Origin of the sequence: Terrabacter sp. C0L_2 (assembly GCF_036352015.1) — a bacterium.
Lineage (GTDB): Bacteria > Actinomycetota > Actinomycetes > Actinomycetales > Dermatophilaceae > Terrabacter > Terrabacter tumescens.
Genome location: NZ_CP143557.1, coordinates 4,432,460 through 4,488,631, shown reverse-complemented (window position 1 = coordinate 4,488,631; position 56,172 = coordinate 4,432,460). Strand labels below are relative to the sequence as shown.

The window sequence follows — 56,172 nt, the reverse complement described above, 5'->3', positions numbered from 1 at the left end:
ACGCCTGCGTCGGGTCCTTGCGGAGGTCGCTGCCGGCGCCTGGTCCGCTCCGGAGGCCGACCTGCTGGCACTGATCCGCACCTCGGACCGGCTGCCCGAGCCGATGTCCAACCCGGTGCTGACCGGGCCGGGAGGGCGGGTCCTCACCTCACCCGATGTCTGGCTGGATGACGTCGGCATGGCCGTGCTGGTGCAGTCGAGGACGTTCCATGCCGACGGCCTGGACTGGGACGACACCGTCGAGCAGGCGTCGGACCTGTCAGCCGCGCGGGTCGTCGTCCTGGGTGTGACACCGTCGGCGCTCGCGCGCGACCCGAAGGCCCAGCTCGCCCGGATCGAGCTGGCCCACGCGGAGGCAGCACGCACCGGCACGCGCGCGCCGGTCACGGCGACGGAGCGGCCGACACTGCCGCTCGAGCGGGCTGGCTGAGAGCCGGCCGATGGTCCGCCGGATGGTCCTGCGCCTGGTGGGGTGATCACCACACCAGACGCAGGACCACCGGCACGGTCATCCGTCGGGCACGGCCCATCCGCTCGACGAGAGCCGGCGCAGACCGTGACGGCCGCGGACGGCCTGGGGTCAGGCGCCGGTGTAGGTGGGCTTCTCCTTGGCGAGGAAGGCGTCGACGGCGGCGCGGTGGTCGCTGCTGCCACCGGTCAGGGCCATCAGCTCCGCCTCGTTGGCCAGGGCGTCGGCGAGGTTGGCGCTCGCCGAGTACGCCACGGCGCGGCGGATCGAGCCGTAGGCCAGGGTCGGACCGTCGGCCAGCGTCCGGGCCAGCTCGGTTACCGCCGCTTCCAGCTCGTCGTCGGGCACGACCTTCGTCACCAGGCCCAGGGCCAGGGCCTCGGCGGCCGGCACGGTGCGCGGCAGCAGCAGCAGCTCCTTGGCGCGCGCGGGCCCGACGAGCCGGGGCAGCGTCCACGAGGCGCCCGAGTCGCACGAGAGCGCGATGCCGGCGAAGGAGGTGTTGAGGCCGGCGCGCTCGGACGCGATGCGGAAGTCGCAGGCGAGCGCGAAGCTGAGGCCCGCACCGGCCGCGACGCCGTTGAGCGCCGCCACTACGGGCTTGTTCATCGTCGACAGCGCGATGACGATCGGGTTGTAGTGGTCGGTGACGGTCGTGGCGAGCGTGGAGTTCGGGTCGCCGAGGCTGCGCACGTGCTCCTTGAGGTCCTGCCCGACGCAGAAGGCGCGACCGCTGCCGGTGAGCACGACGCACCGCACGGCCGGGTCCTCCCCGACCTCGCGCAGCGCCGCCACGAGGGCGTCCTTCAGCGCGTTGTCGAGGCTGTTCATCGCCTCGGGCCGGTTGAGCCGGAGCCACGCGATGCCGTCGGTCACCTCGACGAGCAGCGGCTCGGGCGAGGCAGTGGTGGAGGGGGACTCGGGCGTCTGCGTCATGGGCGTCACTCTGTCCCAATCCGTCCCGTTGCGGAAGCGTGGCCCGCCCGCCGGGGCCGTGACGTGCCCTCTGTCACATCCCCAATTAGGTCTCGCAAACGAGACACGGAATAATGGTGCCAAAGACCGAGGATTCCTAGGGAAGGGGAACCATGGCAGCAATGAAGCCGAGGACCGGCGATGGCCCGCTCGAGGTCGTCAAGGAGGGCCGCGGCATCGTGTTGCGGATGCCCCTTGAGGGCGGCGGGCGACTCGTCGTCGAGATGACCCCCGACGAAGCTGCAGCTCTGCGTGACGCGATCCAGGGTTGTGACGGCGTCAACTGACCCTTCCGCCTGATCCAGGTTCGACGGCCCCTGACCTCACGGTCGGGGGCCGTTTCGCTACCCCGGACCGGGACCACCGAGATCACGTATGCCGGGTGGCGGGCCACCCGGCATACGTGATCTCGGTGGTCCCGGTCGTCCCGGGCGTCGCGAACGGCGACTCAGCGCTTGACGGCGACGAGCAGGCCCTCGCCCACGGGAAGCAGCGAGACGATGAACTGGTCGTGGTCGCGGATGGTGCGGCCCACCTCGCGCAGGGTGCGCGTCTCGGTGTCGCGGTTGGCGGGGTCGGACTCCTTGTCGGACCACGTCATGACGAGGGTGCCGCCCCGGCGCAGCAGGCGCGTGGCCTGGGCGAGGTAGTCGGGGTACTCCCCCTTGTCGGCGTCGACGACGACGAGGTCGTAGGCGCCGTCGGTCATGCGGGGGAGCACCTCGAGGGCGCGGCCGGCGATGACGCGGGTGCGCTGGTGGGCGATGCCGGCGGCCGCGAAGGCGTCGCGGGCGGCCCGCTGGTGCTCGGTCTCGAGGTCGATCGTGGTCAGGATGCCGTCGACCGGCATGCCGCCGAGCAGCCACAGGCCGGAGGCGCCGGCGCCCGTGCCGATCTCCATGACGGCCTTGGCCCCGGTGGCCGCGGCGAGCATCTGGAGCACGGCGCCCACCCCGTTGCCGACGGCGGGGGCCCCGAGCTCCTCACCGCGGTGGGTGGCCTCCTCGACCTGCTCGCTCGGGGTGACGAACTCCTCGGCGTGCGACCACGCGGCGACCTTCTGGGTGCTCATGTTCGTCACCCTACTGTGACCAGATGGACGCTTTCGGCACCCCGTCGCCCCGATCGGGGTAAGGATCAGGTCATGGACGAACAGGACAAGCCGACCACCGAGCACCGGCGTCCCCAGGGCGTCGACGACGCCACGGTCGAGGCCCTCGGGAAGCTGTCCGAGGCCCTCGAGGTCGTCGAGGACGCCCGCGGCCACCTCTACGGCTTCCACCGCCTGTCCGGCATGGCCGACCTCACGCTGGGGGAGGCCGTCGACCTCTTCCGCGAGGCCGGCCACGACGAGCTCGCCGATCGCCTGCAGACCGAGCTCGTCGGGCGCAACGTCGTCCAGGGCCGGTGGACCTTCCAGATCGTCGAGGAGTACGACGACGACTACTACGCGACGTTCAAGCGCCTCGAGGCCTCCGCACGGGACGACCTCGTCGGGGGTCGCCGCCACCTCTTTGAGGCCGAGATGAAGGAGGACCGGCGCACCCACGGCCGGGCCCACCACGAGGCGGTCCCGCACGACGGCAGCGAGCAGGCGCCGTGAGCGGGCGCTGTGAGCAGGGCACGAACCAGGTGAGCGCCCACCCACAGCAGAACCACAGGCTCCGGCTGGCGACCGGACAGCCCCATCCGAGACGATCGTCGGGAACGAATCAAGCGCAGACGGCGTTCAAGTCGTTGACTCCTCCCCGTGAAAGGCCCTCCTCCTCGTGAGCACCAGCGTGACGTCCACCTCTCCCACCTCGGTGGAGCAGGCCGACTCGACGTGGACTCCCCCCACGTGGGAGGAGATCGTCGAGCAGCACTCGGCGCGCGTCTACCGCCTGGCTTACCGCCTCACGGGCAACCCGCACGACGCCGAGGACCTGACGCACGACGTCTTCGTCCGCGTCTTCCGCTCGCTGCACTCCTACCAGCCGGGCACCTTCGAGGGCTGGCTGCACCGCATCACGACCAACGTCTTCCTCGACAAGATGCGTCGCAAGCAGCGCATCCGCTTCGACTCCCTGCCCGACGACGCCGCCGGCCGTCTCCCGAGCTACGAGAAGGGCCCCGAGCAGACCTACCACGACGCCCGTTTCGACGACGACGTCCAGCGCGCGCTCGACGCGCTCGCGCCGGAGTTCCGCGCCGCGGTCGTGCTCTGCGACATCGAGGGCCTCTCCTACGAGGAGATCAGCGCCACGCTCGGCGTCAAGCTGGGCACCGTCCGCTCGCGCATCCACCGCGGCCGCGCCCAGCTGCGCGAGGCCCTCGCGCACCGCGCCCCCGAGGTCGCCGCGGCCGCCCGTCCCGCCAAGCCCGAGTCGCGCGCCGCGCGTGCCGGCCTGCGCCTTCCCGGCCGCCGCGTCGCCGCGAGCTCGCGCTAGGACCGGCAGGTGATGTCGTGACGCCGCACCTCAAGGGCCACGTCCGGGCCTACGTCGACCGCGCCCTGCCGCCGGCGATGCTGCACCTCTACGACAAGCACCTCGTCTGCTGCACCGTCTGCCGTGCGGCAGCCGACCAGGAGCGCCGCATCGTGGCGGCCCTGCGCTCCGACACCGGCGTCCCGATGAGCCTGCGGACCTCTCTCATGGGCCTCGCGGCCGCCCCCTCGGGCGACCCCCAGCCTGCCCCGCCCGTGTCGCGGGGTCCGCGGATCCCGATGCCACCGGCCGGATTCCGTATGCCGTCCGCCCCGTCCTACGAGCCCGTGCCGACCGTGCGCCCGACCGCTCCCGCCCTGCACCGCTCGCCCATGCGGGCCGCGGTCGTGGCCTCGATCGCCGCCGGCGCCTCGGTCGCCGCGGCCTGGGGGCTGGCCATCGCGCCGGTGCCCGGCTCGCGCACCCCGTCGGTCCGGGGTCCGGTGGCCAGCTTCGGCGACAGCTCCGTCAGCGCCGTGAACTTCGGCGGCTCCGTGCTGCGCAGCGACCGTGTCACGCCGGTCACCCGCGACCAGGCCCGCGGCTCGGGTGACATCGGCGCCGGCAACGTCCCCTACTGGGTCGTGACCACGCGGTCGTCCAACCGGGTGCTCGGCACGAGCACCGGCATCGTCGCCCCGTTGCGGGTCACCAACGTCCGTTCGGCACAATCAGGTCCATGAGCGACGAGCCGACGACGCCGGGCCCCGAGCCGACGGCAGCTCCCGAGCCCGCGGTGCCCCACGACCCAGGGGCCGTGTCCGGCGACGAGTCCGCGCCGACTCCCGCGAGGGAGCAGACCGGCATCATCGACCTGCACGACACGCAGGCCATCCCCTCGCGCCGTTCCGAGCCCGAGTCCGACGACGCCTGGTTCGACGTCTTCGGCGGTGAGCACCCCACCGACGGCGCCGGCGTGCCGGCCCGAGCCGACTCCGCGTGGGGGAGCGACCGCGCCGACGCCCTCGCGGAGCAGGCCCACCGCTCCGCGTACGCGCCGCCCGCGGCCGCCGATCCCGCGACCGGGCCCGCTGCGGCTGGTGCTGCCCACGCCTCCGGTGCGGGCAGTCCTGCAGACCCCACCGCCCCGCAGACGAGCGGTGCAGCGGCAGCCGGGCACACGGCATACGCAGGCCCCGTTCCTCCCGGCCCCGCGGGCGACTCGAGCGCGGGCGCGACGGCCGACGGGACGCTGCTGACCGCACCCGCCCCGGCGGCACGTCGACGCGGGCGCGGGCGCCTGGCGGCGGGGATCGTCGCCCTCTGCCTGCTCTCCGGCGTCATCGGTGGCGTCGCCGGCCAGCTCGTCGACGACCGCGTCAACCTCGGCGGCTCGACGCTGCCCCAGCCCGGCCCGGGCGCGACCCAGCGGCCGGCGGGCTCGGTCGCCAACATCGCCGCCGTCGCGCTCCCGAGCGTCGTCACCATCAAGGTCGACGCCGGCAGCGAGGGCTCGGCGACCGGCTCGGGCTTCGTGCTCGACACCAAGGGTCACGTGCTGACCAACAACCACGTCGTCGAGCCGGGCGTCAACGGCGACATCGAGGTCGTCCTCAGCAACGGTGACACCGAGAAGGCCACCATCGTCGGGCGCGACGCGAGCTACGACCTCGCCGTGCTCAAGATCAACCGCACCGACCTCAAGCCGCTCACCCTCGGTGCCTCCGACCAGGTCGTCGTCGGCGACCAGGTCATCGCGGTCGGTGCCCCGCTCGGTCTCGACCAGACCGTCACCACGGGCATCGTCAGCGCGCTCAACCGGCCCGTGCAGCCCGGCGACCCGGGCGAGGCGTCCTACATCAACGCGATCCAGACCGACGCGGCGATCAACCCCGGCAACTCCGGCGGTCCGCTGCTCGACATGACGGGCAAGGTCATCGGCGTCAACAGCGCCATCGCCCGCGTGCCCGGCACGAGCGGCTCGACCGGTGGCAGCATCGGCCTCGGCTTCGCGATCCCGAGCGACCAGGCCAGGCGCACCGCCGACCAGCTCATCGCCACCGGCAAGGCCACTCACCCGGTCATCGGCGTCCAGCTCAACCGGACCTTCTCCGGCGAGGGAGCCCAGGTCGACGACAAGGCCGACGCCGTGACCTCCGGCGGCCCGGCGGCCAAGGCCGGCGTCAAGCCGGGCGACGTCATCGTCGGCTTCGAGGGCAAGCGCATCCGGACCCCCGACCAGCTCATCGTCTCGATCCGCGCGAGGGCGGTCGGGGACACCGTGAGCCTCAAGGTCCAGCGTGACGGCAAGGAGCTCGAGCTCCGGATGACGCTCGAGGCCGATCCGGCCAAGTAGCTCTCGACTCGCCACCGTAGGATGGCGCAGCCGGTACGCGTGGAAGCGAGGGACTGTGTTCGACATCAACGGGTGGGAGCTGCTCCTGCTCGGTCTGCTCGCGATCCTCATCCTGGGTCCCGAGCGCCTGCCCGAGTACGCCGCGAAGTTCGGCAAGTTCGTCCGCCAGGCCCGCGGCATGGCCGACCGTGCCAAGCAGCAGCTCAAGGACGAGATGGGTCCGGAGTTCTCCGACGTCGACTGGCGGGCCTACGACCCGCGCCAGTACGACCCACGCAAGATCGTGCGCGACGCGCTCGCCTCACCCCCTGACGAGGACTACGAGCCGTCGCCGGCCGCCGACAAGCCGGTGAGCACGCCGCAGGGTCACGACCCGTCCGTCCCGACCCCTTGGGACAGCGAAGCCACCTGAGGCCCCTCGCCGGGACTCCTGGCGCTCAGCGCCCGGACTCCCGGATGAATCTCTGACCCAGAGGCATCACTGTCGGATGTCGGGGTTATGGTCACTGCTGATGCCTGCTGACCCGACCTCGCACCCGCCCGCCTCAGTCCGATCCCTGTGGCGACTGCGGGGCTACCTCCGGCCGCACCGGTGGGCCCTCGTCGTCATGTTCGCGGTGTCGCTGGCCGGCGTCGGCCTGACCATCGCCATCCCGCTCGTGACCCGCGCCATCATCGACGGGCCGATCACGCGGCACGAGCTCGGGCCCGTCCTGCCGCTCGGGCTGCTGGCCCTGGCGCTCGGCGTCCTCGAGGCCGTCCTCATCTTCGTGCGCCGCTGGGTGCAGTCCAACGCCGTGCTCGGCCTCGAGAGCGACCTGCGCCGCGACCTCTACGAGCGGCTGCAGGCCCTGCCGATGAGCTTCCACACGCGGTGGCAGTCCGGGCAGCTGCTCTCGCGGGTCACGACCGACCTCTCGGCGATCCGCCGCTTCAGCGGCTTCGGGCTGCTCTTCCTCGTCATCAACATCCTGCAGGTGCTCGTCGTGACGGTCGTGCTGCTGATGATGTACTGGCCGCTGGGCCTCGTCGTCGCTGCTGCGGCAGCACCCATCGTGTGGCTCTCGATGCGGTTCGAGAAGGCCTACGTCGTCGTCTCTCGGGGCATGCAGGACCAGCAGGGCGACCTCGCGACCCTCGCCGAGGAGGGCGCCGTCGGCATCCGGGTCATCCGGTCGTTCGGCCGCGGTGACCACATGGCGAGGCGCTACGACGAGGCCGCGCTCCAGGTGCGGGCGACGAGCCTCGACAAGGTCCGGCTGTCGGCGAAGTTCTGGACCTTCCTCGAGGTCATCCCCAACCTCGCCGTCGTCGTCGTGCTGCTGCTCGGGGCCATCGGGGTGGGCCGCGGCGCCCTGACACCCGGCGAGCTCGTCGCCTTCATCACGCTCCTGCTCTCGCTGGTGTGGCCCGTCTCCTCGCTCGGCGTCATCCTCGCGATGGCGCAGGAGGCCATGACGGCCGCCGCGCGCGTGCTCGAGATCTTCGACACCGAGCCTGACATCGTCGCCGGCGACCAGCAGGTCCCTGCGCCGCGAGGCCACCTGCGCCTCGAGCACGTCGACTTCGCCTTCCCCGACGCTCCGGACCAACCGGTGCTGCGCGACGTCAACCTCGACGTGCCGCCGGGGCAGACGCTCGCGATCGTCGGCGCCACCGGGTCCGGCAAGACGGCCCTGACGGCCCTCGTCCCGCGCCTGTTCGACGTGACGGGCGGCCGCGTCACCATCGACGGGGTCGATGTGCGCGATCTCGACCTCGTCAGCCTGCGCAGCCTCGTGGCCACGGCCTTCGAGGAGCCGACCCTCTTCTCGATGAGCGCCCGCGAGAACGTCACGCTCGGCCGGGCCGACGCGGCGGAGGACGACGTGCTCGCCGCCCTCGAGATCGCCCAGGCCGGCTTCGTCCACGACCTGCCGTGGGGTCTCGACACCCGCATCGGTGAGCAGGGGCTGTCGCTGTCCGGTGGTCAGCGCCAGCGGCTCGCGCTGGCGCGGGCCGTGCTCTCGAGACCGGCGGTGCTCGTGCTCGACGACACCCTGTCGGCCCTGGACGTGCACACCGAGAAGCTCGTCGAGGAGGCGTTGTCCAACGTGCTGTCGCAGACCACCGGCCTCGTCGTGGCCCACCGCGCCTCCACGGTGCTGCTCGCCGACCGTGTGGCCCTGCTCGAGGACGGCACCATCACGCACGTGGGCACGCACCGTGAGCTGCTCGAGAGCGTGCCCGCCTACCGCGACCTGCTGGCCGCGGACGCCGTGGTCGACGCCGTGGTGGACGCCGAGGTCGGGGACGGTGGGGACGGCGGCGACGGTGGAGGCGGCACGCCGGATGCCGCCGACCAGCGGTCGGGCGACGAGGTGCCCGCATGAGCACGCCCGCCCAGCAGTGGCGCGGCGTCGCCTCGGACGACATCGAAGGCGACCTGACGGCCGAGACGTCGGCCCGGCTCGCCGGCCGCTCCCGTCGGCTCCTGGGCGAGGTGCTGCGACCCTGGCGGCGCGCGCTGTGGTGGCTCATGGTCGTGGTCGTCGTGGAGAACGCCGCCCGCCTGTCCATCCCCTACCTCGTCAAGGAGGGCATCGACACCGGCATCCCGCCCATCCGTGCATCCGGCGACCTCGGCCCACTGCTGCTCGTCGTCGCCCTCGTGCTCGTGGCCACGGTGACCCAGGCGGTGTCGCGCAACCTCTTCCTCGTCCGGTCCGGGCTGATCGGGCAGGACATCCTGCTCTCGATCCGCCGCCGGGTGTTCCGCCACTTCCAGCAGCTGAGCCCGGCCTTCCACGACCGCTACACCTCGGGCCGGGTCATCTCGCGGCAGACCTCCGACGTCGACGCCATCTACGAGATGCTCGAGACCGGTTTCGACGGCCTCGTGACGGCCGCCCTAACCCTCGTCGGCACCTCCGTGCTGCTGCTCGTCCTCGACGTCAAGCTCGGCCTCGTGGCCCTGCTCTGCGGGCCCGCCCTCGTGCTGCTGACCAACTGGTTCCGCAAGGAGTCGGCCAAGAGCTACCGCGCCACGCGCGAGAAGGTCGCGCTCGTCATCGTCCACTTCGTCGAGTCGATGAACGGCATCCGGGCCGTGCAGGCCTTCCGCCGGGAGCCGCGCAACCAGGCGATCTTCGACGACGTCAACGACCAGTACCGCCGGGCCAACCTCGTCGCGTTCCGCCTCGTCGCGTGGTTCATGCCCGGCATCCGCCTCATCGGCAACGTCACGATCGCCGCGGTGCTGCTCTACGGCGGCTACCTCGCCTACCACGGCGAAGTCACCGTCGGGGTGCTCGCGGCATTCCTGCTCTACCTGCGCCAGTTCTTCGAGCCGATGATGGAGATCTCGCAGTTCTACAACACCTTCCAGTCCGCGTCGGCGGCGCTGGAGAAGCTCTCCGGGGTCCTCGAGGAGGTGCCCGACGTCGCGGAGCCCGCAGACCCGGTGCCGCTGGCCGACCCGCGCGGCGAGATCCGCTTCGACGGCGTCCGGTTCGCCTACGTCGAGGGCGCCGACGTGCTCCCTGACCTGGACCTCACCGTGCCTGCGGGCCAGACCCTCGCGCTCGTCGGCACGACCGGTGCCGGCAAGACCACCATCGCCAAGCTCGCCACGCGGTTCTACGACCCGAGCGGGGGAGCGGTGCTCCTCGACGGCATCGACCTGCGCCGGCTCGCCGCCACGGACCTCCACCGCGCCGTCGTCATGGTTACGCAGGAGAGCTACCTGTTCACCGGCACCGTCGCCGACAACATCCGGTTCGGCCGGCCTGACGCGACGGACGAGGAGGTCGAGTCCGCGGCACGGTCGCTGGGCGCGCACGAGTTCATCACCGCCCTGCCGCAGGGCTACGACACGCCCGTCTCCAACCGGGGCGGGCTGCTCAGCGCCGGCCAGCGCCAGCTGGTCGCGTTCGCGCGCGCCTTCCTCGCCGACCCCGCGGTGCTCATCCTCGACGAGGCGACGTCATCGCTCGACATCCCCTCGGAGCGGCTCGTCCAGCGGGCCCTCGGGACGATCCTCGCGGGGCGCACCGCCATCGTCATCGCGCACCGCCTGTCGACGGTCGAGAACGCCGACCGCGTGCTCGTGCTCGAGCACGGCCGCATCGTCGAGGACGGGACGCCGGGTGAGCTCGTCGCAGCCGGGGCAGGTCGCTACTCCGACCTCCACCGCGCCTGGGCCGACTCCCTCGCCTGACCGGCGTCACCCGGCCGCGCTGTCCCGGCGCGCCCGTCCGGGGTCCGGCGCACTCGCGCTTGACCAGACCGAACGCAGCGTTCGGTCGCGAACTCACTGTCCGAACAATGCTTTCGCCACCGAACGCAGCGTTCGGTGGCGAAAGCGGGGGGAGTGCGGCTGCGGCGAGCCGGGGGTCAGCCGCGGTCAGCCGGCGGCCGGCTCGGTCAGCGGCCGGCCGGAGTGAGGCCCAGCGAACGGCCGGCGAGGCCACGGGCACGCGAGCCGAGGTTGCGCGCGATGCCACGCAGCGCCACGGCCGCAGCCGTGTCGGGTTCGCCGAGCACGACCGGGGTGCCGGTGTCGCCGCCCTCGCGCAGGCGCGTGTCGAGCGGGATCTGGCCGAGCAGCTCGACCGGGGTACCGATGCTCTTGGTCAGCGAGTCGGCGACGGCCTGGCCGCCGCCGGAGCCGAAGATCTCCTGGCGCGTGCCGTCGGGCAGCTCGAGCCAGCTCATGTTCTCGATGACACCGACGACGCGCTGGTGGGTCTGCAGCGCGATCGAGCCGGCTCGCTCGGCCACCTCGGCGGCGGCCTGCTGCGGCGTGGTCACGACGAGGATCTCGGCCGTCGGGATGAGCTGCGCGACGGAAATCGCGATGTCGCCGGTGCCGGGCGGGAGGTCGAGCAGCAGCACGTCGAGGTCGCCCCAGAAGACGTCGCCGAGGAACTGCTGGAGCGCGCGGTGCAGCATCGGCCCACGCCACACCACGGGCTGGTTGCCGGGCACGAACATGCCGATCGAGATGACCTTCACGTCGTGGCTGATGGGCGGCAGGATCATGTCGTCGACCTGCGTCGGGCGCTGCTCGACCCCGAGCATGCGCGGCACCGAGAAGCCGTAGACGTCGGCGTCGACGACGCCCACACGCAGGCCCTGCTCGGCCATCGCGGCGGCGAGGTTGACGGTCACCGACGACTTGCCGACGCCACCCTTGCCGGAGGCCACGGCATACACCCGCGTGAGGCTGTTGGGCTTGGCGAAGGGGATCTCCTTCTCCGGGGCGCCCCCGCGCAGCTGCGAGCGCAGCTCGGCGCGCTGCTCGTCGCTCATGACGTCGAGCTCGACCTCGACCGACGTGACGCCGTCGAGCGCGAGCAGGGCGTTGCTCGAGTCCTTGGTCAGGGTCTCCTTCATGGGACAGCCCGACACGGTGAGGAAGATCGCGAGGTCGACCTTGCCGGCGTCGTCGATCTCGACCGACTTGACCATGCCGAGCTCGGTGATCGGCTTGCGGATCTCTGGGTCGTTGACCTTCGACAGGGCCGTGAGCATGGCGTCACGGCTGGGCAGTGCGACAGACATGTGTTCCATCGTATGCGTCGTGCCGAGGCCCCCGGACCACGGCCGGGGTGCGCTCGCTCACGGTCAGTGCCGGTTGTCCCTCGCGTCGTCCTCGGCGGCGCGGACGATCGATCGCTCCTCGAGCTCGTCGAGGAGCGAGCGCAGCTCGGAGCGCACGAAGTCACGGGTGGCCTGCTCGCGCAGGGCGAGACGCAGCGAGGCGACCTCGCGGGTCAGGAACTCGGTGTCGGCGAGGTTGCGCTCGTCGCGGGCCCGGTCCTGCTCGAGGGCGACCCGGTCGCGGTCGGCCTGGCGGTTCTGGGCGAGGAGGATGAGGGGCGCGGCATACGACGCCTGCAGGCTGAGCATGAGCGTCAGGAAGATGAAGGGGAACTCGTCGAAGACGAGCGACGGCGGGGCCAGGACGTTCCAGGCGATCCAGGCGGCGACGAAGACCGTCATGCCGATGAGGAACTGCGCGGTCCCCATGAAGCGGGCGAACTGCTCCGAGAGGACGCCGAACGCCTCTTGGGTCAAGGTGATCCGCGGCAGCACCCGGGCGCGCTGCTCCTGGGGCTGGTCGAGCTTGTCGCCGCGCACGGCGCGAGGGCCGGTCCGGCGCTCGGCGCGCTCGCTCACGGCTTCACCCCCAGCTCATGCCGCTCCTCGCGCCAGTCCTCCGGGAGGATGTGGTCGAGCACGTCGTCGACGGTGACCGCCCCGATGAGCCGCCCGTCGTCGTCGACGACGGGGAGCGAGACGAGGTTGTAGGTCGCGAGCGTGCGCGTCACGGTCTCGAGCGAGGCCGTCGCGACGACGGGCTCGATCTCCTTGTCGATGATCGACCCGACGGCGCCGTGGGGCGGCTCGCGCAGCAGGCGCTGGATGTGGACGAGGCCGAGGTAGCGGCCCGTCGGCGCCTCGAGCGGGGGGCGACAGACGTAGACCATCGAGGCGAGGGCCGGGGCGAGCTCCTCGCGGCGGACGGTGGCGAGGGCCTCGGCGATCGTCGCCTCGGGACCGAGGATGACGGGCTCGGTCGTCATCATGCCGCCGGCGGTCTTCTCGTCGTAGGCGAGCAGACGACGGAGCGGGGCGGCCTCGTCGGGCTCCATGAGCTGGAGCAGCTCCTCGGCCTGCTCGGGCGGCAGGTCGGCGAGCAGGTCGGCGGCGTCGTCGGGCTCCATCGCCTCGAGGACGTCGGCAGCGCGCTCGTTGGCCAGGCCGGCGAGGATCTCGACCTGGTCGTCCTCGGGCAGCTCCTCGAGGACGTCGGCGAGCCGCTCGTCGTCGAGCGCTGCGGCGACCTCGGCGCGACGCTTGGGGTTGAGGTCGTGGATGACCTCGGCGAGGTCGGCCACCTTGAGGTCGTCGTAGGTCTCGAGGAGGCGCTCGGCGCTCTGGGCGCCGGCCTGCTCGTGCAGCCCCACGACGTCGCGGATGTCGACGAGCATCGTCTTGCCCGACCGGCGGCGCGTCAGGCGCGACATGGCCTTGGAGGCGGGGGACACCCCTGCCGGCGCCTGGCGCACGAAGACACGGGTGCCGAGCCAGTCACGGCGGGGTCCCTGCTCGATGGCGATGTCCTCGACGAGCGCGTCGGCGAAGCCGGCCTCGACGGCCTCGGCGGTCGTCACCCGCACGGTGCGGTCGAAGAGCTCGGCCGCCACGAGGACCTCGTTGGTGCGCTGCTCGAAGCGGCGCATGTTGACCAGGCCGGTGGTGATGACGGCGCCGGCGTCGATCGAGGTCACGCGCGTCATCGGCACGAACACGCGGCGCCGGCCGGGCACCTCGACGACGAGGCCGATGACGCGGGGCTCGGGCCGGTTGACCGAGAACATCACGACGACGTCGCGGACCCGCCCGACCTGGTCACCGAGCGGGTCGAAGACGCTCAGTCCGGTCAGGCGCGCGACGAAGACGCGGGTGCTCGCACTCATGGGGCAAGGCTATGGGGTCAGCGTCCACGCCGACGGGTGCCACGTCGCTGGCGCTTCTTGCGCAGCTTGGCCCGCTCCCTCGCGGCGCGACGGCCGGCCTTCGCCTCGTCGCGGGCCCGCTTGCGCTCGGCCTTCTCCTCGCCGCGTCCGCCCCAGTGCCAGGGGCGCCACGCCGTGGTCGTCGCCGCGGTGCGCGCCGGAGGCTGGCGGTGGTCGCCGGCGGCATACGCGCCCGGGGACTCGAGAGGGCTGTCGAAGGGGACGAGCGCGGTCACGGTGCACTCCGCGGCCCACCGTGTCAGGGAGTCGTCGACCGAGTTGAGCCGTGCGGCCCGGAGCAGCTCCGTGGCACGCTCCCACTCCGGCGTGCCGGGCTCGAGGACGTGCACGTGGGCCCGGACGGTAAGCAGCCGGCCGCCGGTGTCCTTGCTGCGCAGGATGATCCGGACCTCCGGTGGCATCCACGGCAACGGCTGCTCTCCCGGACCGCTGACGACGAGGGCGGCGCCGTCGTCCCAGACGTGCCACGCGGGCCACGTGCGGTCGCCGTCGACCTCGATCCACAGCAGGCCGGACTTCGTCATCGCCTCGCCGAGCAGGGCCGCCGCGTTGCCCGCGCCCTGGTCGCGCTGCTCACCCTCCGGCTGCGGGGCGGACTGCCGGGAGGGCTGCGGGACGGGCTCGGTCGCGCGCTCGGTCACAGGGCCACCATAGTGATTCCGCCCATATCGGTGGCACGCGTGACTGTCGTCATAACGCGGGCCGACCGGCCGTTGCTACGTTGACGCCCATGCGCAGCGCCAAGGACTTTTTCCGCCCGCTCGCGGTGGGGGCGCCGACGCCCCTGACGCAGGTGCCGGCCCGCCCGTCCCGGGTCATCCACTTCTTCGACCCGAGCAACCCCAAGATGGCCGCGAAGGTGCCCGGCATGGTCGGCACCGTCGACGTGCTCCTCGGCAACCTGGAGGACGCCGTCAAGGCCGACAGCAAGGAGGCGGCGAGGGCCGGTCTCGTCGAGATCGCCAAGGCCACCGACTTCGGCCAGGACACCCAGCTCTGGACGCGCATCAACGCCCTCGACAGCCCGTGGGCCTTGGACGACCTCACGACGCTCGTCACCGAGATCGGCGACAAGCTCGACGTCATCATGGTCCCCAAGGTGCAGGGCGCCGAGGACATCCACTACGTCGACCGCCTGCTCGCGCAGCTCGAGGCCAAGGCCGGGCTGACCCGCCCGATCCTCGTGCACGCGATCCTCGAGACCGCTCGCGGCATGGTCAACGTCGAGGAGATCTGCGGGGCCTCGCCACGCATGCAGGGCCTCTCCCTCGGGCCGGCCGACCTCTCCGCCGACCGCCGCATGAAGACGACCCGCGTCGGCGGCGGCCACCCCGGCTACCTCGTGCGCGCCGACCCCGTGGACGGCGACATCACGGGTGCGCGCGCCACCGCGCAGCAGGACCTCTGGCACTACACGATCGCCCGCATGGTCGACGCCTGCGCCATGCACGGCATCTACCCCTACTACGGGCCGTTCGGCGACATTCAGGACGTCGTGGCCTGCGAGGACCAGTTCCGCAACGCGTTCCTCCTCGGCTGCGTCGGCACGTGGTCGCTGCACCCGGTGCAGATCGAGATCGCCAAGCGCGTCTTCAGCCCGTCCGCCGAGGACGTCGCGCACGCCCGCCGGGTCGTCGCGGCCATGGGCGACGGCACCGGCGCCGTGATGCTCGACGGCAAGATGGAGGACGATGCGAGCCTCAAGCAGTGCCTCGTCATCGTCGAGCTCGCCGAGCGCCTCTCGCAGACCGACCTCGCGCTCGCCGAGCTGTATGCCGCCGCGCCCGCTTCCCAGGAAGGCTGACCTCGTGACGCAGCAGACGGCATACCGCCCTCGTCGCTCCGTGCTCTACATGCCGAGCTCTAACGAGCGCGCGCTCGAGAAGGCGAAGACACTCCCCGTCGACGCGCTGATCCTCGACCTCGAGGACGCTGTGGCGCCCGACGCGAAGGGCGCCGCACGCGAGAACGCTTGCGCTGCAGCGCGATCCGGTGACTACGGTCGACGCGAGCTGACGATCCGGGTCAACAGTCTCGGCTCGCAGTGGCACGACGCCGACCTCGCCGCGGCGGCGGCAGCCGGGCCCGACGCGATCGTCGTGCCGAAGGTGAACTCGGCCGACGAGGTGCGCTCGCTCGTGGCTGCCATGGAGGCCGCCGGAGCCCCGGACCACACCAGGCTCTGGGCGATGGTCGAGACCCCGGTGGCCGTGCTCCACGCCGAGGAGATCGCGCGCGCCTCCGACCGGCTCGCCTGCCTCGTGCTCGGGACCAACGACCTCTACAAGGAGATCGGCGCGACGTTCGCCCCCGGACGCGCGGCCATCGCGACCAGCCTGCAGCTGGCACTGCTCGCCGCGCGGGCCGCGGGTGTCGCCGTCGTCGACGGTGTCTTCAACGACGTCAAGGACGAGGACGGCTTCCTCGCCGAGGCCCGGCAGGGGCGCGAGTGGGGCTTCGACGGCAAGACGCTGATCCACCCCGGTCAGGTCCAGCTGGCCAACGAGGTCTTCGCCCCGAGCGAGGCCCAGGTCGAGGACGCCCGCGCCGTCATCGCCGCCTTCGAGGAGGCCCAGGCGCAGGGACGCGGTGTCGCGACCCTGAACGGCCGCCTCATCGAGAACCTCCACGTCGACACCGCGCAGAAGGTGCTGGCGACGGCGGAGGCCATCGCCGCCCTCTCGTGAGTGCACGGCCGTCGCCGTCCTGTCGTGACGACAGGACGGCGACAGCCCGTCGCTCCCTCGGGTTCCCTGGTGTCAGGTGGCCTCAGGTGGTGCAGGACAGCGTGAGCAGCCCACGGTCGTCGGGATCGATGAGCCCGTAGACGAACGCGTAGTCCGTGCCGGTCACCGGGACACGGTGGTCGAGCGGCGTCGTCGTGCCGCCCCGCTGGACCGCGCACGCCGTCGCTCGGTCGGAGACGACCGAGAGGGCGATGGACTTGCCGCGCTCGGCAGGGATGGAGTCGAAGCCCTCGTAGAGCAGGGTGGCCTTGCCCGTGCCGGTCAGCCGGCCGGCGCGGGGGACCTGCATGCACAGGATGCTCTGGTCCCACATGCCGGGGTCGTCGATGTCGACGTCGTCGACGATCTTCATCCAGCACACGGACCTCTCGCCCGAGTCCGAGAACCCGGGCGCGACCGCCCAGATGCGCTGCCGGTAGCCGTTGTCGTAGGCGAGGACCGGGGTCACGGTGCCCTTGACCCGCGTGCGGGAGGCGCCGGGGACGTAGGACGGCTCGAGGTTGTCGATGGTCCGCTGCGCGCGCGGCAGCGTCGGGGTGCCGGCGAGCACGTGCGGCGCCACGTCCGTCGTGCGGTCGGGCAGCGGTGGCAGTGGGAGAGCCGGCACGCTCTCGGTGCTGCCGCCTCCGGCGGGCGCCGCCAGCGAGGCCCGTGCGCCGTCGACGGGTGAGGTGCGCCAGGCCGTCACCCCCGCGGCGGTGACGGCGACCGCCGCGACGGCTGCGGCCGCACTCATCCACGGCCGGGGTCGACGCGTGCGCGAGCCGTCGTGCCGGGTGTCGCCCGTGCCGCGCGACGGGTGGGCCAGGGCCCGCTCGAGGTCGGCGCGCAGGCGGTGGGTGTCGACGTCGAGCGCCGACCCCGCCCGCTCGAAAAGGCCTGCCACGTCGTGCGGCTCGGTTCGGTTCATGACTGCTCCAGGTGTCGTTGAAGGTCCTCGATGCCGCGGAAGACGGTCGATTTTGCGGTGCCTACGGCAGTGCCCATCACGGTCGCGATCTCCACGTAGGACAGATCGAGCCAGTAGCGCAGGGTCACCGCCTCACGCCGGCGCTGCGGCAGCTTCGCGAGGGCCTCGACGAGCAGCCGCCCGTCCTCCGAGGCGAGCGAGAGGGCCTCGACGGAGGGCGCGACCGCCTCGGCCTCCCGCTCGTGCAGCCGGACGACCCGCAGGGACCGGCCCCGTCGCCGGTGCCGGTCCCGGACCAGGTTGAGGACGGTCCGGTTGAGGTAGGCGCCGGCCTGCAGGAGCTCACCAGAGAAGCTGTGCCGCCGCTCGTAGAACCGGCAGAACGCCTCCTGCACGACGTCCTCGGCGTCGTCCGCGCCGAGGAACGCCGCGAACCTCACGAGCTTGGCCGCGTGGCTGTCGAAGACGGCTGCGAAGTCGTGCTCCAGCTGCACCGTCGCCCCTGTCGTCATCACTGTCACACCTACACCACGAACGACTCGCGGGATGGTTGCCCGGCGGCACCGTCAGGCTCGCGCGGCGGCCCAGGCCATCTCCGCCGCGACGTTGCCGCTCCAGAAGTCGTCGTCGTGGCCGCCCGGCGTGAAGTGCGCCTCCACCCCGGGCAGCCGCCGCGCGAGCGTCCGGTTCGCGGCGATGAAGGGGTCGGAGGTGCCGCAGTCGAGGCGCACCGGGATCTCGGCCAGCTGCGGCAGGCGGCCCCAGATCGAGTGGCGGTCGAAGTCGGCGCGACCGTCGTACGCCCGCGCCGGCGTCTGGCTCCCCTTGAGCCACAGCGCGGCGCTCGCGGCGACGACACCGCTGATCCGCGAGCGGCCGAGGTCGCTGGCAAGGAGCAGGGCGCCGAAGCCGCCCATCGACCACCCGAGCAGGGTCACCCGAGCCGAGGCCGGCAGCCCGGCCGCCTCGAGCGCCAGGGGCAGCAGGGCGTCCCGGACCATGGCGCCGGTGTCGCTCCCGTCGCTGCGCGCGTGCCAGTAGCCGTTGCCGCCGTCGACGGAGACGAGCGCCATCCTCGAGGTCTCCACGGCGTCGCCGAAGCCGAGGTCGAACGCGTCGTCGGCCGACCCGCCGAAGCCGTGCAGCGCTAAGACAAGACCTCGCGGTCGCGCCGCACGCGGCACGGCCATCCGCCACCGCGGCGCCTCGAGGCCGAAGCCGTCCGGGAGCGCCCCGTCCGAAAGCACGGGGCCGCTCGTGCCCGCGGACGAGCAGCCGGCGAGTCCGGGTGTGAGGGCGGTCGCCAGGGCAGCGCCGCCGAGCAGCACAGCGCGCCGCGACGGTCCACGGTCGGTGGGCATGGCGGGAGCGTAGTCGCGCACGTCGCGCCCATCCGTGAGGCGACGCGGCGGGATCGGCCGGCGGCCCTCGCGCGTTGGAGCAGTCATGAGCCAGCAGCCGCGCGAGCGTGAAACCACCACGCCACCCGTCACTGGCGGTGACCGTGCGGGCCTGTCCCGTCGCAGGCTGCTGACGCTTGGCGCCGTGGGTGTCGTCGCGGCAGGTGGGGCGTATGCCGTGTCGCGCGGTCCCGGGTTGCCGTCCCTGCCGCAGCTGCCGGGCCTGGTCGAGCCGTCGCCGCCGGAGCTGCGGATCGACCCGCAGCCGGTGGAGTTCCGGGACCTCGCGGCGCGGCGGCGCATCGGGTCGGCGGCGTACGTCTACGAGGTCACGGGGCGGGCCGCCACGTACTACGTGACCGAGCCCTTCGGTGCGCGGCTCGACCGCTGGCTCGCCCTGCACCGGCGCCACGTCGGTCAAGCTCCGGACGAGATCCGTTCCTACGGCGCGTGGGTGCGCGGGTCGTCGACGTCGTGGCACAGCTCCGGGGAGGCCATCGACATCGCCCGGCTCCGTGCCGACGGTCGCGACCTCACGTCGCTGCGCCACGACCAGTGGCGCGATGCGCCCGCCACCGAGCTGAAGCGTCGACTGTCGCTCTACTGGCGCACGGCTGCCGGGCTGCACCACGAGTTCGCCGACGTGCTCACCTACCTGTTCGACGCGGCGCACGACAACCACATCCACGTCGACCTCGGCCGGTTCGGACCGGAGCAGCCGCGCCTCATCCGCCGGTCCGACGCGCAGGTGCAGGCGGTCCAGGCCATGTGCCGCCACGTGTGGGGTCGCACCGACGTGCAGATCACCGGCGACTTCGACGACGTGACCCGGGACGCGACGACGCAGATCCTCGAGAAGGCCGGTGGGCCGGGCGAGCTGGCCGACTCCCGTGAGGCGTGGCAGGCCTTCATGGTCGCCACGATGGAGCACGCGTGACCGCCTGACGGCGCGCACGGCATACGACACGTCGCCGGGCCGACCGTAGGATCGGGCGCATGCCCAAGACCGTGCTCACGCCCCAGTCCGAGGACTTCCCGCGCTGGTACCAGGACGTCGTCGCCAAGGCGGAGCTCGCCGACAACGGCCCGGTGCGCGGCACGATGGTCATCCGGCCGTACGGCTACTCCATCTGGGAGCGCATGCAGGCCGACATGGACCGCCGCATCAAGGAGGCCGGCGCGCGCAACGCCTACTTCCCGCTCTTCATCCCGGAGTCCTACCTGAGCCGCGAGGCCGAGCACGTCGAGGGGTTCAGCCCCGAGCTCGCCGTCGTGACCCACGCGGGCGGCAAGGAGCTCGAGGAGAAGGTCGTCGTGCGCCCGACCTCCGAGACCGTCATCGGCGAGTACATGGCCAAGTGGACGCAGAGCTACCGCGACCTGCCACTCCTGCTCAACCAGTGGGCCAACGTCGTGCGATGGGAGCTGCGGCCGCGGATCTTCTTGCGCACCAGTGAGTTCCTCTGGCAGGAGGGTCACACGGCGCACGCCACCGAGGAGGACGCCCGCCTCTACGCGAAGCGCATCCACGAGGACGTCTATGCGCCCTTCATGCGCGAGATGCTCGCGATGCCAGTGGTGCTCGGCCGCAAGACCGCACGTGAGCGCTTCGCCGGTGCGACGAACACCCTTGCGCTGGAAGCGATGATGCGCGACGGCAAGGCGCTGCAGATGGGCACGAGCCACGAGCTCGGACAGAACTTCGCGCGGGCCTTCGACATCGACTACCTCTCCGAGCAGGGCCGGCAGGAGACCTGCTGGACGACGTCGTGGGGCACCTCCACGCGCATGCTCGGCGGCCTCATCATGGGCCACGGCGACGACCAGGGACTGCGGGTGCCCCCGCGTCTCGCGCCGGTGCAGGCTCTCGTCATGGTGGTCAAGGACGGCGAGGGGGTCCTCGAGGCCGCCCGCCAGGTCGTCGCCGACCTCGTCGCTCGCGGCGTGCGCGCGGAGCTCGACGCGCGCGTCGACACCCCCTTCGGCCGTCGCGCCGTCGACGCGGAGCTCAAGGGCATCCCGGTCCGGGTCGAGGTCGGTCCGCGCGACCTCGCCGAGGGCTCGGTCACCGTGGCCCGTCGGATCGCGGGCGGCAAGTCGTCGGTGCCGCTCGGCGGCGTCGTCGACATCGTGACCGGCGCGCTCGAGGAGGACCACGAGGGGCTGTATGCCGCCGCGCTGGCCCACTGGGACGCGAACACCGCCGCGGTCGAGTCCCTCGAGGACGCCGCCGAGGCGGCCCGCACCGGCTGGGCGATGATCCCGTGGTCCACGCTCGGTCCCGAGGGTGAGGCGACCCTCGCCGAGTCGGCCGTCACGGTCCGCTGCCTCACGATGCCCGACGGGTCGGTGCCGGCCTCGGAGGACGCGGACGGTGTGCTGGCGGTCGTCGGGCGAGCCTACTGACGGCTGCCGGCGTGGCACCGGACACACGAGTGCGCGGGAAGAGCCGCTGCTGCGGCATGGTTGACGGGTGCGTGAGGACGGTGAGCGAAACGTGACGGACGAGACCAGCGCGGCTGGGCGGCATACGCTCTCTGCGGTGCCGGCGCAGCCTGAGATCCTCACCCCGCTGCTCCGCGACCGCGAGAGCGTCATGGTCTACGACCGCTCGCACGTGCTCGGGCCCGACGCGCTGCGCGCCATCCTCGAGGCCGCACGCTGGTCGCCGTCCGCGGGCAACTCCCAGCCGTGGGGCTTCATCGTCGGCCTGCGCGGCGACGACACGCACGCGGCCATGGTCGAGGTGCTGTCGTCGGCCAACCAGGTCTGGGCGCCGTCGGCGTCGGCGATCATCCTCACGCTGCACCAGGTGGCGACCGACGAGGACCACGAGATCGCCTACAGCGACTACGCGATGTTCGACCTCGGCCAGGCCGTCGCGCACATCACCGTGCAGGCGCGCTCGATGGGGCTGCAGGTGCGCCAGTTCGGCGGCTTCGACCACCGCGCCGCGACCGAGCGGTTCGCCGTGCCGCCCCACTGGGCCGTCACGACGGGCATTGCGCTCGGGCTGCCGGCCGGTCCCGACGACGACACCGAGATGCCGGAGTGGGTGCGCACCCGCGCCCGGCTGCCGCGCTCGCGCCTGCCGCTCGAGGCGTTCGTCCACTCGGGCAAGTTCGGCCACACGGCGGACTTCCTCACCGACTGACGATGGAAGGCGATGGAGGCCACCCCACGAACGGGTGGCCTCCATCTGGCCTGTGGGCCCTTCGGCAGGACGTCCAGAGGCGTCACCAGCGCGACGTCGCCGCCGCCATGAGGTCACCGAAGAGCATTCCCTCGTCCACCGCGTACCCACGACGGGTGAACCAGTCACACATGTTGTGGGTGTCGCGCTCGAGGAACTCCGGGCCGTGCGGGTTGCCGATGACGTCGACGACCTGCGGCCAGTCGATGATGACGAGCCGCGCCTGCTCGCCCTCACCTTCGAGGAGCACGTTGTACGGCGACAGGTCGCCGTGCGCCCAGCCCAGCTCGGCGAGCCGGAGCATCGCCTCGCGCAGCTGCTCGAAGAGCGCCGGCAGCAGCTCGGCATCAGGCCGCAACTGCGCGAGGCGAGGTGCCGCCTGCCCGTCGGAGGTGCCGATGAACTCCATCAGCATCTCGTCGTCGGACATCTGCACCGGGTAGGGCACGGGCAGGCCCTCGTCCCAGAGGCGCACGAGGGTCTGGAACTCGGCGAAGGCCCAGAGCCCGCTGATCAGCTCCTTGCCGAACGAGGTGCGGGTGCGCATGGCCCGCATCTCGCGCGACTTCCGCACGCGCCGCCCCTCGAGGTAGCCCGAGTCGCGGTGGAACATGCGGTGCTTGCTCGACCGGTAGCGCTTGCCGGCCATGAGGACGTCCCGGTCGGGGGAGCCCGGCACCCACCGGCGCACCAGGTGGACGTCGGCCTCCTTGCCGGTCTTGAGGACCCCGAGGTCGGCCTCGACCGCGCCGAGGTCGGTGATGACCCAGCCGGGACGGGGCTTCGGGCCGTGGGTCGCGCCGTCCCAGCTCGACCACCGCTCACCCTCGGGCGGCCCGTCGGGGTCGGTGTCGACCGCGTACTGCTCGTCCTCGAGTCCGAGGGCGGTCCGGCCGTTCAGCCGGGGATCGATGACCTCGAGGTCGTCGTCGTGAAAAGCGTTGAAAGACAAGAGAACTCCAAGGAAGTAGAGATGTGGGCAGGCATGCCCGGGGCCGTGACGGTCATGTCACCCTCCTTGGGTCCTGGCGGCGGCCGTGTGCCGCTGCGCTCGCGAAGAGACTGGCGCATCCGCCGGGTCCGGCGCAACGGAATTGATTCAGCGCAACGGTCGAGGCGATTGCCGCGATCTGTATCACCGAGCACCCCCGCGACCTCTACCGTGGCAAGGAGCAGGGGAGACGTCTCGGAGGGAGCCCAGGTATGCTGTCCGCGTCCTTCGGTCGGGGAGCGGTGCGCGTGCGCGCGCCACGGGGCTACGACGCGTCCCCTGCGTCGGACCGCACGGACCGTGACCTGCCGGGCGGGGGTCGGCGGACGGCCGAACGCGCAGCGCTCGTCGAGGCGCTCCGGGACGGCGACTTCGTCGTCGTCGACCGGATCGACCTGCGACCACAGCGCGCTCGCGACCTGGACGGGCGACCCCCGGCCAACCGGCGCGGCACGGTCAAGCTCGACGTCGACGTGCCGGCCGGTGAGGACGCAGCCGTCCTGCTCGAACGCGACGGCCTCTACTCGTGGCACCTGCCCACCGACGCGGGGGAGCGCACGCGGTCGCTCGAGCACGGTCCGCGCACGGTGTCCTTCGAGCTGTCCGTCCAGCCGGATCCTCCTGCCCGCCGGGGCGGTTCGGCGACTCGCTCGCTCGCGGCGCCGTCGGCGCGGGCCGACCGGGGGTTGCTCGGCGACCTCGCCCACGGCGCCCTGCAGGCCATCGTGCTGCGCTTCGCCGCCCCGGTCGTCGTCGGCAAGGTCGTCGAGCACCTGGAGTCGGGGGTGCGGACCGGGCTCGTCCACGTCACCGGCGGGGCGCTCGACCAGTGGAAGCCCGTCGCCGGCATCGCCGACGTCGGGCTGCCGACGGACCGCGCCGCCCGCGTCCTGCTCCTCGTCCACGGCACCTTCTCCTCGACCGCCGGCGCGTTCGGCGCCCTCACGATGACCCCCGGGGCCGAGGGCTTCGTCGACACCCTCGTGTCCGCCTACGACGCCGTCCTCGGCTTCGACCACCGCACCCTCAGCGTCGACCCGGAGCGCAACGCGCGCGACCTCCTCGCGCTCCTCGAGCCGCACCGGGGGGAGCTCGTCGTCGACGTCATCACCCACAGCCGCGGCGGGCTCGTGACGCGTGCGTTCGTCGAGTCGGTGCTGCCGGGCTCGGGTCTGCGCACGAGCGTCGACTCGATCGTCTTCGTCGCCGCGACGAACGGCGGCACCCACCTCGCCGACCCCGAGCGCTGGCACGACCTCGTCGACCTCTACACGAACCTCGTCATGGTCACCGCCGCGGGCCTCTCGCTCGTGCCCGGCGGCGCTCCGTTCGCCGCCGTGGTCAGCGGGGTCGTGCGTGGCGTGGGCGCCCTGGTGAAGTACCTCGTGTCGTATGCCGCTGGTGACGACGGCGTGCCCGGCCTGGCCGCGATGACCCCCGACGGGCCGTTCGTCACCGCCCTCAACGCCGACCAGCCGGGACAGCCCCGCCCCGGGACCAACTGGCACGTCGTCACCTCCGACTTCCACGTGTCGCTCTTCGACGACCACCACAACCCGCCGGAGTTCCCCCGCGAGCTGGCGGTGAAGCTCGCCGAGGGCTTCGTCGACGGGATCTTCCAGGGGCGCAACGACCTCGTCGTGGACACGGACTCGATGTCTGCGATCGGACTGCCCGCGGGCGGCTTCGTGCGCGACACGTTCGCGCTCGGCACCAACGACGTCGTGCACCACGTCAACTACTTCTCGCAGCTGTCGGTCATCGGCGCGATCTCCCAGTGGCTGCCGCTCGGTCTCGGGGCCTCGGTGGAGACGTCGGCACCGGAGTGGATGACGGCCGGCCCGGTGCTGGGCGGGGGTGACGAGGTCGGGGGAGACCGCGGGCTCGAGATGGCGGAGGCGCCGGCGCCGGCGGGTGCGCCACCCCCTCCGCCGGCCCCACCGCCACCGGCTCCGCCGCGGGCCGCGCCGCCGCCGAGCGTCGCGCCGCCGCCGACCACGGCCCGGCCGCCTGCGCCCCGGCCCGGTTCGACGCGGGCCGCGAAGAAGACGGCAACGAAGAAGACGTCAACGAGAAAGATGGCCGCGAAGGCGCCGACCGAGGCCGAGCTGGCCGCCGAGATGCCCGGCGTCGTGACGCCCGGCTCGGACGTGACGGTGCGCGTGCGTCTCGCGCGCCAGCAGCTCGCGCCGACCGAGGGCACGGTGCACGCGGCCCAGACCGTGCACGTCGATGCCGAGCGTCCAGTCAGCGTGCAGGTCTACGCCAAGGACAACGTGCAGGTGCTCGAGAACGACGCCAAGGTCTTCGGGCTCCCGGCCGGGGACTGGGCCAGCGAGCTGACCTTCCGGGTGCGCGCCCTCGCGCCGGGTCCGGTCCGTCTGTCGGTCGTGCTGCGACAGGGCTGGGTGCCCGTCGCCACGCTGATGTTGGAGGCCACGGCGGCAGCGGCCGGGCTCATGGCGCCCGCGCCCGCCACCGCCGTCGTCCACACCGGCATCGACGCACCCGAGCTCGACGGGCTGCCCTGCATCGACATCGTCGAGTGCCGCCGGGTCACCGGCGAGCGCGTCTACAGCTATGCCGTGCGCCTCGTGCCGGGGGAGCCAGAGCGGGTCTTCGAGTCGGCGCCGGTCCTGGGCCGTGACGAGTTCGTGCGCAACCGGATCGCCGAGGTCGAGCAGGTCATCAAGGATCCGGATCTCTCACCGCGCCAACGGATGTCGCAGCTCCAGAACACCGGGACACTGCTCTTCGACCAGTTCTTCCCCGAGGACATGCAGGCCTACCTCTGGGACCACCGCGACCTCGTGCACGACCTCATCGTCTACACCGACGAGCCCTGCGTCCCGTGGGAGCTCGTCCACCTCAAGCCGCCTCGGGGCAAGCGCGGCACCACGCCGCGCTTCCTCGCGTCCGGCGGCCTCGTGCGCTGGCAGCTCGGCAGCTTCCCGCCCCGACGCGTCCGCGTGCGACGGGGCCACGCCCGCTCGATCTGCCCGGTCTACGCCGACCCGATGTTCAAGAACGACGTGGGGGTGGCCGAGGCGGGCTACCTCGCCGACCGCTTCGGTGCCAGGTCCGTGACGGCCACCCCGAGCGGCGTCGAGCGGCTGCTGCGCGGCGGCGGCTTCGACCTGCTGCACTTCTCGGGGCACGGGGCGGCCCGCTCGGACGACATCGTCGAGGCCAAGGTGCTGCTCAAGGGGCAGCGTCGAGGGACCACGGTGCGCCAGCAGTACCTCACCGCGACGGACGTCTCCGAGAACCTCGACTGGACCGGGCCGGGCAGCGTCGGGCCGCTCGTCGTGCTCAACGCGTGCCAGACCGGCCGGTCCGGCGAGCTCTTCACGACTGTCGGCGGTTTCGCCAAGGCGTTCCTCGACGCCGGCGCCTCGGCGTTCGTCTCGTGCCTGTGGTCGGTCCAGGAGGAGCCGGCGCGGGTCTTCGTCGAGACGCTCTACGAGGAGCTCCTCAAGGGCACGCCCATGTCGCGCGCGAGCGCCCTCGCGCGCACGGCGGCCCAGGAGGCGGACGACCCGACCTGGCTCGCCTACGTCGTGTACGCGAGACCCGACGCCGTCCTCGAGACGGTGTGAGACGGCATACGCGACAAGCGAACCCACTCGACCGAGGGGTTCCCGACAAGGAAGGAACGGCCATGGCACGCAGGGCTCTGTGCGTGGGGATCAACGAGTTCGAGTCGCTACCGCAGTCGAGCTGGCTCAACGGCTGCGTCAACGACGCCAACGACGTCGCCAAGGCCTTGCGGCCCCTCGGCTTCACCGGTCGCTCGACGACGGTGCTCACCGACGCCGCCGCCACGAAGAGTGCCGTCATGGGCGCCCTGACCAAGCTCGTCGACACGGCCAAGCCCGGCGACCACATCGTCTTCACCATCTCGAGCCACGGCACCCAGGTGCCCAACGAGCCTGGGGGGGACTTCGAGCCCGACGATCTCGACGAGGCCTTCGCCTGCCACGACATCCGGCAGAAGGGCGACCAGTGGGACCGCGACACGGTCATCGTCGACGACGAGCTGCGCGATCTCTTCGCGCGCGTGCCGTCCGGCGTCCTGCTCGAGGTGCTGCTCGACACGTGCCACAGCGGCACCGGCCTGAAGGACCTCGAGGAGATCATGCAGGCCCAGCTGCTCGGCCGGAAGCCCCGCTTCCTGCCGCCGCCGACCCGCAAGGGGCTTGAGACGGCGCGGGCGCTGCGGGCCCTCGCGCCGACCGGCCGACCCGACCGCAGGGCGCTCGTCGAGCTGACCAAGAGCCGGTCGACCGCCTCGAAGCCCGTGCTCTTCGCGGCCTGCAAGTCCGGGCAGACGGCCTCGGACGCGACGTTCGGGGGCCGCTCCAACGGAGCCTTCACCTACCTCTTCCTCAAGGCGCTCGCCGGACAGCCCGGCGCACCCCGCGCCGACCTGCTGCGCACCGTCACGGCCGGTCTCAAGGACGGCAACTTCAGCCAGCGCTCGACGCTCGAGGGACCGGTCAAGTCCAAGAAGGTCGGCTTCGGCCAGCCTTGGTGAGCCGCCACCCGGTGACCGACGACACAGGTGTCGACCCTCACACGCCTGCGCGGTGACCGCCCGGCCGGCGCGACGGCATACTCGGTCGCAGTTGACCGAGAGCCCAGACGCAAGGTGGCGATTCGAGCATGTCCCGACTGCAGCAGACCGACGGCCTCACCGAGGAGCAGACCGAGCTGATCAAGCTCGTCCGTGAGTTCGTCGACGAGCAGATCATCCCCGTCGCCACCGAGCTCGAGCACAAGGACGAGTACCCGCAGGCCATCGTCGACGGCATGAAGGAGATGGGGATCTTCGGGCTGATGATCCCCGAGGAGTACGGCGGCCTCGGCGAGTCGCTGCTGACCTATGCCCTCTGCGTCGAGGAGATCGCGCGCGGCTGGATGAGCGTCAGCGGCATCATCAACACCCACTTCATCGTCGCCTACATGGTGCTCCAGCACGGCACCGAGGAGCAGAAGCAGCACTACCTGCCCAAGATGGCGACCGGCGAGATCCGCGGCGCCTTCTCGATGAGCGAGCCCGGCTGCGGCTCCGACGTCTCGGCGATCAAGACCAAGGCCGTCAAGGGCGACGACGGCGGCTGGACCATCAACGGCCAGAAGATGTGGCTGACCAACGGTGGCTCGGCCAACCTCGTCGCCGTCCTCGTCAAGACCGACACCGGAGCCGACTCGGTCTACCGGAACATGACGACCTTCCTCATCGACAAGGAGTCGGGTTTCGGCGAGACCGCCCAGGGCGTCACCGTCCCCGGCAAGATCGACAAGATGGGCTACAAGGGCGTCGACACGACCGAGCTCGTCTTCGACGGCCACCGCACCACCGACGCCCAGATCCTCGGGGGCGAGCCCGGCAAGGGCTTCTACCAGATGATGGACGGCGTCGAGGTCGGCCGCGTCAACGTCGCAGCCCGCGGATGCGGTGTCGCGAGAAGGGCTTTCGAGCTCGGCGTCTCCTACGCCCAGCAGCGCGAGACCTTCGGCAAGAAGATCGTCGACCACCAGGCCGTGCTCTTCCGCCTCGCCGACATGGCGGTCAAGGTCGAGGCCGCCCACGAGATGATGGTCAAGGCCGCCCGCAAGAAGGACTCCGGCGAGCGCAACGACCTCGAGGCCGGCATGGCGAAGTACCTTGCGTCGGAGTACTGCTCGCAGGTCGTGGAGGACAGCTTCCGCATCCACGGCGGCTACGGCTACTCCAAGGAGTACGAGATCGAGCGGCTCTACCGCGAGGCCCCGATGTTGCTCATCGGGGAGGGCACCGCCGACATCCAGCGCATGATCATCGGACGTCGCCTCGTCGAGGACTACAAGCTCAAGTCCTGAGCGTCCCTTGCCCGCGGCGGCGGGGATGCGAGGATGGGACCATGAGCCTGCAACCGAAGGGTCCGGGGGGACGCCAGGGATTCGCGACGCTGTCCCTGGAGTACCCCATGTCGCTGGGCGTGTTCGACCAGTACGTCGATGCGCAGAAGGCCGTCGACACGCTGTCGGACAACCAGTTCCCGGTCGAGAACTGCCTCATCGTCGGCACCGACCTCAAGCAGATGGAGCGGGTGACCGCCCGCCTCACGTGGGGTCGCGTCGCCCTCGGCGGCCTGCTGTCCGGCGTGTGGCTCGGGCTCTTCGTCGGCCTGATCCTCTCGCTCTTCTCCCGTCCCTCGAGCCCGATCACCCTGCTGCTCTACACCGCGCTCTACGGCGCCGTCTTCGGCCTCGTGTGGTCGCTCGTCGGGTATGCCTTCACCCGCGGCGCGCGTGACTTCTCGTCCGTGAGCCAGGTCGTGGCGACGCGCTACGAGGTGTTCTGCGAGCACAAGTTCGCCCAGCAGGGACGCGAGATCCTCGCCAAGGCGGGCATCGCGGTCAGCCACACCGGCTTCGGCGCCTCGGCCGTCACGCCCGCGACGCCCGCCACGCCTGCGCCGGCCGTGCCCGACTCGCCGGCCGTGCCCGACGCACCCGCAGCGACCGACGCACCCGCAGCGACCGACCCTCCCGCGGCGACCAGGCCGCCGACCGGCACCGACCAGCCAGGCCCGCCGCCCGCCGGCTGAACGACTCCGGCCTGACCGCCGGTCCGACCCGGCGGGTTCGAACCGGCGGGCTCGAACCGGCGGCGCGCCAGCCGAGACGCACCGAGCGCCCACGTCCCGACGGGGACGTGGGCGCTCGACGTATGCGCAGGGGACGCGGTCAGGCGCGGGCGCCCCAGATGCCGGCGATCCACTGCTCCACCTCGGTGGAGCTGCGCGGCATCGCGGCCGAGAGGTTCTCGCAGCCGTCCTCCGTGATGAGGACGTCGTCCTCGATGCGCACGCCGTTGCCGCGGAGCTCGGCCGGGACGAGCTCGTCGTCGGCCTTGAAGTAGAGCCCCGGCTCCACGGTGATGACCATGCCCGGCTTGAGCTCGGCGTCGGAGTACTGCTCGCGGGTGGCGAGCGCGCAGTCGTGGACGTCGATGCCGAGGTGGTGGCTCGTGCCGTGCACCATCCAGCGGCGGTGGTACTGCCCGTGGTCGGCATCGAGGGTGCCCTCGACGTCGACGCCCTCGGGGAGAAGGCCCCACTCGTGCAGGTGCTCGGCGATGACGCGGATGGCGGCCTTGTGGACGTCGCTGAACTTGTTGCCGGGCCGGCAGGCGGCGATGCCCGCCTCCTGCGCGGCGTACACGGCGTCGTAGATCTTGCGCTGCGCGTCGCTGAAGGTGCCGCTCACCGGAAGGGTCCGGGTGATGTCGGCGGTGAAGAGGGAGTCGACCTCGACACCGGCGTCGAGGAGCAGCAGGTCGCCGTCCTTGATGTCACCGGTGTTCTTGATCCAGTGGAGCGTGTTGGCGTGGTCGCCGCTCGCGCAGATCGAGTCGTAGCCGACGCCGTTGCCGTGGTGGCGGGCGTGCAGGCCGAAGACGCCCTCGACCCAGCGCTCGCCGCGGCCGCGGCGGACCGCCTCGGGGAGGTCGGCGATGACGGCGTCGAAGCCCTGGTGGGTGCCGGCGACGGCGTCGCGCATCTGCTCGATCTCCCACTCGTCCTTGACGAAGCGCAGGGTCGACAGGAACGCGGCGAGCTGCTCGTCGGCCTCGCGCTGGCGGTCGACGCGGGTCTCGGCCTCGGCGGCCTCCTGCGTGCCGGCCACGGCGTCGCGGGCCTTGTCGACGCGCGCCGCGACCTCGGCGTCGGCGTCGCGCACGACCCGGACCGTGACCTCGCCGGCGTCCTTGCCGACGGCCTCACCGAACTCGTCGATGTGCCGGGCGGTGAGGCCGAGCTCGGACTCGATGTCGGCGAGCGTGGGACGCGCCCCGACCCAGAACTCGCCGTAGCGCGAGTCGCCGAAGAACTCCTCGGTGTCGCGGTCGGCGAGAGGACGGAAGTAGAGCACGGCCTCGTGGCCGTCCTCGGAGCCCCCCTCGGAGCCGCCGTCGGTGGCGCGCCGGGGCTCGAGCACCAGGACGGCGTCGGGCTCGCGGTCGCTGCCGAGGCCCGTCAGGTGGGCGAAGGCGCTGTGCGGGCGGAAGACGTAGTCGCAGTCGTTGCTGCGCACCTTGAGACCGCCGGCCGGGATGACCAGGCGCTCGCCGGGGAAGGCGGCGCTGACGGCGTCACGACGATGGGCTGCGTGGTCGGCGACCTCGGCCCGAGGGGTCACCTCGGTGCTGCGCGGCGCCCAGCCGCTCGCGACGAACGCCCGGAACTCGTCGGTCGTCGCCGGCTTGCGGCTCGGAGAGGCTTTCTGCTCTTCACTCATTGCGTCATCGTGCCACGCGGGCGGGGTGCCACCGAACCGAGTTCTGGCGTGCTGGACGAGGACCGGGGGAGCGACGGCGAGAGGAGCGCAGTCGCACGCCGGGAGGGGTGTCCGCGGCGGTCCGGTCGTGGCATACGGTCGTGGGGTGGCCCGCACCGACCGACCCACCCGGCCGACCACCGCCCGCGCGAGCCTGCCCTCGCTGCGGGCCAGCACCCGGCGGGCCCTGAGCCCGAGCGGCCCACCGACCGACGAGATCCCGATCTGGACGACGCCCGACGGTGTCGACTCGGTCACGGCGCAGGCCGTCATCGACCTTGCGATGCGCGCCGGAGTCGCCATGATCGCGACCGGTGCGGCAGCCGCAGACGTCACGGCGACCGTGCTGACCCTGACCAAGGCGTACGGGCTCAGCTCGGTCCACGTCGACGTCACCTACACGTCGGTCACCGTCTCCTACCATCGCGGCCCGAACGCCGACCCGATCACGGTCATGCGCATCGTGCGGTTCCGCGTGCAGGACTACACGCGCCTCGAGCGCCTGCGCGGCCTCATCGTCGAGCTCGCCCAGGACCCGGTCCCGGTCGACGAGGCGCGCGTGCGCTTCGACTCGGTCATCACGGCGCCGCACCCCTACCGCCGGTGGCTCGTCACTGTCGCCGGGGGCGCACTCGCCGCCGGCGCGGCGGGTCTCGTCGGCGGCGGCCCGTTCATCATCCTGCTCAGCTTCCTCACCGCGACCGTCGTCGGACGGGTCCTCGCCTGGCTCACCGGCGCCGGCGTGGCCGCCTTCTTCGCCCAGTGCGTCGGCGCGGCCATCCCGACCGCCGTCGCGACCCTCGTCGTCGTGGCCCAGTCGGCCGGCCTGACCTTCGTCGGCGACGTCTCACCCTCGCTCGTCGTGGCCTCCGGGATCGTCCTGCTGCTGTCCGGGCTCTCGGTCGTCGGCGCCGCGGAGGACGCCCTCGAGGGCTACTACGTCACGGCCGGAGCCCGCGGCTTCGAGGTGGTCGTGCTCTCGCTCGGCATCGCGGTCGGCATCTCCGTCGTGCTCTCGCTGGGCAAGCGCCTCGACTACCCGATCGCGATCAGCTCGCAGACGATGCTCAGCGACAACGTCGTCGTGCAGGTCGTCTGCGCCGTCATCATCTCCGTCGCCTTCGCCGTCATGTCGTACGCGACCGGCACCGCCGTCGTGGTCGCGGGCCTGGCCGGTGGCGCCGGGTGGGTCGTCCTCGCACTCGCCGAGCGGACGCTCGAGCTCGGCGCGGTCACGGCGTCGGCGACAGCCGCGCTCGTCATCGGTTTCACGGCTCGACTCGTCGCGCGCCGCCTCACCATCTCGGCGCTCGCGGTGACGACCGCCGCGATCGTGCCGCTGCTGCCCGGGCGGATGGCCTACGAGGGTATCTCGCAGCTCGTCACCAACCCCGACGGCAACGGGTTCGCCGTCGGCGTCCCGACCTTGCTCCAGGCCTTCGGTCTCGGTCTCGGCCTCGCCGCCGGGGTCTCCCTCGGCACCTACTTCGCCAGCCTGCTCGTCGCCAAGCAGCAGGGGGTGCGTCCGCGTCCGGCCGCGGGGGCGACCCTCCCGGCCGACCCCGACCCGACGGCCACGGGCAGCACCGCACCCGTCCTCTCCGAGACGAGCGACCTGCCCGCAGTGGCGGACGACACGGCCGGCCAGGGGCCATCGTGAGCAAGCACACGGCGTACGACCATGGGCGTATGCCGTCCGCTCCGGCAGGCTGGGAGCCGCTCGTCCCAGCGGGGCCGGGTGAGTTCACTCGACGAGGAGCGGCAATGCAGTTCGGACGCAGCTACGAGGAGTTCGAGGTCGGTGCGGTCTACCGCCACTGGCCCGGCAAGACAGTCACGGAGTACGACGACCACCTCTTCTGCCTGCTGACGATGAACCACCACCCGCTGCATCTCGACACCCACTACGCCGCGGGGTCGACGCAGTTCGGGCAGAACGTCGTCGTCGGCAACTACGTCTACTCGCTCCTGCTCGGCATGTCGGTGCCGGACGTGTCGGGCAAGGCGATCGCCAACCTCGAGATCGAGTCGCTGCGCCACGTCGCGCCGACCTTCCACGGCGACACGATCTACGGCGAGACGACGGTCCTCGACAAGTGGGAGTCGACGTCCAAGGACGACCGCGGCGTCGTCCACGTCGAGACGATCGGCTACAAGCAGGACGGCACCGTCGTGTGCATCTTCCGTCGCAAGGTCATGGTGCCCAAGGAGAACTACCTCGAGGCGCGCGGCGGCGAGCAGCCCGGCCGTCCCGTGCCGGTGCCGGACAAGAACTGGCCCGGCCAGGACGCTGCGACGCACGGGTCCTCCCAGGCCTGACCGTCGGTTCGTGGAGGATCCCCGGCACCAGCTGCCGGCGATCCTCCACGACGCAGCCTCAGGAGCTCTGGGAGTCCCACGACGTGACGGTCTGGGTCTCTCCGCCGCCGGTCACCGTGACGGTGCCCTTGACCTCCGGCTGGGCCGATCGCGCCACGAAGGGGGTGCGGCCGCCGACCGGGTCGCCGTAGGAGACCGTGAACGCGTCGGACGGGTCGGTGGAGGTCAGGGCGACGGGTCCGGCCGTCACCCACCCGACCGCAAGGTCGTTCTCCGTGCCTGCCGCCGCCGGTGAGTGCGGCTCGACCCCGACCTGCAGGCTCCCGGCGTCCTTCAGGGCGAGGGGCCCGCTGCGCCGGCCGAAGCCGAAACGGTCGCCGTCGCGCCACAGCAGGACCGACGTCCGAGCGCTCACCGTGACCACGGCCGCGTCCACGCCACCGGTGCGCCCCGCGCGCAGGGCGGCACCGTCGGCGAGCCAGTCGATGGCGGGAGTGGCGGTGGTGGTCGGACGGGTGCGGTTCCAGATCAGCCCGATCACCTGCTCGGGGTCGGCCGACCCGGTCTCGACGCGAGTGAGCGACCCGAGCGCCCGTCCGCTCGCGGGGTCGGTCAGGACCCCACCGGAACCCTGCCCGGTGGCCAGGTCCGGGGCTGTCACGACCTGGGTCATGACGACTCCCGAGGCCGTGCCCTCGGGTCCGGTCAGCGCGTAGGCGTAGACGACGCCCTGCTGCCCGGACTCCCGCGGCATGAGGAAGCTCGCCCGACCGGGGGCGGTGGCCGGAACCGTGCGGCTGACGGTGCGACGCACCGTGTCGCCGTCGGACAGGGTCCATCGCTCCACGACCCGCCCTGCGCCGACCGGTGAGACGTCGACCCGCACGCCGGGACCGTTCTTGGGGACCCCGACGTCGAAGGTCGACCCGGTGAGCTCGCCGGAGGCCTGCCCGAGAGTGCTGCTCGAGCTCGGGTCGCCGGCCGGGAGAGCACGGGGCTGGCCGGTGACGAGCTGCACCGCCACGACGGCGACGACCGCGGTGGCGGCGGCGACGAGGCCGGTGGCCGCGAGACGGCGGCGGCGCACGACCCGGTGCCCCTCCGCGAGCACCGCCTCGGGGCTGAAGGTCAGGCCGGCGACGCGGCTCGCGTCGTCGAGCGCGGCCCTGATGTCGGTGTCCGGTGCGGCGTTCATCGAGCGCTCCTCTCTCGGGCGGACGGTCGTTGGTCGGTGGCGGTGGTGGTGGCAGCGGTGGCGGGCGCGTCCTCGCGGGCCGCGGCATCGGCGAGGGCCGCGCGCAGGGCGGCGAGCCCGCGGGAGCCGGCGCTCTTGACCGCGCCGACGGAGATGCCGAGCACCTCGGCCGTGGCCTGCTCGGACAGGTCGGTGTAGTAGCGCAGCACGACGACCCGTCGCTGCTGCTCGGGCAGGGTGCGCAGCAGTCGGACGACCTGGTCGCGGTCGTCGCTCGTGCCCTCCGCGTCGCGCCGGCCGGCGCCCTCGACCGCGCGTGCCGGCGTCTCCGGAGGCGTGTCGGTCACGACCTCCCGGCGCGTGGCGCGCCAGACGTCGGTGCGGTGGTTGACGAGGACCCGTCGGGCGTAGGCGAGCGCCTCGCCCTCACGCACCCGCGGCCACGCGGCATACGTCTTGACGAGTGACGCCTGGGTCAGCTCCTGCGCCCTGTGGTGGTCGCCCGTCAGCAGCCACGCGGTGCGCAGCAGCGACGGCCCGGCCTGCTCCATGAAGGCCGTGAAGTCGGCGTCGCGCGCCGCGTCGCGTCGGCTCACGTCGTTCCCCTGTCCGTGCTGTCCATGCCCTACCTACGGGCCGTGTGCGACAAAGGTTGCCAGCCGGCGACCACGACGGGTCCACGGCTCGCGCGGACCTGCGGGGTGGCATCGACGGCGGCGCGCACGTCGGCCCCTAGGCTGAGGGGCGTGACCACGACCGGTTCCGCGCGCGAGGCGCGCACGCGTCCGGTCATCGACCTGCACACCCACTCGGCCGTCAGCGACGGCACCGAGACGCCGACCGAGCTCGTCGCGGCGGCGGCGGAGGCCGGCGTCGACGTGCTGGCCATAACCGACCACGACACCGTTGCCGGCTGGGCCGAGGCGGCCGAGGCGGCGGGCGCCCACGGCATCACGCTGGTGCGGGGCATCGAGATCTCGTGCGCCTGGCGACACTCCTCGATCCACCTGCTGGGCTACCTCACCGACGCGGACGACGCCGCGCTCACGGAGGAGCTCGCGCGGGCACGTGACTCCCGGTCCACCCGACTCGAACGCATGGTCGCGCTCATGGCGGCGGACGGCATACCCCTCGGGTACGACGAGGTGCTCGCCCAGGTGGGCCCCGGGGCGACGCCCGGTCGGCCGCACATCGCCGACGCCCTCATCGCGAACGGCACGATCCGGCACCGGGACGAGGCGTTCCGGTCGTGGCTCGGCGACGACTCGCCCTACTACGTGGGCCACTACGCGCCCGACCCCGTCCGGGCCGTCGAGCTGGTGCGGGCCGCCGGTGGAGTGCCGGTCATCGCCCACCCCTTCACCCGGACGCGATCCGGGGCGCTCGACGACGCGCTCGTCGAGCGGATGCGCGACGCGGGGCTCGTCGGGCTCGAGGCCTACCACCGCGACCACGGGCCGGAGGAGGTCGCCCGGGCGCAGACGCTCGCCGGTCGGCTCGGCCTGGTGCTCACGGGGTCGAGCGACTACCACGGCGAGGGCAAGCGCAACCGGCTCGCCGAGAACACCACGGCGCCCGAGGTGCTCGAGGCGATCGAGGCCGCCTCCAGCGGGGTCACCGAGGTGCTGAGGCCGTGAGCGTCTTCGACACGACGATCTTCCTCAGCACCTTCATCACCCTCATCGTCATCCTCGACCCGCCCGGGGCCGTCCCGATCTTCCTCGCGCTCACGGCGTCCCTGACCAAGGCGCAGCGCAACGTCGCGGCCCGGCGCGCCTCGCTCGTGGCAGTCCTCGTCATCGCGATGTTCGCGCTCTTCGGCCGCAGCATCCTCGACTACCTCCACATCTCGATCGCGGCCCTGCAGGGCGCCGGCGGCCTGCTCCTGCTCCTCGTCGCCCTCCAGCTGCTGACGGGCAAGGAGTCCGACGCGCTCGCCGACGCCGGGGTCAACGTCGCGCTCGTGCCCCTCGGCACGCCGTTGCTCGCCGGGCCGGGGGCGATCGTCGCGACGATGCTGGCGGTGCAGCGCTCGGACACGACGGGGGAGTATGCCGCCGTCGCCGCGGCGCTCGTCGCCGCCATGCTCGCGGTCTACCTCGTACTGCGCTTCGCCGGCCGGGTGCGCGCCCTGCTGCGCGAGAGCGGCACGATGCTGCTGACGCGGATCGCCGGCCTGCTCCTGTCGGCGATCGCCGTGCAGATGGTCGCCAACTCGGTGCGCGCGTTCGTGGCCGGCGAGGGCTGAGAACGGCCTCGCCGCTCCTGCCAGCTCCCCGGAGTGACTCTGTCAGCTGTAGTAGCGTGCCCGGTGAAGGACAGGCTGGGCACCGACGGCGGCGTCGGGAGCGGAGGCGGACATGACGGCCGGCAGCCCGAGCACCTCCCCGGACGGGGTCTGGGTGCTCGGTGGGTTCCAGACGGACTTCGCGCGCAACCTGACCCGCGAGGGCCGCGACGTGTCGCACCTCGTCGGCGAGGTCGTCGACGGCACCCTTGAGGCGGCCCGCGCCGCTCCTGCCGACGTCGAGGTCGTCCACGTCGGCAACGCCTTCGGGCAGCTCTTCACCGGCCAGGGCCACCTCGGCGCCATGCCGGCGACGGTGCGCCCCGACCTGTGGGGCTTGCCCGCGAGCCGCCACGAGGCTGCGTGCGCGTCGGGCGGTGTCGCGCTGCTCGCCGCCATGGCCGACCTGCGCGCCGGCCACTACGACTGCGCCCTCGTGCTCGGTGTCGAGCTGGAGAAGACCGTGCCCGGCGACGAGGCCGCCACGCACCTGGGGGCCGCCGCCTGGGTGGGGCGGGACGGCGAGGGCGCGCGCTTCATGTGGCCACACGTCTTCAGCGTCGTCGCCGACGAGTACGACCGGCGCCACGGTCTCGACGACGCGCACCTGCGCGCCATCGCCGCGCTCAACCTCGCCAACGCCCGACGCAACCCCAACGCCCAGACCCGCGCCTGGGACCTGCCCGACCTGACCGGCCCGGACGCGACGGACGACGCCCTCAACCCCGTGGTCGAGGGCCGCCTGCGCCGCTACGACTGCAGCCAGGTCACCGACGGCGCCGCGGGCGTGGTGCTCGTCTCCGACGCGTGGCTGCGCGACCACCCCGGCCGGAGGCCGGTCGCCCGCATCGACGGCTGGGGCCATCGCACCGTCGGGCTCGGGCTGCGCCAGAAGCTCGAGCGCGACCGGGACGAGCTCTACGTCCTGCCCCACGTGCGCCGGGCCGTCACCGACGCCTTCGACCGGGCCCACGTCACCCTCGAGGACCTCGACGGCTTCGAGGTCCACGACTGCTTCACCCCCACCGAGTACCTCGCCATCGACCACATCGGCCTCACCGGGCCGGGGGAGTCCTGGAAGGCGGTCGAGGACGGGTCGATCGCTCCCGGCGGGCGCCTGCCGATCAACCCGAGCGGCGGGCTCATCGGCGGTGGCCACCCGGTGGGGGCGAGCGGCATCCGCATGCTCCTCGACGCCACCAGGCAGGTCAGCGGCACCGCGGGCGACTACCAGGTCGAAGGTGCCCGCACGTTCGGCACGCTCAACTTCGGGGGCAGCACCGCCACCACCGTCAGCCTCGTCGTCGGCGCCGTCGACGACTGACCACCACCCCCGAGACCACCTCTAGACCACCCCTGAACCACCCGAAACCACTGCGAGGCAAGGAGACCCGGATGGACATCGACATCGTCGGTCGGATGCTCTCGACGCTGCCCGCGGACGACGACCACCCCTACCGCACGGGGCCGTGGCAGCCGCAGACCACCGAGTGGCGGGCGGACGACCTCGACGTCGTCGAGGGAGAGGTGCCGACCGACCTCGACGGCGTCTACCTCCGCAACACCGAGAACCCCGTGCACCCGTCGCTCAAGCACTACCACCCCTTCGACGGCGACGGCATGGTCCACGTCGTGGGCTTCCGCGACGGGAAAGCCTTCTACCGCAACCGGTTCGTGCGCACCGACGGGCTCCTCGCGGAGCAGGAGGCCGGGCAGTCGCTGTGGGCTGGGCTCGCCGAGCCCCCCTACCTCTCGCTCCGCGAGGACGGCTGGGGTGCCCGCAGGCAGATGAAGGACGCGTCGTCGACCGACGTCGTCGTGCACCGCGGCACGGCCCTGACGAGCTTCTACCAGTGCGGTGACCTCTACCGGCTCGACCCGATGTCGGCCGAGACCCTGGGCAAGGCGACGTGGCACGGCCGGTTCCCCTTCGACTGGGGCGTCTCGGCCCACCCGAAGGTCGACGACCGCACCGGCGAGCTGCTCTTCTTCAACTACAGCAAGGACGCGCCGTACATGCACTACGGCGTCGTCGACGAGGCCGACGACCTCGTGCACTACATCGACGTCCCGCTGCCGGGTCCCCGCCTCCCGCACGACATGGCGTTCACGGAGAACTACGTCGTGCTGAACGACTTCCCGCTCTTCTGGGAGCCGGAGGCGCTCGCCAAGGGAGCGCACGTCGCGCGCTTCCACCGTGACATGCCGAGCCGCTTCGCCGTCGTGCCGCGGCGCGGGCAGACGAGCGACATCCGGTGGTTCGAGGCCGAGTCGACGTACGTGCTCCACTTCGTCAACGCCTACGAGGACGGCGACGAGATCGTCCTCGACGGCTTCTACCAGGGCGACCCCGAGCCGAAGGACAACGGCATGGGCAACCGGTGGGAGCGCGCCTTCCGCTTCCTCGCCCTCGACCGCATGCAGGCCCGGCTGCACCGCTGGCGGCTCGACCTGCGCACCGGGCTCGTCAGGGAGGAGCAGCTCTCCGACAGCATCACGGAGTTCGGCATGATGAACGGGGCCTACGCCGGCGGGAAGTACCGTTACGCCTACGCCGCCACCGGCAAGCCCGCCTGGTTCCTCTTCGACGGGCTCGTCAAGCACGACCTCCAGACCGGCACCGAGGAGCGGTATGCGTTCGGCGACAACGTCTTCGGCAGCGAGACCGCGATGGCGCCACGCGTCGGGAGCGCCGGTGAGGACGACGGCTACCTCGTGACCCTGACGACCGACATGAACGAGAACGCCTCGTACTGCGTCGTGTTCGACGCCGCACGGGTCTCCGACGGCCCGGTCTGCAAGCTCCGGCTGCCGGAGCGGATCTCGAGCGGCACCCACTCCACGTGGGCGCCGGGGGCCGAGCTGCGTCGCTGGAGCACCGCCGAGACGGCAGCGGATGCGATCGGCCTCTGAGCCGACGGTCGACGACGTCGACCTCGGCACCGTCCCCACCCAGCTCGAGCCCGGCTCGACCAACGCCATCGGCCGCATGCTCGGCCTGCTCGGTGACGAGTGGACCCTGCTCATCCTCCAGCGCGCCCTGCGGGGGACCACGCGCTACGGCCAGTTCCTCGACGAGGTCGCGATCTCCAACGCCGTCCTCTCGTCGCGGCTGGCCACCATGGAGCGCGAGGGCGTGCTGCACCGCGTCGTCTACCAGGACCGGCCGGTGCGGGCCGAGTACGTCCTCACCGCCCGGGGCCGTGGCCTCTGGCCCGTCACCATCGCCATCTGGGACTGGGAGCGCCAGTGGGTGCCGGGTCACGCGCAGACGCTGCCCGCGATGCGCCACGCGCTCTGCGGGCAGGACTTCTCGCCCGACCTGACCTGCAGGGTGTGCCGTGGGGCAGTGCCGTCGAGCACCGTGCACGCCGAGTGGGGCCCCAGCGGGTCGTGGGAGCGATCCGTCCCCGACTCGACCACGCGGCGTCGCTCCGACATCCGTGCCGACCGGTCGCAGGCGGGCCTCTTCCCCGAGACGATGTCGATCTTCGGCAACCGGTGGTCCTCGGCCCTCATCGGCGCCTCCCTGCGGGGACTGACGCGCTTCGGCGACTTCGTGGACGCGTTGGGCGCACCACCCGCACTCGTCGCCGAGCGGCTGCGGTCCTTCTGCGACATCGGCGTCCTCGAGGCCCGAGGCCGGCGCGGGCCGGGTCGGGTGGGCCGGGCGGAGTACCACCTCACCGCCAAGGGGCATGCCTTCTACCCCGTCGTCGCGGTCGCCATCGACTGGGCGCAGCACTGGTATGCCGCGGCCGAGGGTCCTGCGCTCGTCCAGCAGCACGTGCCGTGCGGGGCACCGCTCGCCGTCGCCCTCGCGTGCGACCAGTGCTCGGCCGACCTGCACGGCAGCGACATCGAGATCGTCCCGCGCACCGCACGTCGAGGGGTCAGGTAGACGTCATGACCGACGCAGTGACATCAGCCGCAACGTCGGCCGCAACGTCGGCCAGCACCTCGGCCGGGAAGCCGGCACGGGGACTCCACCCGCCGGACAAGGTCGCCGACTACCGCGCGAGAGGGTGGTGGGGCGAGCAGACGCTCGACGGCCTCTTCGCCGACCAGGTCCTGGCCCGCGGCGACGCGGTCGCCGTCGTCGACCCCGCCAACCGGGGGGCCCTGCTCGGCTCGCCGCCGCGGCGGCTCACGTGGCACGAGCTCGACGCCGAGGTGACCGCCCTCGCGGGCCGCCTGCTGTCGCTCGGGCTCGTACGGGGTGACGTGCTGGCGGTGCAGCTGCCCAACACCGTCGAGCTCGTCGAGGTCTACCTCGCTGCGTGGCGGCTGGGGGTCGTGGTCTCGCCGCTGCCCGTGCAGCTGCGGGAGCGTGAGGTGGCCAGCATGTGCGCCCGAGCCGGCGTGACGGCATACGTCAGCTGTGCACGGTTCGGCGAGCGTCACCTCGCGGCCGACGCGGCCACGGCGCTCGCGGACGTCGAGTCGGTGCGCGCCGTCGTCGCGTACGGCCCCGAGTCGGAGACGTCCGAGCTCCCCATCGGCGTGCGGGTGTGGCACCCCGAGGCGGCCACGGACGCCGACCGCCGCACGGTCGAGGCGCAGGCGGCCGGCGACCCCAACGAGGCCAACGACGCCGTGACGATCTGCTGGACGTCGGGCACCGAGAGCGCGCCGAAGGGCGTGCCGCGCTGCCACATGGACTGGCTCGCGGTCGGCGTCGCGACGACCGAGGCGCCTCAGGTCACGGTCGAGGACGTGCTGCTCAACCCCTTCCCGATGATCAACATGGCGGGCATCAGCGGGATGTTCCTGCCGTGGCTGCTCACCGGCTGCGTCCTCGTGCAGCACCACCCGTTCGACCTGCCCACCTTCCTCGGGCAGGTCGCGACCGAGCGCGTCACCTACACGTGTGCACCGCCGGCGCTGCTGTGGATGCTGCTCGGCAACGAGGAGCTCATGGCGCGCGTCGACGTCAGCAGCCTGACGCGGATCGGCTCGGGTTCGGCGCCCCTCCAGCCGGCGATGGTGCGCGGCTGGCAGGAGCGCCGCGGGATCAGCGTCATCAACTTCTTCGGCTCCAACGAGGGGATCGGGCTGCTGTCGAGCCCGGTGGACTTCCCCGACCCCGACGACCGGGCGCAGTTCTTCCCCCGGTTCGGCGCACCCGGCGTGACGTGGTCGACGCGGGCCGGCGAGTGGACCGACACCCGCCTCGTCGACATCGTGACGGGCGAGGACGTCACCGAGCCCGGCCACCCGGGCGAGCTGCACATCAGCGGGCCGAGCGTCTTCGCCGGCTACCTCCACGGCGAGGAGCTGCCGAGCCCCTTCGACGACCGCGGCTACCTGCGCACCGGGGACCTCTTCGAGATCGCCGGCGACCGCGGCCAGTTCCTCCGCTACCTCGACCGCGCCCGCGACCAGGTGATCCGCGGCGGCACGAACATCGCCCCGGCCGAGCTCGAGGGCCTCATCGCCGACCACCCCGCCGTCGCCGACGTCGCCGTCATCGGCGACCCGGACGAGCGGCTGGGGGAGCGGGTCGCGGCCGTGGTCGTGCTGCGGCCGGGGGAGACGCTGACGCTCGAGGAGCTCGTCGCGTGGCTGCGCCAGCGCAAGATCGCCTCGTTCAAGCTGCCCGAGCGGCTCGAGGTGCGCGACGAGCTGCCCCGCAACGCCGTCGGCAAGGTGCTGAAGCGGATGCTGCGCCGGACCGGGGTTCCTGAGTGACGCCGGACGAGCTGCTGCGCTCGCTGCGGCTGCCCGTCGTCGCGGCGCCGATGTTCCTCGTGTCCGGGCCCGAGCTCGTCGTCGCCGCGGCGCGGGCCGGCATCCTCGGGGCGTTCCCGACCCAGAACTGCCGGACCCCGGAGCAGCTCGACGAGTGGCTCGGGATCGTCTCGGCCGGCGCGGGCACCGCACCCTGGGCGGTCAACCTCATCACCCACCGGACCAACGGCAGGCTCGCCGACGACCTCGCGCTCGTCGCGCAACACCGGCCGCCGGTCGTCATCACCGCACTCGGCTCCCCGCGACCCGTCATGGAGGTCGTCAAGGGCTACGGCGGTCTCGTCGTGGCCGACGTCGTCGACCTCGCCCTCGCCCGCAAGGCGATCGCGGCCGGTGTCGACGGGCTCGCCTGCATCAGTGCAGGGGCCGGCGGGCACACCGGGCACCTCTCGCCGTTCGCGTTCGTCTCGGCCGTGCGCGAGATCTTCGACGGGCTCGTCACGGTGGGCGGCGGCATCGCCGACGGCGCCGGGGTGGCGGGAGCCGTGGCAGCCGGCGCCGACCTCGTCTACCTCGGCACCCGCTTCCTCGCGACGACCGAGAGCAGGGCTGCCGACGCCTACAAGCAGATGGTCGTCGACCACGGGCCCGACGACCTCGTTGTCAGCGACGGCATCACCGGCGCCGACGCTTCGTGGCTGCGCCCGAGCCTGCTCGCACACGGGCTCGACCCCGACCGGCTTGCCGGCGAGGCCGCTCCCGGCTGTGTGGGCGCGGGTGGGCGCGCGGGCCACCGGGACTACGACGTGCGCGACTACGACGTGGCCGTGTCCGAGGCCAAGCGCTGGTCCGAGCTGTGGGCGGCCGGGCAGGGGCTGCAGAGCATCCGCTCGGTGGCACCCGTCGCCGAGGTCGTGGACACGCTCGAGCGCGAGTTCCACACGGCCGCAGACCGGCTCGCGACCGTTGCCGGTCCACGACGCCGGGGTGGGGATGTCGTCGGACGTGGTGTCGGTCCTGCGTCGTAGGGTGTCGGCGTGACGACGGGACCAGCCGAGCAGACGACCTTCGCCGGCATGCCCACGCCGCTCTACTCCGGGTCGCCCTCGCGCCTGCTCGCCTGGCTCGACTGCCCGCGCCGCTACCGCATGCAGTACCTCGACCGTCCGCGTCCGCAGGCCCGGCCGCAGCGCGCCCACACCTCCGTCGGCATCGCGACGCACAACGTCCTCCGCGACTTCTGGGACCTGCCCGCCGGGCAGCGCACGCCCGCCGGGGTCGCCGAGCTCGTCCGCACGTCGTGGATCGACGTCGGTTTCCGCGACCCCGAGCAGTCCGCCGCCTGGCGCCTCCGGGTCCGCGACGCCGTCACCGACTACCTCCGCACGAGCGACCGCGACAACCAGCCGGTCGGCATCGAGCGCAGCGTGTCGCTCAAGACCGACGAGGTCGCCATCACGGGCCGCATCGACCGCCTCGACGACCGTGACGGCGAGCTCGTCGTCGTCGACTACAAGACCGGCCGACAGGTGCCCACCGACGACGACGCGCGCACGTCGCTGCCCCTGGCGTTGTATGCCGTCGCGGCAGCCCGCATGTTCCGCCGGCCGTGCCACCGGGTCGAGCTGCACCACGTGCCCTCGGGCACGGTCTCCTCGCACGAGCACACCGACGAGTCGCTCGGGCGCAAGATCGCCGAGGCCGAGTCGATCGCGTCCGACCTGCGGCGGGCCGACGCCGAGTTCAAGGACGTCGGGGTCGAGTCGAGCCGGTTCCCGCCCCGCACCTCGGCCATCTGCTCGTGGTGCGACTTCCGCGCCCACTGCCCCGAGGGTCAGCAGATGGGGCCCGAGAAGTCCGACTGGGCCGGTCTCGAGCCGGCGGGCTACGACACCACCCCACGGGAGCGCGACGATGCCTGACACCGACCTGCGGTGCTCGCCCTCCTGACACGGCTCGTTGTGCGCCGGCACGGCCAAGGGCCCGTCGTCGTGTCGGCTCTGTCACGTGCCGAGCGCGCCCCGCGGACGATCTCGGCGTTCTGAGCGCTCGACCTGACAGACTGGGACGCATGGCGCCCCGCACCCGCACGTCCGGCTCGTCCACGGCGTCCGGCAGCGCTCGGCCCGCTGCCGACGGAGGCCCCACGGTCATCGCGCTGGCCAACCAGAAGGGTGGCGTCGCCAAGACGACGTCCGTCGCGAGCATCGGCGCGGCCCTGGCCGAGCTCGGCCAGCGGGTCCTGCTCGTCGACCTCGACCCGCAGGCCTGCCTCACCTTCTCCCTCGGGGTCGACCCCGACACCGTCGAGCGCTCGATCCACGACGTCCTCACCGGCTCGGCCGAGATCGGCGACGTCGTCGTCACCTCCGAGGAGGGCGTCGACCTCGTCCCGTCGGCCATCGACCTGGCCGGCGCCGAGGCCATGCTGCTGCCACGGCCCGGGCGCGAGTACGTCCTGCGCTCGGCCCTCGAAGGCGTCGACACGGCATACGACGTCGTCCTGCTCGACTGCTCGCCGAGCCTCGGGGTGCTGACCCTCAACGCGCTGACGGCCGCCGACGCGCTCATCATCCCGATGCCCTGCGAGATGCTCAGCCACCGCGGCGTCGGGCAGCTGCTCGACACCGTCGCCGACGTGCAGAAGATCCTCAACCGCGACCTCGAGGTGTGGGGCATCCTGCCCACCCTCTTCGACGGCCGCAGCAACCACGCGCGCGAGGTGCTCGCCGACGTGGGGGAGCGCTACGACCTGCCGGTGCTCGAGCCGCCGATCCCCAAGACGGTGCGCTTCGCGGAGGCGCCCGCGGTGGGCCGCTCGATCCTCGCGACGGCCCGCACGTCCAAGGGCGCCCAGGCCTACCGCGACGTCGCGACGGCCCTGCTCTCGAGGCTGTGACCCGGGTCGCACCGTTCGCCGGGACCGGCCGGCGGGGAATGAATGGTGGTCAGGCTGCGCTGCACCTGAGAGCGTCGCCAACCACCACGAAGGAGACACCCTCTTGATTTCCACCCCCGCCCTGGTCGCCCCGAGCGCTGGAGCCGCCTTCGAGGCCCGGACCGTCGAGCACCGCGACCTGCGTGACGACGACGTCCTCATCGACATCAAGTTCGCCGGCATCTGCCACAGCGACATCCACCAGGTCCGCGAGGAGTGGGGCAGCGCGCACTTCCCCATGGTCCCCGGGCACGAGATCGCCGGCATCGTGTCGGCCGTCGGTGACGGCGTCACGAAGTACAAGGTCGGCGACCGCGTCGGCGTCGGCTGCATGGTCGACTCCTGCGGCGAGTGCGAGTTCTGCAAGGACGGCGAGGAGCAGTTCTGCTCCAAGGGCGCCGTCATGACCTACAACGGCAAGGGCTACGACGGCGAGCAGACCAAGGGCGGCTACGCCCAGCAGGTCGTCGTCTCCGAGCGCTTCGCGGTCGGCATCCCCGACGGCATCGAGCTCGACGTCGCCGCCCCGCTGCTCTGCGCCGGCATCACCGTGTGGTCGCCGCTCAAGCGCTGGGGCGCCGGCCCCGGCAAGAAGGTCGCCGTCATCGGCCTCGGCGGCCTCGGCCACATGGCCGTCAAGCTCGCCGCCGCCATGGGCGCCGAGGTCAGCGTGCTGAGCCGCAGCGACGCCAAGAAGGACGACGGCCTCGCGCTCGGCGCGACGGCCTACTACGCCACCGGTGACGAGGGTGTGCTGAAGAGCCTCAAGGGCACCTTCGACATCATCATCAACACCGTCAGCGCGGACCTGCCCATGCAGACCTACATCGGTCTGCTGCGCCCGCTCGGCGTCATCGCCAACGTCGGCCTGCCCGCCGGCAACTACGACTTCGCGCCCGGTGCCGTCGTCGGCGGCAGCCGCGTCGTGGCCGGATCGAACATCGGCGGCATCCCCGCCACGGCCGAGATGCTCGCCTTCTGCGCCGAGCACGGCATCGGCGCGACGATCGAGAAGATCTCGGCCGACGAGGTCGACGCCGCCTACGACCGCGTGGTCGCCGGCGACGTGCGCTACCGCTTCGTCATCGACACCGCGACGATCAGCGCCTGACCATCGTCTGGCGTGCGCCCGACGGGGGCGTATGCGTGCGGCCGGGTCCTTCGGGGCCCGGCCGTTCGCCTGTCAGCTCCCTCAAGGCGTAGCGTCGGGCTGCGTCTCGGGGGTTGCTTCGGGGGGTTGCGTCGGGGGTCGTGCCGGAGGTTGTGTCGAGGGCCGGGAGGCCGTCGATCGACGCGGCGTTCTTCGTCGCGCGGTAGGTCGCCAGCCCCTCCTCGCCACGGTTGTCGGCCCACCGGGTCAGCAGGTCCCGGTCGCCGTCGTGCGTCATCAGCGGGACGGCATACCCGCACGAGTCGGAGACGCGCTCGACGTCGACCACCACGACGCCCCGGGCGCCCGGAAGATCCGCGAAAAGCCTTCGGTAGGAGTCGAACTCGCTGTCCTGCAGGCCGACGTAGCGACCTGTCCCGTGCAGCCGGACGATGTTGGGCGCGCCCTCGAAGGCGCAGAACATGACGGTGATGCGGCCGTTCTCCCGCAGGTGGGCGACCGTCTCGGAGCCGCTCCCGGTGAGGTCGAGGTAGGCCACCGTGCGCTCGTCGAGCACGACGAAGGAGCCGTCCAGGCCCTTCGGGGAGACGTTGACGTGCCCGTCGCGGGAGAGGGGCGCGGTCGCCACGAAGAAGAGGTGCTGCCTCTCGATGAACGCGCGCAACCGACCGTCGATCGACTCGTGCAGCTTCACTCCACCCACGCTCCTCGGCTCGGTCCGGGACGACCGGAACCAGCGTAGGAGCCTGCATGGCCCGCCGCGGCGACGAGACCACGGGTCGGACCCGACGGGCGGCCCGCAGGTGGGGGCGCGCGACTGCTTGTGCGGCCCCCGGCCCGGCCCTAGGATCAGCGCGCTCGTGGGTGTGATCCACGACTGACAGGGGGTCGGATCATGTCCGCGTTCTCACTGCGCGCTCGCCGCGTCGTCGCCACGGCAGCCGTCGCGCTCGCCGCCGTCGCCGGGGTGGTCGCCTCGCCCGCGCCGGCCGGTGCGCTCGCGACCAGCCCGGCGCGCGCCGTATCGGCCGTCCCGGCCGTCTCGGCCGTACCGATGGTCTCGACCGGCTCGTCGATGCCTGGCGGGGTGGTGCTCGTGCACCCCGCCCGGATCCTCGACACCAGGGTCGGTCGCGGGGCGCCGGCGGGCATCGTCCCCAGCGGACAGTCACGCAGCGTCGCCGTGACAGGCGTCGCAGGGGTGCCGGCCACCGGGGTCGGTGCCGTCCTCGTCAGCATCACCGTGACCGCGGCGACGGGCGACGGTCGCGTCACGGCATACGCCTCCGGACAGAGCGTGCCGGGGACCTCGAACGTCAACTACGTCGCGGGCCAGACGGTCACCAACCTCGCCCTCGTGCCCGTCGGTCCGGATGGCCGCATCGCGCTGTCGGTCAGCGGTGGCGCGGTCCAGCTGATCGGCGACGTGTCGGGGTGGGTCGCGGCAGGGTCGGCGACGGATCCCGGTGCGGTCGCCCCGCTGGCACCCGCGCGACTGCTCGACACCCGCTCGGGCGTCGGGGCTCCCGCGGCCCGGGTCACGGGTCCGGCGGTCGTACACCTCACCGTCGCCGGTCGCGGTGGCGTGCCGGCCACCGGTGCCTCCGCCGCCCTCCTCAACGTCACGGCCGTCTCGCCGACGCGGGCCGGCAACGTCGCCGTCACCCCGGTCGACACCGGCTCCGCGTCGACGTCGGCCCTGAACTTCCCGGCGGGTCGGACCGTCTCGAACCTCGTGGTCGCGCGCCTGTCCCCGACGGGGACGGTGGACCTGCGCGTGTCGAGCGGGGTCACCGTCGACCTGCTCGCGGACGTCCTCGGCGCCGTCGTGGCCGGCGACCCGTCCGCGGACGGCGGCCTCGTGACGGCGGCGCCCCAGCGCATCCTCGACACGAGGGCCGGCAGCCCGGTCGAGCCGGGCACGGCCTTTCCGCTCTACACCCCGGTCCCGCACGGTTCCGCCGCGGCGGTCGTCAACGTCACGGTCGTCGGGGCGACCGGCAACGGCTTCCTCACCGTGTCGGCACCGGGCACGGGCACACCCAAGGTGTCGCAGCTGAGCTTTGCGCGCGGATCGACCGTCGCCGCCCAGGTGCTCGCTCCCGTCGACGCCGGCGGCTGGGTCCGGCTCACCGTCGCCCCGTCCAGCCGGGTGCACCTCGTCGTCGACCTCGCCGGCTGGGTGTTGGGGCCGCAGGACGCCGCCAGCGTGCCGCCGACCGTCTCCGCCCCGACCGTCTCGTCGAGCGGCTCGGCCGTCGCGCTGAGGTGGACGGCGCCGAGCGGGATCAACGCGGGCTACGTCGTGCGCCGGCGCGTCGGCGACACGGCTCCGGCCTCGCCCTACGAAGGGGTGGCCATCGGCGCACCCTTCACGGCCTCGTTCACGGACACGCGCGTCGCGCCCGGCGTCACGTACTCGTATGCCGTCTTCGCACGTGGCCCCTCCGGCAACCTCTCGGAGGCGGTGCCCCTCACGGCGACGACCCCGGCCCAGGGGTGGGGCGGTCGCGTCCCCCTCCCGGCACGCCAGGGCTCACCCGCAGCGGTGTCGTGCCCGACCACGACCTGGTGCATGGTCGGTGACGAGGCCGGAGCAGCCCTGACCTACAACGGCTCGTCGTGGAGCGGCAGGACGCAGGTCCTGCCGCAGAACGGCGACGAGGTCCGCGGCTTCACCGACGTCTCGTGCCCGTCCACCACCTTCTGTCTCGGGGCCCTCACCATCGGCGGCTACGCCGTCTACCGCTCCGGCACGTGGACCGTCACGGCGGCTGACGCGAGGTGGAGCTCCGTCGACTGCTACAGCGCGACGCGCTGCGCTCTCGTCGGCGAGGTCGACGCGGGAGCGCGGGCCGGCTTCTGGAACGGCACGAGCGTCGGCACGCTGAGCGGGCCCTCGGGCTTCGACCGGCTGCGGTCCGTCTCGTGCCCCACCGCGACGCTCTGCTGGGCCGCGGGGACGACGTCGACCGGCTCGGTGCGCGTCATGCGGGCGAGCGGCACCACGTGGAGCGCGTCGACGCTCGCGTCGTCCTCGGGCTACAACGTCGTCGAGGTGTCGTGCACGTCGGGCACGTTCTGCATGGTGACGAGCTCGGACAGCAGCCGGGCCTGGCGGTGGAACGGCACCTCGTGGGCGCGCATCGCCGACACGAGGTCCAACCTCATCGTCAACGTCGACTCCCTCTCGTGCGCGTCACCCACGTCCTGTCAGGGAGTCGGTGAGGGCCGCGTCGCCCGGTGGAACGGGTCGACGTGGACGGTCACCGAGCTGACCCGCTACGTGACCCCCTCGATGGGCTGGAGGAACCGCGTCGTCGACTGCGCCTCGGCGTCGATGTGTCTCATCGTCGACACCAAGGGCCGCTTCAACCGCTGGAACGGGTCCTCGTGGGGACCGATGACGCTCTTCGACCGGACCTTCGGCGTGCTGGGTGAGCTGACGTGCGCCAGCCGCAGCAGGTGCATGGTCGGCGACGCCCTCGGCAGCGTGCTGACCTGGAACGGCAGCACCTGGTCGGGGCCGACGACGATCAGCGAGTCGGGCTCCCTCCTGTCGTGCCCGACGTCCACGTGGTGCCTCGCGGTGGACCAGCAGTCGGGCACCTTCCGGAAGTGGACCGGGGCGTGGGGGTCCACGACGACCTTCGACAACGTCAACTTCTACTCGACCCTCGCGTGCGCGTCACCGACCGCGTGCTTCCTGTTCCAGGGCGGCGAGCTCCGGCGCTTCAACGGCACCTCGTGGTCCGCGCCGGCCACGCTCTTCCCCAACTGGGACGGCAACACCACCGTGCGCATCGTGTGTGCCACCTCGACGAGCTGTCTGGCCGTGGACACGTGGACCGGGCGCTACGCGAGGTGGAACGGCTCGTCGTGGTCCAAGCCCGCCTCGAGCGGCCTGCGGGCGATCTTCGACCTGACCTGCGTCTCGGCCTCCATGTGTATGGGGCTCGGGGAGTCCTCGACCGGGGCGGCCGTGACCGCACGGTTCGACGGCTCCGCCTGGCGCCAGACGGCGACCCCGTGGAGCCCGAGCCGGCTCGCCTGCCAGAGCGCGACCCGCTGCGTCGCGACGGGCTACGACGGCAGCACCCTCTGGATGTGGGACGGGCTCGAGTGGGGACAGACCGCCACGACCGTCCCGGCGGGGGCCGACCTGGCCTGCCGGGGCGCGTGGTGCATGGCGACCGCGAACGGCGCTGCCGCCTGGACGCCCTGAGGCGCGAGCCCGTCCCGAGACCAGCCGGGACGAGCGAAGGCCCGGGTCAGGCCGCACCCTGAGGTGCTGCCCGACCCGGGCCTTCGCGTGTGCCGAGCGTGTGCCCGGCGGCCGTTCGGTGAGAGCTCAGGACGAGCTCTCGGTCGTCACTCCGCGGCGGGAGCGGTGGCCGCCGGAGCGGCCTCGCCACGACCGGCGCCACCGCGGCGACGACGACGCGGCGGGCGCGAGCCGCCCTCGCCCGCGTTGGCGGAGTCACCGCCTGCAGGAGCCGACTCCTCGCCCCCGGTGGCGCCTGCGGCACCGGCGGCCGCAGCCCCGGCACCACGCGTACGACGTCGGTTGCGGCTGCGGCGCGGACGGCTCTCGCCGCTCTCGGACGAGGAGCCCGACTCGCCCGACTGGCCCGAGTCGCTCGACTCGGCTGCCGCGTCGGTGTCGTCGCGACGGGCGCGCGAGCGCCCACGGTCGCCGCCACGCTCACCGCGCTCACCCCGACCACCGCGCTCACCGCGGTCGCCCCGCTCACCACGGCCCGAGCCGGCGCCCGACTTGCCGTGGCGCTTGCCGGTCTCGCCGAGGTCCTCGATCTCCTCGGCGCCGAGGCCGGCGAGCTTCTGCTGAGAGCGGCGCAGGCGGCCCTTGGCGTCGGTGGGGATGTCGAGGTCGGTGAAGAGGTGCTCGGAGCTGGAGTAGGTCTCCTGTGGCTCGGGGATGCCGAGGTCGAGCGTCTTGTTGATGAGCGCCCAGCGGTGCAGGTCGTCCCAGTCGACGAAGGTCACCGCGACACCGGTGTTGCCGGCGCGGGCCGTGCGGCCGATGCGGTGCAGGTAGGTCTTCTCGTCCTCGGGGCACTGGTAGTTGATGACGTGCGTGACGTTCTCGACGTCGATGCCGCGGGCCGCGACGTCGGTCGCGACGAGGATGTCGACCTTGCCGTTGCGGAAGGCGCGCAGCGCCTGCTCGCGTGCGCCCTGGCCGAGGTCGCCGTGGATGGCGGCAGCCGCGAAGCCACGCTCGACGAGCTCGTCGGCCACCTTGGCGGCGGTGCGCTTGGTCCGGCTGAAGATGATCGTCAGGCCGCGGCCGTTGGCCTGGAGCATGCGCGAGAGCATCTCGACCTTGTCCATGGCGTGCGCGCGGTAGACGAACTGCTCGACGGCCTTGACCGTGTGGGCGTTCTCGTTCTCGTCGCCCATGGCGCGGATGTGCGTCGGCTGGGACATGTAGCGGCGCGCGAGGGCCACGATGGCACCGGGCATGGTCGCGGAGAAGAGCATCGTCTGGCGCGACGCGGGTGTCAGCGACATCAGGGTCTCGACGTCGGGCAGGAAGCCGAGGTCGAGCATCTCGTCGGCCTCGTCGAGCACGACGGTGCGGGCCTGGGACAGGTCGAGGTGACCCTGCTTGGCCAGGTCGATGAGGCGACCCGGCGTGCCGACGACGACCTCGACGCCCGCCTTGAGGGCCTCGATCTGGGGCTCGTACGCGCGGCCGCCGTAGACGGTGAGCACGCGCACGCCGCGCTTGCGCCCGGCCCGCTCGAGGTCGCTCGCGACCTGGACGGCGAGCTCGCGCGTCGGGGCGACGGCGAGGGCCTGCGGCTTGCCGGGGCGAGCTTGCGCGTCGAAACCGTCGTCGCCGCGGGCGAGGACGCGGTTGAGGATCGGCACGCCGAACCCGAGGGTCTTGCCCGTGCCGGTCTTGGCCTGGCCGATGATGTCGTGGCCGGCGAGGGCCACAGGCAGCGTCATGGCCTGGATGGGGAAGGGGTGGACGATCCCGTGCTCGGCCAGCGACTCGACGATGTCGGGGTGGACGTCGAAGTCCGCGAAGGTGAGCTCTACGGCCGGCTCTACGGCGGTCTCTGCAACGGGCTGGGCGGCGGTCTCCGCGACGGCGGCCTCGGGCGCGTCCGTGGTGACCCCCGCGTCGGCGGGGATCTCGTGGGGCTGGGTCATGGGCATCTCTCGATCGGCACGAGCACCCCGGCGTTCGCGGGAGCTCAGTGGCGCGTGACGGGCCGATCGGAGACTGTCAGTGACGGTGAGTGGCTCTCGCACGAGGTGATCACCGTGCGGGCTCCACCGGTGCGCGGAGAGTCCGCGAGCACCATCTGGGCAAACCATCGGGCCGACCGGGCACCGAGTTGTCCGGCCCAGTCTACCGGCAAGCGGGCAGAACGCCCGAACTCCTTCACTAGATTGGACGCATGAGCGAGGACGCGACGCCCGAGAACCCCGAGAACCGCGAGACCGCCGAGACCGGCGAGGACGCCGGGCAGGGCGTCGAGGAGCAGGACGGCGAGCCCGGCTACCTCGCGGCCGTCACCGACCTGCTCGGGGCGCTGGCGTACGGCGAGCTGCGCGCCTTCAGCCAGCTGGCCAAGGACGCCGAGCTGGCGCCGACGCTGCGCCACAAGTCGGCGCTCGCCGGACTGGCTGCCCACGAGCTGCGCAACTACTCCGTGCTGACCGAGCGGCTCCAGTCCCTCGGGGTCGAGCCGGAGACGGCGATGGAGCCCTTTGTCCCCGCCGTCGACGCCTTCCACGAGCGCACGAGCGCCTCCGACTGGCTCGAGGGCCTGGTCAAGGCCTACGTCGGCGAGGGGATCGCGCAGGACTTCTACCGGGAGATCTCCCGCTACGTCGACGAGGACACCCGCTCGCTCGTCGTCAGCGTGCTCGAGGACACCGGCCAGGCCGAGTTCGCCGTCATGGTCGTCCGCGAGGCGATAGCGCAGGACCCGCGCCTCGCGGGCCGTCTCGCGCTGTGGGGTCGTCGTCTCGTCGGTGAGGCGATCACCCAGGCGCAGCGCGTCGGCGTGGAGCGCGACGCCCTCGCCAGCATCCTCGTCGGGGCGCCGGGCCGGGCCGGGGCCGACCTCGCCGAGCTCGGGCGGATGTTCGCGCGCCTGACCGACGAGCACTCTCGTCGCATGGCGAGCCTCGGCCTGTCGGCCTGAGCGGGCGTCTGCCGCCCTGCCCCCGGGGACGACGAAGGGCCCGACCGTGTGGTCGGGCCCTTCGGGTGTGGTCGGTCAGACCGACTTGTGGCTCATGCGGCCGTAGAGAACGATGATGATCGCGGCGACGATTGCACCGAGGATCAGCGGGATCCAGGCGATGCCCGAGTTGTTGGAGTAGCCGAGCTGGCGCACGACGAATGTCACGATGACGTTGGCGACGATGCCGATGAGGATCGTCACGACGATCGAGATGTTCTGCTTGCCCGGCAGGATGAGCCGGCCGAGGGCGCCGATGATGGCACCGACGATGATGGCTCCGATGATGGTGCTGACCATGTGTCACAGCTCCTTCTGGTCACGAGGTGACCGTTTGATCCGCGAGGGGTGCGGACGAACACGTGCAACGAGTTCAATGTCCCACCGGTTGGGGCGGGAGTGGTGGATGTGACGGGTGCCATTTCCACGGGATTCCGCCCATCGAAGGACGAACGGGACGCGAGCCCTCGTCGGGCGCGCGGCCGGGGGATCAGCGCGTCTGGCGGTTGCCGGTGATCATGCCGTAGCCGACGATGAGCGCGGCCGCGACGACGACACCGATGAGGCCGGAGATCCAGTCGATCCCCTTGGTGTCACTGACGCCGGTGGCCTTGTAGTAGATGAACGCGCCGATGAGTGAGCCGATGGCGCCGAGGACGACGGTGAGCAGGACACTCATGTGCTGCTTGCCGGGCAGCACCAGACGGGCGAGCGGTCCCACGATCGCACCCGCGACGAGGGCGGCAAGGATGGTTCCGATCATGTCTTCGCTTCCTCCTTCGAGCCCGCAGCGCGGGCGGCGACGACCCGGCGGACCCGGCTCGTTCCTCCACCCTGTACCCGCCTGACGCCCGTCAGCCACATCCGAGCGTGGCCGGGCACGACGAAGGCCGCCGACCCGAGCGGGTCGACGGCCTCCGCCACTGCGTCGGTCTCACGTCGTCACCGGGAGGTGGTCACGTGATCCCTTGCAGGACAGCTCTTCTCGTATGCGTTCAGTGGGCGCCGAAACCGACGCCGGCCTTGCGCTCGGCACCCGTCGTCACGTAGCCGATCGAGGCGGACGGCACGATGACGCGCCCGCCCTTGTCGTCGACCAGCTCGAGGACGTCTGACCCGAGCGCTGCCTTGACGGCGGCGTGGATCTCGTCGGACGACTGCGTCGTCTCGAAGGTGATCTCGCGCGCCACGTTCTGCACGCCGATGCGGACCTCCACGTCAAACCTGCTTTCTCAGTTCTGGTGGACGCGGTCGACCGCGTCCTGTCGTCACCTTAACCAGCGGGCGTGCCGACCGATTCCCTGGCCGCCCCACCGGGCCTGTCGCCCTCGGCCGACGTCTCGGTCCGGCCGTCGCCGCGTCCGACAAGGGGGAAGGCCCCGAAGCCGCGTCGGATCAGCGCTGCGGTGATGCGCACCGCCGTCTCCTTGGACAGCGTCGCCTCGTGGGTCAGCCAGTGACGGGCCGAGGTCTGGGCGAGACCGACGAAGGCGACGCCGACGAGGACCGCCTCCTCCTGGTCCATCGAGGTCTCGCTGCGGATGATCTCGGCCATCGCCTCGGCGCACGTGAGGTCGATCTGGTCGAGGCGCTTGCGCACCTCCGGCTCGTTGGCGAGGTCGGACTCGAAGATGAGGCGGAAGGCCGCCCCCTCCTGGCCGACGAAGTCGAAGTAGGCCCGCGTCATCGTGTTGATGCGCGCCTTGTTGTCCGAGAGGGCGAGGGCGTCACGGACGAGCTGCTCGAGCTCTCCGGTGTGCTGGTCGATGAGCGCGAGGTAGAGCTCGAGCTTGCCCGGGAAGTGCTGGTAGAGCACGGGTTTGGAGACCCCGGCCCGCGCGGCGATGTCGTCCATCGCGGCGGCGTGGTAGCCGTTCTCGACGAACACGCCGAGCGCCGCGTCGAGCAGCTGGGCGCGCCGCTCTGATCGGGGCAGCCGCTGGCCGCGGCCCGGCGGTGTGGTCTCGTCAGCCATGCGGGTCCTCTTCGGGTCTGGGCGCGTCGATCGTCCGGTCGGTGGGGGGCCGTGCCGTCCGCCCCCGCAGACGACCGTGTCGTCTCACCATACCGAGCAGTACGGTGAGGGCATGTCGACGGAT

General features: G+C 72.2%; 52 protein-coding genes (2 of these 52 only partly in view). 33 read left to right on the top strand and 19 right to left on the bottom strand.

Features of this window, described 5'->3' with window-relative positions; translation table 11 throughout:
* A protein-coding gene (locus U5C87_RS20845) for a hypothetical protein (protein ID WP_330474342.1) crosses the window boundary here: on the top strand, positions 1-430 show its 3' portion. Its footprint begins 83 nt before the window's first position; the window shows 430 of its 513 coding nt (coding positions 84-513); the start codon falls outside the window, past its left edge; it ends in the stop codon at positions 428-430.
* A gap of 150 nt (positions 431-580) precedes the next feature.
* Here the strand turns inward: U5C87_RS20845 and U5C87_RS20840 are convergent, their stop codons facing one another.
* Entirely contained in the window at positions 581-1,405 is an 825-nt protein-coding gene (locus U5C87_RS20840) for an enoyl-CoA hydratase/isomerase family protein (protein ID WP_330474341.1), read from the bottom strand.
* Positions 1,406-1,557: 152 nt separating this feature from the next.
* Between U5C87_RS20840 and U5C87_RS20835 the strand changes: the two genes are divergently transcribed.
* Entirely contained in the window at positions 1,558-1,731 is a 174-nt protein-coding gene (locus U5C87_RS20835) for a DUF3117 domain-containing protein (RefSeq protein WP_013493416.1), read from the top strand.
* A gap of 161 nt (positions 1,732-1,892) precedes the next feature.
* Here the strand turns inward: U5C87_RS20835 and U5C87_RS20830 are convergent, their stop codons facing one another.
* Positions 1,893-2,516: an O-methyltransferase gene (locus tag U5C87_RS20830; protein WP_330474340.1), complete on the bottom strand. Its 624-nt coding sequence runs from the start codon at positions 2,514-2,516 to the stop codon at positions 1,893-1,895.
* 72 nt (positions 2,517-2,588) lie between these two features.
* Here U5C87_RS20830 and U5C87_RS20825 point away from each other — a divergent pair, with 72 nt between their 5' ends.
* The 7 genes from U5C87_RS20825 (at position 2,589) to U5C87_RS20795 (ending at position 10,406) form a co-directional block, all read left to right on the top strand.
* Entirely contained in the window at positions 2,589-3,047 is a 459-nt protein-coding gene (locus U5C87_RS20825) for a hypothetical protein (protein WP_330474339.1), read from the top strand.
* Positions 3,048-3,213: 166 nt separating this feature from the next.
* Positions 3,214-3,873, top strand: coding sequence for an RNA polymerase sigma factor SigE (gene sigE / locus U5C87_RS20820; RefSeq protein WP_052358326.1), 660 nt, complete (start codon positions 3,214-3,216; stop codon positions 3,871-3,873).
* A gap of 17 nt (positions 3,874-3,890) precedes the next feature.
* Positions 3,891-4,595: a hypothetical protein gene (locus U5C87_RS20815; protein WP_330474338.1), complete on the top strand. Its 705-nt coding sequence runs from the start codon at positions 3,891-3,893 to the stop codon at positions 4,593-4,595.
* Complete coding sequence (locus U5C87_RS20810; RefSeq protein ID WP_330474337.1) at positions 4,592-6,208, top strand: S1C family serine protease; 1,617 nt, start codon at positions 4,592-4,594, stop codon at positions 6,206-6,208. Before U5C87_RS20815 ends, U5C87_RS20810 begins: the two co-directional genes overlap by 4 nt.
* Positions 6,209-6,263: 55 nt before the next feature.
* Positions 6,264-6,620, top strand: coding sequence for a twin-arginine translocase TatA/TatE family subunit (locus U5C87_RS20805; protein ID WP_330474336.1), 357 nt, complete (start codon positions 6,264-6,266; stop codon positions 6,618-6,620).
* Positions 6,621-6,720: 100 nt separating this feature from the next.
* Positions 6,721-8,580: an ABC transporter ATP-binding protein gene (locus U5C87_RS20800; RefSeq protein WP_330474335.1), complete on the top strand. Its 1,860-nt coding sequence runs from the start codon at positions 6,721-6,723 to the stop codon at positions 8,578-8,580.
* Positions 8,577-10,406, top strand: a complete 1,830-nt coding sequence (locus U5C87_RS20795) for an ABC transporter ATP-binding protein (RefSeq protein ID WP_330474334.1) — start codon at positions 8,577-8,579, stop codon at positions 10,404-10,406. The genes U5C87_RS20800 and U5C87_RS20795 overlap by 4 nt, the downstream gene beginning before the upstream one ends.
* A 206-nt stretch (positions 10,407-10,612) precedes the next feature.
* On the opposite strand, the gene U5C87_RS20790 is transcribed toward U5C87_RS20795, so the two are convergent.
* The 4 genes from U5C87_RS20790 to U5C87_RS20775 form a co-directional block, all read right to left on the bottom strand.
* Positions 10,613-11,752 carry an Mrp/NBP35 family ATP-binding protein gene (locus U5C87_RS20790; protein WP_330474333.1) on the bottom strand — a complete coding sequence of 380 codons (1,140 nt, stop codon included), beginning with the start codon at positions 11,750-11,752 and terminating at the stop codon, positions 10,613-10,615.
* A 63-nt stretch (positions 11,753-11,815) separates the two neighbouring features.
* Positions 11,816-12,370 (bottom strand): DUF1003 domain-containing protein, encoded by a 555-nt coding sequence (locus tag U5C87_RS20785; protein WP_330474332.1) that lies wholly within the window; start codon positions 12,368-12,370, stop codon positions 11,816-11,818.
* Positions 12,367-13,674 (bottom strand): magnesium transporter MgtE N-terminal domain-containing protein, encoded by a 1,308-nt coding sequence (locus U5C87_RS20780; protein WP_030194505.1) that lies wholly within the window; start codon positions 13,672-13,674, stop codon positions 12,367-12,369. The genes U5C87_RS20785 and U5C87_RS20780 overlap by 4 nt, the downstream gene beginning before the upstream one ends.
* Positions 13,675-13,691: 17 nt before the next feature.
* The gene (locus U5C87_RS20775; RefSeq protein ID WP_330474331.1) at positions 13,692-14,375 is read right to left on the bottom strand and encodes a hypothetical protein; all 684 of its coding nucleotides are present in this window, start codon (positions 14,373-14,375) and stop codon (positions 13,692-13,694) included.
* Between the two features lie 89 nt (positions 14,376-14,464).
* On the opposite strand from U5C87_RS20775, the gene U5C87_RS20770 reads away from it, so the two are divergent.
* The gene (locus U5C87_RS20770; RefSeq protein ID WP_330474330.1) at positions 14,465-15,538 is read left to right on the top strand and encodes an HpcH/HpaI aldolase/citrate lyase family protein; all 1,074 of its coding nucleotides are present in this window, start codon (positions 14,465-14,467) and stop codon (positions 15,536-15,538) included.
* The gene (locus U5C87_RS20765) at positions 15,507-16,421 is read left to right on the top strand and encodes an HpcH/HpaI aldolase/citrate lyase family protein (protein WP_443082080.1); all 915 of its coding nucleotides are present in this window, start codon (positions 15,507-15,509) and stop codon (positions 16,419-16,421) included. The genes U5C87_RS20770 and U5C87_RS20765 overlap by 32 nt, the downstream gene beginning before the upstream one ends.
* A gap of 82 nt (positions 16,422-16,503) precedes the next feature.
* Here the strand turns inward: U5C87_RS20765 and U5C87_RS20760 are convergent, their stop codons facing one another.
* Genes U5C87_RS20760 through U5C87_RS20750 form a run of 3 tightly spaced genes read right to left on the bottom strand, consistent with a single transcriptional unit; the run spans position 16,504 to position 18,752 of the window.
* On the bottom strand, positions 16,504-17,391 hold the full coding sequence (locus tag U5C87_RS20760) for a hypothetical protein (RefSeq protein ID WP_330474328.1): 888 nt from the start codon (positions 17,389-17,391) through the stop codon (positions 16,504-16,506).
* Positions 17,388-17,903, bottom strand: coding sequence for an RNA polymerase sigma factor (locus tag U5C87_RS20755; protein WP_330474327.1), 516 nt, complete (start codon positions 17,901-17,903; stop codon positions 17,388-17,390). The genes U5C87_RS20760 and U5C87_RS20755 overlap by 4 nt, the downstream gene beginning before the upstream one ends.
* 54 nt (positions 17,904-17,957) lie before the next feature.
* Complete coding sequence (locus U5C87_RS20750) at positions 17,958-18,752, bottom strand: alpha/beta hydrolase-fold protein (RefSeq protein WP_330474326.1); 795 nt, start codon at positions 18,750-18,752, stop codon at positions 17,958-17,960.
* 85 nt (positions 18,753-18,837) lie between these two features.
* Between U5C87_RS20750 and U5C87_RS20745 the strand changes: the two genes are divergently transcribed.
* The 3 genes from U5C87_RS20745 (at position 18,838) to U5C87_RS20735 (ending at position 21,945) form a co-directional block, all read left to right on the top strand.
* A complete protein-coding gene (locus tag U5C87_RS20745) occupies positions 18,838-19,728 on the top strand; it encodes an extensin family protein (protein WP_330474325.1) in 891 nt (296 codons plus the stop codon).
* Between the two features lie 59 nt (positions 19,729-19,787).
* A complete protein-coding gene (gene proS, locus U5C87_RS20740) occupies positions 19,788-21,197 on the top strand; it encodes a proline--tRNA ligase (protein ID WP_330474324.1) in 1,410 nt (469 codons plus the stop codon).
* 136 nt (positions 21,198-21,333) lie between these two features.
* Positions 21,334-21,945 carry a nitroreductase family protein gene (locus tag U5C87_RS20735; RefSeq protein ID WP_330474323.1) on the top strand — a complete coding sequence of 204 codons (612 nt, stop codon included), beginning with the start codon at positions 21,334-21,336 and terminating at the stop codon, positions 21,943-21,945.
* An 82-nt stretch (positions 21,946-22,027) separates the two neighbouring features.
* Here U5C87_RS20735 and U5C87_RS20730 read toward each other — a convergent pair whose 3' ends face one another.
* On the bottom strand, positions 22,028-22,936 hold the full coding sequence (locus tag U5C87_RS20730; RefSeq protein WP_330474322.1) for a serine protein kinase RIO: 909 nt from the start codon (positions 22,934-22,936) through the stop codon (positions 22,028-22,030).
* Between the two features lie 251 nt (positions 22,937-23,187).
* Between U5C87_RS20730 and U5C87_RS20725 the strand changes: the two genes are divergently transcribed.
* The 4 genes from U5C87_RS20725 to U5C87_RS20710 all read left to right on the top strand — a co-directional run bounded on the left by U5C87_RS20725 (position 23,188) and on the right by U5C87_RS20710 (position 29,571).
* Complete coding sequence (locus U5C87_RS20725) at positions 23,188-26,574, top strand: DUF7379 domain-containing protein (protein WP_330474321.1); 3,387 nt, start codon at positions 23,188-23,190, stop codon at positions 26,572-26,574.
* A gap of 62 nt (positions 26,575-26,636) precedes the next feature.
* On the top strand, positions 26,637-27,512 hold the full coding sequence (locus U5C87_RS20720) for a caspase family protein (RefSeq protein WP_330474320.1): 876 nt from the start codon (positions 26,637-26,639) through the stop codon (positions 27,510-27,512).
* Positions 27,513-27,640: 128 nt separating this feature from the next.
* Entirely contained in the window at positions 27,641-28,840 is a 1,200-nt protein-coding gene (locus U5C87_RS20715) for an acyl-CoA dehydrogenase family protein (protein WP_330474319.1), read from the top strand.
* Between the two features lie 41 nt (positions 28,841-28,881).
* On the top strand, positions 28,882-29,571 hold the full coding sequence (locus U5C87_RS20710; RefSeq protein WP_330474318.1) for a general stress protein: 690 nt from the start codon (positions 28,882-28,884) through the stop codon (positions 29,569-29,571).
* Positions 29,572-29,710: 139 nt separating this feature from the next.
* On the opposite strand, the gene U5C87_RS20705 is transcribed toward U5C87_RS20710, so the two are convergent.
* Positions 29,711-31,264 (bottom strand): aminopeptidase P family protein, encoded by a 1,554-nt coding sequence (locus tag U5C87_RS20705; protein ID WP_330474317.1) that lies wholly within the window; start codon positions 31,262-31,264, stop codon positions 29,711-29,713.
* A 145-nt stretch (positions 31,265-31,409) separates the two neighbouring features.
* Here U5C87_RS20705 and U5C87_RS20700 point away from each other — a divergent pair, with 145 nt between their 5' ends.
* Together U5C87_RS20700 and U5C87_RS20695 are read left to right on the top strand one after the other, a co-directional pair.
* The gene (locus U5C87_RS20700) at positions 31,410-32,963 is read left to right on the top strand and encodes a threonine/serine ThrE exporter family protein (protein WP_330474316.1); all 1,554 of its coding nucleotides are present in this window, start codon (positions 31,410-31,412) and stop codon (positions 32,961-32,963) included.
* 104 nt (positions 32,964-33,067) lie between these two features.
* On the top strand, positions 33,068-33,622 hold the full coding sequence (locus U5C87_RS20695; RefSeq protein ID WP_330474315.1) for a MaoC family dehydratase: 555 nt from the start codon (positions 33,068-33,070) through the stop codon (positions 33,620-33,622).
* Between the two features lie 58 nt (positions 33,623-33,680).
* Here the strand turns inward: U5C87_RS20695 and U5C87_RS20690 are convergent, their stop codons facing one another.
* On the bottom strand, positions 33,681-34,817 hold the full coding sequence (locus U5C87_RS20690; protein WP_330474314.1) for a hypothetical protein: 1,137 nt from the start codon (positions 34,815-34,817) through the stop codon (positions 33,681-33,683).
* Positions 34,814-35,413 (bottom strand): SigE family RNA polymerase sigma factor, encoded by a 600-nt coding sequence (locus tag U5C87_RS20685; protein WP_330474313.1) that lies wholly within the window; start codon positions 35,411-35,413, stop codon positions 34,814-34,816. Before U5C87_RS20685 ends, U5C87_RS20690 begins: the two co-directional genes overlap by 4 nt.
* A gap of 150 nt (positions 35,414-35,563) precedes the next feature.
* On the opposite strand from U5C87_RS20685, the gene U5C87_RS20680 reads away from it, so the two are divergent.
* From U5C87_RS20680 to U5C87_RS20635, 10 genes are all read left to right on the top strand, one after another.
* On the top strand, positions 35,564-36,454 hold the full coding sequence (locus U5C87_RS20680) for a PHP domain-containing protein (protein WP_330474312.1): 891 nt from the start codon (positions 35,564-35,566) through the stop codon (positions 36,452-36,454).
* Positions 36,451-37,065, top strand: coding sequence for a MarC family protein (locus tag U5C87_RS20675; RefSeq protein WP_330474311.1), 615 nt, complete (start codon positions 36,451-36,453; stop codon positions 37,063-37,065). Before U5C87_RS20680 ends, U5C87_RS20675 begins: the two co-directional genes overlap by 4 nt.
* 112 nt (positions 37,066-37,177) lie before the next feature.
* Complete coding sequence (locus tag U5C87_RS20670; RefSeq protein ID WP_330474310.1) at positions 37,178-38,428, top strand: acetyl-CoA acetyltransferase; 1,251 nt, start codon at positions 37,178-37,180, stop codon at positions 38,426-38,428.
* Positions 38,429-38,499: 71 nt separating this feature from the next.
* Positions 38,500-40,017 carry a carotenoid oxygenase family protein gene (locus U5C87_RS20665; RefSeq protein WP_330474309.1) on the top strand — a complete coding sequence of 506 codons (1,518 nt, stop codon included), beginning with the start codon at positions 38,500-38,502 and terminating at the stop codon, positions 40,015-40,017.
* Positions 40,001-41,005 carry a winged helix-turn-helix transcriptional regulator gene (locus tag U5C87_RS20660; protein ID WP_330474308.1) on the top strand — a complete coding sequence of 335 codons (1,005 nt, stop codon included), beginning with the start codon at positions 40,001-40,003 and terminating at the stop codon, positions 41,003-41,005. The genes U5C87_RS20665 and U5C87_RS20660 overlap by 17 nt, the downstream gene beginning before the upstream one ends.
* A gap of 5 nt (positions 41,006-41,010) precedes the next feature.
* Positions 41,011-42,795 carry a class I adenylate-forming enzyme family protein gene (locus U5C87_RS20655; protein WP_330474307.1) on the top strand — a complete coding sequence of 595 codons (1,785 nt, stop codon included), beginning with the start codon at positions 41,011-41,013 and terminating at the stop codon, positions 42,793-42,795.
* Positions 42,792-43,823 (top strand): NAD(P)H-dependent flavin oxidoreductase, encoded by a 1,032-nt coding sequence (locus U5C87_RS20650; protein WP_330474306.1) that lies wholly within the window; start codon positions 42,792-42,794, stop codon positions 43,821-43,823. The genes U5C87_RS20655 and U5C87_RS20650 overlap by 4 nt, the downstream gene beginning before the upstream one ends.
* 9 nt (positions 43,824-43,832) lie before the next feature.
* Positions 43,833-44,717 carry a RecB family exonuclease gene (locus U5C87_RS20645; protein WP_330474305.1) on the top strand — a complete coding sequence of 295 codons (885 nt, stop codon included), beginning with the start codon at positions 43,833-43,835 and terminating at the stop codon, positions 44,715-44,717.
* Positions 44,718-44,866: 149 nt separating this feature from the next.
* The gene (locus tag U5C87_RS20640; protein ID WP_330474304.1) at positions 44,867-45,694 is read left to right on the top strand and encodes a ParA family protein; all 828 of its coding nucleotides are present in this window, start codon (positions 44,867-44,869) and stop codon (positions 45,692-45,694) included.
* A gap of 103 nt (positions 45,695-45,797) precedes the next feature.
* The gene (locus U5C87_RS20635; protein WP_330474303.1) at positions 45,798-46,844 is read left to right on the top strand and encodes an NAD(P)-dependent alcohol dehydrogenase; all 1,047 of its coding nucleotides are present in this window, start codon (positions 45,798-45,800) and stop codon (positions 46,842-46,844) included.
* Here U5C87_RS20635 and U5C87_RS20630 read toward each other — a convergent pair.
* Entirely contained in the window at positions 46,834-47,538 is a 705-nt protein-coding gene (locus U5C87_RS20630) for a pyridoxamine 5'-phosphate oxidase family protein (RefSeq protein WP_330474302.1), read from the bottom strand. The genes U5C87_RS20635 and U5C87_RS20630 overlap by 11 nt on opposite strands.
* 201 nt (positions 47,539-47,739) lie before the next feature.
* Here U5C87_RS20630 and U5C87_RS20625 point away from each other — a divergent pair, with 201 nt between their 5' ends.
* The gene (locus tag U5C87_RS20625) at positions 47,740-51,069 is read left to right on the top strand and encodes a fibronectin type III domain-containing protein (RefSeq protein WP_330474301.1); all 3,330 of its coding nucleotides are present in this window, start codon (positions 47,740-47,742) and stop codon (positions 51,067-51,069) included.
* A 146-nt stretch (positions 51,070-51,215) separates the two neighbouring features.
* Here U5C87_RS20625 and U5C87_RS20620 read toward each other — a convergent pair whose 3' ends face one another.
* Positions 51,216-53,036 carry a DEAD/DEAH box helicase gene (locus U5C87_RS20620; protein ID WP_443082079.1) on the bottom strand — a complete coding sequence of 607 codons (1,821 nt, stop codon included), beginning with the start codon at positions 53,034-53,036 and terminating at the stop codon, positions 51,216-51,218.
* 245 nt (positions 53,037-53,281) lie between these two features.
* On the opposite strand from U5C87_RS20620, the gene U5C87_RS20615 reads away from it, so the two are divergent.
* Positions 53,282-54,034, top strand: a complete 753-nt coding sequence (locus U5C87_RS20615; RefSeq protein ID WP_330474299.1) for a ferritin-like fold-containing protein — start codon at positions 53,282-53,284, stop codon at positions 54,032-54,034.
* Between the two features lie 75 nt (positions 54,035-54,109).
* Here U5C87_RS20615 and U5C87_RS20610 read toward each other — a convergent pair whose 3' ends face one another.
* From U5C87_RS20610 to U5C87_RS20595, 4 genes are all read right to left on the bottom strand, one after another.
* Positions 54,110-54,373, bottom strand: coding sequence for a GlsB/YeaQ/YmgE family stress response membrane protein (locus tag U5C87_RS20610; RefSeq protein WP_330474298.1), 264 nt, complete (start codon positions 54,371-54,373; stop codon positions 54,110-54,112).
* 190 nt (positions 54,374-54,563) lie between these two features.
* On the bottom strand, positions 54,564-54,836 hold the full coding sequence (locus U5C87_RS20605; protein ID WP_030194590.1) for a GlsB/YeaQ/YmgE family stress response membrane protein: 273 nt from the start codon (positions 54,834-54,836) through the stop codon (positions 54,564-54,566).
* Between the two features lie 232 nt (positions 54,837-55,068).
* Positions 55,069-55,290 carry a DUF3107 domain-containing protein gene (locus U5C87_RS20600; protein WP_330474297.1) on the bottom strand — a complete coding sequence of 74 codons (222 nt, stop codon included), beginning with the start codon at positions 55,288-55,290 and terminating at the stop codon, positions 55,069-55,071.
* Positions 55,291-55,346: 56 nt separating this feature from the next.
* Positions 55,347-56,048 carry a TetR/AcrR family transcriptional regulator gene (locus U5C87_RS20595; RefSeq protein ID WP_330474296.1) on the bottom strand — a complete coding sequence of 234 codons (702 nt, stop codon included), beginning with the start codon at positions 56,046-56,048 and terminating at the stop codon, positions 55,347-55,349.
* 112 nt (positions 56,049-56,160) lie between these two features.
* Here U5C87_RS20595 and moeB point away from each other — a divergent pair, with 112 nt between their 5' ends.
* On the top strand, positions 56,161-56,172 hold the start of the coding sequence (gene moeB, locus U5C87_RS20590) for a molybdopterin-synthase adenylyltransferase MoeB (protein ID WP_330474295.1). The gene runs 1,167 nt beyond the window's last position; 12 of the gene's 1,179 nt are visible here — the first part of the coding sequence; its start codon is at positions 56,161-56,163; the stop codon falls past the right edge of the window.

What these genes read in the sequence shown, in the direction of transcription:
- U5C87_RS20840 (WP_330474341.1), bottom strand. Translation starts at nt 1,405, where the DNA reads ATGACGCAGACGCCCGAGTCCCCCTCCACCACTGCCTCGCCCGAGCCG.
- U5C87_RS20835 (WP_013493416.1), top strand. Translation starts at nt 1,558, where the DNA reads ATGGCAGCAATGAAGCCGAGGACCGGCGATGGCCCGCTCGAGGTCGTC.
- U5C87_RS20830 (WP_330474340.1), bottom strand. Translation starts at nt 2,516, where the DNA reads ATGAGCACCCAGAAGGTCGCCGCGTGGTCGCACGCCGAGGAGTTCGTC.
- U5C87_RS20825 (WP_330474339.1), top strand. Translation starts at nt 2,589, where the DNA reads ATGGACGAACAGGACAAGCCGACCACCGAGCACCGGCGTCCCCAGGGC.
- U5C87_RS20810 (WP_330474337.1), top strand. Translation starts at nt 4,592, where the DNA reads ATGAGCGACGAGCCGACGACGCCGGGCCCCGAGCCGACGGCAGCTCCC.
- U5C87_RS20800 (WP_330474335.1), top strand. Translation starts at nt 6,721, where the DNA reads ATGCCTGCTGACCCGACCTCGCACCCGCCCGCCTCAGTCCGATCCCTG.
- U5C87_RS20795 (WP_330474334.1), top strand. Translation starts at nt 8,577, where the DNA reads ATGAGCACGCCCGCCCAGCAGTGGCGCGGCGTCGCCTCGGACGACATC.
- U5C87_RS20790 (WP_330474333.1), bottom strand. Translation starts at nt 11,752, where the DNA reads ATGTCTGTCGCACTGCCCAGCCGTGACGCCATGCTCACGGCCCTGTCG.
- U5C87_RS20780 (WP_030194505.1), bottom strand. Translation starts at nt 13,674, where the DNA reads ATGAGTGCGAGCACCCGCGTCTTCGTCGCGCGCCTGACCGGACTGAGC.
- U5C87_RS20770 (WP_330474330.1), top strand. Translation starts at nt 14,465, where the DNA reads ATGCGCAGCGCCAAGGACTTTTTCCGCCCGCTCGCGGTGGGGGCGCCG.
- U5C87_RS20765 (WP_443082080.1), top strand. Translation starts at nt 15,507, where the DNA reads ATGCCGCCGCGCCCGCTTCCCAGGAAGGCTGACCTCGTGACGCAGCAG.
- U5C87_RS20760 (WP_330474328.1), bottom strand. Translation starts at nt 17,391, where the DNA reads ATGAACCGAACCGAGCCGCACGACGTGGCAGGCCTTTTCGAGCGGGCG.
- U5C87_RS20755 (WP_330474327.1), bottom strand. Translation starts at nt 17,903, where the DNA reads ATGACGACAGGGGCGACGGTGCAGCTGGAGCACGACTTCGCAGCCGTC.
- U5C87_RS20750 (WP_330474326.1), bottom strand. Translation starts at nt 18,752, where the DNA reads ATGCCCACCGACCGTGGACCGTCGCGGCGCGCTGTGCTGCTCGGCGGC.
- U5C87_RS20745 (WP_330474325.1), top strand. Translation starts at nt 18,838, where the DNA reads ATGAGCCAGCAGCCGCGCGAGCGTGAAACCACCACGCCACCCGTCACT.
- proS (WP_330474324.1), top strand. Translation starts at nt 19,788, where the DNA reads ATGCCCAAGACCGTGCTCACGCCCCAGTCCGAGGACTTCCCGCGCTGG.
- U5C87_RS20725 (WP_330474321.1), top strand. Translation starts at nt 23,188, where the DNA reads ATGCTGTCCGCGTCCTTCGGTCGGGGAGCGGTGCGCGTGCGCGCGCCA.
- U5C87_RS20720 (WP_330474320.1), top strand. Translation starts at nt 26,637, where the DNA reads ATGGCACGCAGGGCTCTGTGCGTGGGGATCAACGAGTTCGAGTCGCTA.
- U5C87_RS20715 (WP_330474319.1), top strand. Translation starts at nt 27,641, where the DNA reads ATGTCCCGACTGCAGCAGACCGACGGCCTCACCGAGGAGCAGACCGAG.
- U5C87_RS20710 (WP_330474318.1), top strand. Translation starts at nt 28,882, where the DNA reads ATGAGCCTGCAACCGAAGGGTCCGGGGGGACGCCAGGGATTCGCGACG.
- U5C87_RS20705 (WP_330474317.1), bottom strand. Translation starts at nt 31,264, where the DNA reads ATGAGTGAAGAGCAGAAAGCCTCTCCGAGCCGCAAGCCGGCGACGACC.
- U5C87_RS20695 (WP_330474315.1), top strand. Translation starts at nt 33,068, where the DNA reads ATGCAGTTCGGACGCAGCTACGAGGAGTTCGAGGTCGGTGCGGTCTAC.
- U5C87_RS20690 (WP_330474314.1), bottom strand. Translation starts at nt 34,817, where the DNA reads ATGAACGCCGCACCGGACACCGACATCAGGGCCGCGCTCGACGACGCG.
- U5C87_RS20670 (WP_330474310.1), top strand. Translation starts at nt 37,178, where the DNA reads ATGACGGCCGGCAGCCCGAGCACCTCCCCGGACGGGGTCTGGGTGCTC.
- U5C87_RS20665 (WP_330474309.1), top strand. Translation starts at nt 38,500, where the DNA reads ATGGACATCGACATCGTCGGTCGGATGCTCTCGACGCTGCCCGCGGAC.
- U5C87_RS20660 (WP_330474308.1), top strand. Translation starts at nt 40,001, where the DNA reads ATGCGATCGGCCTCTGAGCCGACGGTCGACGACGTCGACCTCGGCACC.
- U5C87_RS20655 (WP_330474307.1), top strand. Translation starts at nt 41,011, where the DNA reads ATGACCGACGCAGTGACATCAGCCGCAACGTCGGCCGCAACGTCGGCC.
- U5C87_RS20640 (WP_330474304.1), top strand. Translation starts at nt 44,867, where the DNA reads ATGGCGCCCCGCACCCGCACGTCCGGCTCGTCCACGGCGTCCGGCAGC.
- U5C87_RS20625 (WP_330474301.1), top strand. Translation starts at nt 47,740, where the DNA reads ATGTCCGCGTTCTCACTGCGCGCTCGCCGCGTCGTCGCCACGGCAGCC.
- U5C87_RS20620 (WP_443082079.1), bottom strand. Translation starts at nt 53,036, where the DNA reads ATGCCCATGACCCAGCCCCACGAGATCCCCGCCGACGCGGGGGTCACC.
- U5C87_RS20615 (WP_330474299.1), top strand. Translation starts at nt 53,282, where the DNA reads ATGAGCGAGGACGCGACGCCCGAGAACCCCGAGAACCGCGAGACCGCC.
- U5C87_RS20610 (WP_330474298.1), bottom strand. Translation starts at nt 54,373, where the DNA reads ATGGTCAGCACCATCATCGGAGCCATCATCGTCGGTGCCATCATCGGC.
- U5C87_RS20605 (WP_030194590.1), bottom strand. Translation starts at nt 54,836, where the DNA reads ATGATCGGAACCATCCTTGCCGCCCTCGTCGCGGGTGCGATCGTGGGA.
- U5C87_RS20595 (WP_330474296.1), bottom strand. Translation starts at nt 56,048, where the DNA reads ATGGCTGACGAGACCACACCGCCGGGCCGCGGCCAGCGGCTGCCCCGA.